Annotated in this window: 50 protein-coding genes (2 of these 50 running past the window's edge); 34 read left to right on the top strand and 16 right to left on the bottom strand. The window is 59.9% G+C overall.

Translation table 11 applies throughout. The features are described 5' to 3' along the window. The 6 genes from fadB to BXA01_RS06825 form a co-directional block, all read left to right on the top strand. A protein-coding gene (gene fadB, locus BXA01_RS06850; RefSeq protein ID WP_024013640.1) for a fatty acid oxidation complex subunit alpha FadB crosses the window boundary here: on the top strand, nt 1–928 show its end. 1,220 nt of this gene lie to the left of the window's left edge; 928 of the gene's 2,148 nt are visible here — the last part of the coding sequence; the start codon falls outside the window, past its left edge; it ends in the stop codon at nt 926–928. Nucleotides 929–957: 29 nt separating this feature from the next. Next, nucleotides 958–2,133, top strand: coding sequence for an acetyl-CoA C-acyltransferase FadA (gene fadA, locus BXA01_RS06845; protein ID WP_016775495.1), 1,176 nt, complete (start codon nt 958–960; stop codon nt 2,131–2,133). A gap of 93 nt (nt 2,134–2,226) precedes the next feature. Continuing rightward, nucleotides 2,227–2,463: a DUF1653 domain-containing protein gene (locus BXA01_RS06840; RefSeq protein WP_076563666.1), complete on the top strand. Its 237-nt coding sequence runs from the start codon at nt 2,227–2,229 to the stop codon at nt 2,461–2,463. A 114-nt stretch (nt 2,464–2,577) separates the two neighbouring features. Further along, entirely contained in the window at nt 2,578–5,211 is a 2,634-nt protein-coding gene (gene topA, locus BXA01_RS06835; RefSeq protein ID WP_016775493.1) for a type I DNA topoisomerase, read from the top strand. Between the two features lie 143 nt (nt 5,212–5,354). Next, nucleotides 5,355–5,879 (top strand): DUF6586 family protein, encoded by a 525-nt coding sequence (locus BXA01_RS06830; RefSeq protein WP_076563665.1) that lies wholly within the window; start codon nt 5,355–5,357, stop codon nt 5,877–5,879. Between the two features lie 106 nt (nt 5,880–5,985). Beyond that, nucleotides 5,986–6,219, top strand: coding sequence for a hypothetical protein (locus BXA01_RS06825; RefSeq protein WP_003226592.1), 234 nt, complete (start codon nt 5,986–5,988; stop codon nt 6,217–6,219). 96 nt (nt 6,220–6,315) lie between these two features. On the opposite strand, the gene sulA is transcribed toward BXA01_RS06825, so the two are convergent. Together sulA and lexA are read right to left on the bottom strand one after the other, a co-directional pair. Next, nucleotides 6,316–6,789, bottom strand: coding sequence for an SOS-induced cell division inhibitor SulA (sulA, locus tag BXA01_RS06820; protein ID WP_041477346.1), 474 nt, complete (start codon nt 6,787–6,789; stop codon nt 6,316–6,318). Nucleotides 6,790–6,799: 10 nt separating this feature from the next. Further along, a complete protein-coding gene (gene lexA, locus BXA01_RS06815; protein ID WP_076563664.1) occupies nt 6,800–7,408 on the bottom strand; it encodes a transcriptional repressor LexA in 609 nt (202 codons plus the stop codon). A gap of 229 nt (nt 7,409–7,637) precedes the next feature. Between lexA and BXA01_RS06810 the strand changes: the two genes are divergently transcribed. The 4 genes from BXA01_RS06810 (at nt 7,638) to BXA01_RS06795 (ending at nt 13,568) form a co-directional block, all read left to right on the top strand. Further along, the gene (locus BXA01_RS06810; protein WP_016775489.1) at nt 7,638–8,345 is read left to right on the top strand and encodes a TetR/AcrR family transcriptional regulator; all 708 of its coding nucleotides are present in this window, start codon (nt 7,638–7,640) and stop codon (nt 8,343–8,345) included. 158 nt (nt 8,346–8,503) lie between these two features. After that, a complete protein-coding gene (nagZ, locus tag BXA01_RS06805; RefSeq protein ID WP_076563663.1) occupies nt 8,504–9,514 on the top strand; it encodes a beta-N-acetylhexosaminidase in 1,011 nt (336 codons plus the stop codon). A gap of 13 nt (nt 9,515–9,527) precedes the next feature. After that, nucleotides 9,528–10,265, top strand: a complete 738-nt coding sequence (locus BXA01_RS06800) for an S-methyl-5'-thioinosine phosphorylase (RefSeq protein WP_016775487.1) — start codon at nt 9,528–9,530, stop codon at nt 10,263–10,265. A gap of 9 nt (nt 10,266–10,274) precedes the next feature. Further along, nucleotides 10,275–13,568: a DEAD/DEAH box helicase gene (locus BXA01_RS06795; protein WP_076563662.1), complete on the top strand. Its 3,294-nt coding sequence runs from the start codon at nt 10,275–10,277 to the stop codon at nt 13,566–13,568. 125 nt (nt 13,569–13,693) lie between these two features. Here the strand turns inward: BXA01_RS06795 and BXA01_RS06790 are convergent, their stop codons facing one another. Genes BXA01_RS06790 through mfd form a run of 3 tightly spaced genes read right to left on the bottom strand, consistent with a single transcriptional unit; the run spans nt 13,694 to nt 20,437 of the window. Next, nucleotides 13,694–16,384 carry a DEAD/DEAH box helicase gene (locus tag BXA01_RS06790; RefSeq protein ID WP_076563661.1) on the bottom strand — a complete coding sequence of 897 codons (2,691 nt, stop codon included), beginning with the start codon at nt 16,382–16,384 and terminating at the stop codon, nt 13,694–13,696. 11 nt (nt 16,385–16,395) lie between these two features. Further along, entirely contained in the window at nt 16,396–16,977 is a 582-nt protein-coding gene (locus tag BXA01_RS06785) for a CsiV family protein (RefSeq protein ID WP_076563660.1), read from the bottom strand. A gap of 10 nt (nt 16,978–16,987) precedes the next feature. Next, nucleotides 16,988–20,437: a transcription-repair coupling factor gene (gene mfd / locus BXA01_RS06780; protein WP_076563659.1), complete on the bottom strand. Its 3,450-nt coding sequence runs from the start codon at nt 20,435–20,437 to the stop codon at nt 16,988–16,990. A 354-nt stretch (nt 20,438–20,791) separates the two neighbouring features. Between mfd and BXA01_RS06775 the strand changes: the two genes are divergently transcribed. Continuing rightward, nucleotides 20,792–22,255 (top strand): glyceraldehyde-3-phosphate dehydrogenase, encoded by a 1,464-nt coding sequence (locus BXA01_RS06775; RefSeq protein WP_016775482.1) that lies wholly within the window; start codon nt 20,792–20,794, stop codon nt 22,253–22,255. A gap of 172 nt (nt 22,256–22,427) precedes the next feature. Here the strand turns inward: BXA01_RS06775 and BXA01_RS06770 are convergent, their stop codons facing one another. Continuing rightward, complete coding sequence (locus BXA01_RS06770; RefSeq protein WP_041477332.1) at nt 22,428–23,726, bottom strand: MFS transporter; 1,299 nt, start codon at nt 23,724–23,726, stop codon at nt 22,428–22,430. A 74-nt stretch (nt 23,727–23,800) separates the two neighbouring features. Here BXA01_RS06770 and BXA01_RS06765 point away from each other — a divergent pair, with 74 nt between their 5' ends. Next, nucleotides 23,801–24,847, top strand: coding sequence for an FAD:protein FMN transferase (locus tag BXA01_RS06765; RefSeq protein WP_076563658.1), 1,047 nt, complete (start codon nt 23,801–23,803; stop codon nt 24,845–24,847). A gap of 201 nt (nt 24,848–25,048) precedes the next feature. Continuing rightward, nucleotides 25,049–26,443 carry a Si-specific NAD(P)(+) transhydrogenase gene (sthA, locus tag BXA01_RS06760; protein ID WP_039760770.1) on the top strand — a complete coding sequence of 465 codons (1,395 nt, stop codon included), beginning with the start codon at nt 25,049–25,051 and terminating at the stop codon, nt 26,441–26,443. 42 nt (nt 26,444–26,485) lie between these two features. On the opposite strand, the gene BXA01_RS06755 is transcribed toward sthA, so the two are convergent. After that, nucleotides 26,486–27,208 carry a glycerophosphodiester phosphodiesterase gene (locus BXA01_RS06755; RefSeq protein WP_056791501.1) on the bottom strand — a complete coding sequence of 241 codons (723 nt, stop codon included), beginning with the start codon at nt 27,206–27,208 and terminating at the stop codon, nt 26,486–26,488. Nucleotides 27,209–27,222: 14 nt separating this feature from the next. Beyond that, nucleotides 27,223–27,804 carry a PilZ domain-containing protein gene (locus BXA01_RS06750; protein WP_016775478.1) on the bottom strand — a complete coding sequence of 194 codons (582 nt, stop codon included), beginning with the start codon at nt 27,802–27,804 and terminating at the stop codon, nt 27,223–27,225. A 94-nt stretch (nt 27,805–27,898) separates the two neighbouring features. Between BXA01_RS06750 and BXA01_RS06745 the strand changes: the two genes are divergently transcribed. The 3 genes from BXA01_RS06745 (at nt 27,899) to BXA01_RS06735 (ending at nt 31,148) form a co-directional block, all read left to right on the top strand. After that, nucleotides 27,899–29,149, top strand: coding sequence for a lipoprotein-releasing ABC transporter permease subunit (locus tag BXA01_RS06745; RefSeq protein WP_076563657.1), 1,251 nt, complete (start codon nt 27,899–27,901; stop codon nt 29,147–29,149). Then, nucleotides 29,142–29,840: a lipoprotein-releasing ABC transporter ATP-binding protein LolD gene (lolD, locus tag BXA01_RS06740; protein WP_024013628.1), complete on the top strand. Its 699-nt coding sequence runs from the start codon at nt 29,142–29,144 to the stop codon at nt 29,838–29,840. Before BXA01_RS06745 ends, lolD begins: the two co-directional genes overlap by 8 nt. Before the next feature lie 63 nt (nt 29,841–29,903). Then, nucleotides 29,904–31,148, top strand: coding sequence for a lipoprotein-releasing ABC transporter permease subunit (locus tag BXA01_RS06735; protein WP_071173051.1), 1,245 nt, complete (start codon nt 29,904–29,906; stop codon nt 31,146–31,148). Between the two features lie 119 nt (nt 31,149–31,267). Here the strand turns inward: BXA01_RS06735 and BXA01_RS06730 are convergent, their stop codons facing one another. Both BXA01_RS06730 and BXA01_RS06725 read right to left on the bottom strand, forming a co-directional pair. Continuing rightward, nucleotides 31,268–32,614 (bottom strand): heavy metal sensor histidine kinase, encoded by a 1,347-nt coding sequence (locus tag BXA01_RS06730; protein ID WP_076563656.1) that lies wholly within the window; start codon nt 32,612–32,614, stop codon nt 31,268–31,270. Continuing rightward, complete coding sequence (locus BXA01_RS06725) at nt 32,614–33,294, bottom strand: heavy metal response regulator transcription factor (protein ID WP_076563655.1); 681 nt, start codon at nt 33,292–33,294, stop codon at nt 32,614–32,616. Before BXA01_RS06725 ends, BXA01_RS06730 begins: the two co-directional genes overlap by 1 nt. A gap of 166 nt (nt 33,295–33,460) precedes the next feature. Here BXA01_RS06725 and copI point away from each other — a divergent pair, with 166 nt between their 5' ends. Both copI and queF read left to right on the top strand, forming a co-directional pair. Continuing rightward, the gene (gene copI / locus BXA01_RS06720; RefSeq protein ID WP_076563654.1) at nt 33,461–33,994 is read left to right on the top strand and encodes a copper-resistant cuproprotein CopI; all 534 of its coding nucleotides are present in this window, start codon (nt 33,461–33,463) and stop codon (nt 33,992–33,994) included. A 61-nt stretch (nt 33,995–34,055) separates the two neighbouring features. Then, nucleotides 34,056–34,886: an NADPH-dependent 7-cyano-7-deazaguanine reductase QueF gene (gene queF / locus BXA01_RS06715; protein WP_076563653.1), complete on the top strand. Its 831-nt coding sequence runs from the start codon at nt 34,056–34,058 to the stop codon at nt 34,884–34,886. A 187-nt stretch (nt 34,887–35,073) separates the two neighbouring features. On the opposite strand, the gene BXA01_RS06705 is transcribed toward queF, so the two are convergent. After that, nucleotides 35,074–35,340: a DUF4404 family protein gene (locus BXA01_RS06705; protein WP_076563651.1), complete on the bottom strand. Its 267-nt coding sequence runs from the start codon at nt 35,338–35,340 to the stop codon at nt 35,074–35,076. A 108-nt stretch (nt 35,341–35,448) separates the two neighbouring features. Next, nucleotides 35,449–36,069, bottom strand: coding sequence for a phosphatase (locus tag BXA01_RS06700; protein ID WP_076563650.1), 621 nt, complete (start codon nt 36,067–36,069; stop codon nt 35,449–35,451). A gap of 199 nt (nt 36,070–36,268) precedes the next feature. Between BXA01_RS06700 and BXA01_RS06695 the strand changes: the two genes are divergently transcribed. From BXA01_RS06695 to rssC, 3 genes are all read left to right on the top strand, one after another. Next, nucleotides 36,269–36,958, top strand: a complete 690-nt coding sequence (locus BXA01_RS06695) for an MlaA family lipoprotein (RefSeq protein WP_016775470.1) — start codon at nt 36,269–36,271, stop codon at nt 36,956–36,958. A gap of 345 nt (nt 36,959–37,303) precedes the next feature. Then, complete coding sequence (gene rssB / locus BXA01_RS06690; protein ID WP_041477317.1) at nt 37,304–38,485, top strand: two-component system response regulator RssB; 1,182 nt, start codon at nt 37,304–37,306, stop codon at nt 38,483–38,485. Continuing rightward, the gene (gene rssC, locus BXA01_RS06685) at nt 38,485–38,967 is read left to right on the top strand and encodes an anti-sigma factor antagonist RssC (protein WP_003226553.1); all 483 of its coding nucleotides are present in this window, start codon (nt 38,485–38,487) and stop codon (nt 38,965–38,967) included. The genes rssB and rssC overlap by 1 nt, the downstream gene beginning before the upstream one ends. A gap of 215 nt (nt 38,968–39,182) precedes the next feature. Here rssC and tal read toward each other — a convergent pair whose 3' ends face one another. Further along, entirely contained in the window at nt 39,183–40,109 is a 927-nt protein-coding gene (tal, locus tag BXA01_RS06680) for a transaldolase (protein WP_076563649.1), read from the bottom strand. A gap of 202 nt (nt 40,110–40,311) precedes the next feature. Further along, nucleotides 40,312–41,268: a glycosyl hydrolase family 5 gene (locus BXA01_RS06675; protein ID WP_076563648.1), complete on the bottom strand. Its 957-nt coding sequence runs from the start codon at nt 41,266–41,268 to the stop codon at nt 40,312–40,314. Between the two features lie 289 nt (nt 41,269–41,557). On the opposite strand from BXA01_RS06675, the gene BXA01_RS06670 reads away from it, so the two are divergent. From BXA01_RS06670 to BXA01_RS06635, 8 genes are all read left to right on the top strand, one after another. Next, nucleotides 41,558–41,998, top strand: a complete 441-nt coding sequence (locus BXA01_RS06670; RefSeq protein ID WP_041477312.1) for a low molecular weight protein-tyrosine-phosphatase — start codon at nt 41,558–41,560, stop codon at nt 41,996–41,998. Between the two features lie 39 nt (nt 41,999–42,037). Further along, the gene (locus BXA01_RS06665) at nt 42,038–44,260 is read left to right on the top strand and encodes a polysaccharide biosynthesis tyrosine autokinase (RefSeq protein WP_076563647.1); all 2,223 of its coding nucleotides are present in this window, start codon (nt 42,038–42,040) and stop codon (nt 44,258–44,260) included. A 40-nt stretch (nt 44,261–44,300) separates the two neighbouring features. Further along, nucleotides 44,301–45,383: a glycosyltransferase gene (locus BXA01_RS06660; protein WP_076563646.1), complete on the top strand. Its 1,083-nt coding sequence runs from the start codon at nt 44,301–44,303 to the stop codon at nt 45,381–45,383. 15 nt (nt 45,384–45,398) lie between these two features. Beyond that, entirely contained in the window at nt 45,399–46,511 is a 1,113-nt protein-coding gene (locus tag BXA01_RS06655; protein ID WP_041477306.1) for a polysaccharide pyruvyl transferase family protein, read from the top strand. Then, a complete protein-coding gene (locus tag BXA01_RS06650; RefSeq protein ID WP_076563645.1) occupies nt 46,508–47,740 on the top strand; it encodes an oligosaccharide flippase family protein in 1,233 nt (410 codons plus the stop codon). The genes BXA01_RS06655 and BXA01_RS06650 overlap by 4 nt, the downstream gene beginning before the upstream one ends. Further along, nucleotides 47,731–48,834: a hypothetical protein gene (locus tag BXA01_RS06645; protein ID WP_056791467.1), complete on the top strand. Its 1,104-nt coding sequence runs from the start codon at nt 47,731–47,733 to the stop codon at nt 48,832–48,834. The genes BXA01_RS06650 and BXA01_RS06645 overlap by 10 nt, the downstream gene beginning before the upstream one ends. Nucleotides 48,835–48,846: 12 nt before the next feature. Further along, complete coding sequence (locus BXA01_RS06640) at nt 48,847–49,893, top strand: acyltransferase family protein (protein ID WP_076563644.1); 1,047 nt, start codon at nt 48,847–48,849, stop codon at nt 49,891–49,893. 109 nt (nt 49,894–50,002) lie between these two features. Beyond that, nucleotides 50,003–51,133 (top strand): SGNH/GDSL hydrolase family protein, encoded by a 1,131-nt coding sequence (locus BXA01_RS06635; RefSeq protein WP_076563643.1) that lies wholly within the window; start codon nt 50,003–50,005, stop codon nt 51,131–51,133. Between the two features lie 178 nt (nt 51,134–51,311). Here BXA01_RS06635 and BXA01_RS06630 read toward each other — a convergent pair whose 3' ends face one another. Together BXA01_RS06630 and galU are read right to left on the bottom strand one after the other, a co-directional pair. Continuing rightward, complete coding sequence (locus BXA01_RS06630) at nt 51,312–51,725, bottom strand: mannose-1-phosphate guanylyltransferase (RefSeq protein WP_016770593.1); 414 nt, start codon at nt 51,723–51,725, stop codon at nt 51,312–51,314. A 31-nt stretch (nt 51,726–51,756) separates the two neighbouring features. Beyond that, nucleotides 51,757–52,590 carry a UTP--glucose-1-phosphate uridylyltransferase GalU gene (gene galU, locus BXA01_RS06625; protein WP_041477294.1) on the bottom strand — a complete coding sequence of 278 codons (834 nt, stop codon included), beginning with the start codon at nt 52,588–52,590 and terminating at the stop codon, nt 51,757–51,759. Between the two features lie 387 nt (nt 52,591–52,977). Between galU and galE the strand changes: the two genes are divergently transcribed. The 5 genes from galE to BXA01_RS06600 all read left to right on the top strand — a co-directional run. After that, the gene (gene galE, locus BXA01_RS06620; RefSeq protein WP_076563642.1) at nt 52,978–53,994 is read left to right on the top strand and encodes a UDP-glucose 4-epimerase GalE; all 1,017 of its coding nucleotides are present in this window, start codon (nt 52,978–52,980) and stop codon (nt 53,992–53,994) included. A 230-nt stretch (nt 53,995–54,224) separates the two neighbouring features. Then, nucleotides 54,225–54,461: a hypothetical protein gene (locus BXA01_RS06615; RefSeq protein WP_016775457.1), complete on the top strand. Its 237-nt coding sequence runs from the start codon at nt 54,225–54,227 to the stop codon at nt 54,459–54,461. 91 nt (nt 54,462–54,552) lie between these two features. Beyond that, nucleotides 54,553–55,668, top strand: coding sequence for a polysaccharide biosynthesis/export family protein (locus BXA01_RS06610; RefSeq protein WP_172667912.1), 1,116 nt, complete (start codon nt 54,553–54,555; stop codon nt 55,666–55,668). 12 nt (nt 55,669–55,680) lie between these two features. Next, nucleotides 55,681–56,346: a YjbF family lipoprotein gene (locus BXA01_RS06605; protein ID WP_076563641.1), complete on the top strand. Its 666-nt coding sequence runs from the start codon at nt 55,681–55,683 to the stop codon at nt 56,344–56,346. Then, a protein-coding gene (locus BXA01_RS06600; protein ID WP_076563640.1) for a capsule biosynthesis GfcC family protein crosses the window boundary here: on the top strand, nt 56,343–57,047 show its 5' portion. It continues 57 nt past the right edge of the window; the window shows 705 of its 762 coding nt (coding positions 1–705); it begins with the start codon at nt 56,343–56,345; the stop codon falls past the right edge of the window. Before BXA01_RS06605 ends, BXA01_RS06600 begins: the two co-directional genes overlap by 4 nt.

Here is a 57,047-nt window from a genome sequence, read left to right as displayed (position 1 = left end):
CAAGCAAGCGGTACTGGCTGAAGTCGAAGACAAGGTCAAAGAGGACACCATCCTCGCGTCCAACACCTCGACCATTTCCATCAGCCTGCTGGCCAAAGCCCTCAAGCGTCCGGAAAACTTCGTCGGCATGCACTTCTTCAACCCGGTGCACATGATGCCGCTGGTGGAAGTGATCCGTGGCGAGAAGTCCAGCGAACTGGCCATCGCGACCACAGTTGCCTACGCGAAGAAAATGGGCAAGAACCCGATTGTCGTCAATGACTGCCCGGGCTTTTTGGTCAACCGCGTGTTGTTCCCGTATTTCGGCGGTTTCGCCAAGCTGGTCAGTGCCGGTGTCGACTTCGTCCGTATCGACAAGGTCATGGAAAAATTCGGCTGGCCGATGGGCCCTGCGTACCTGATGGACGTGGTCGGCATTGACACCGGTCACCACGGTCGCGACGTCATGGCTGAAGGTTTCCCGGATCGCATGAAGGATGACCGTCGTTCGGCCATCGACGTGCTGTACGAAGCCAAACGCCTGGGCCAGAAGAACGGCAAGGGCTTCTACGCCTACGAGGCCGACAAGAAAGGCAAGCAGAAGAAAGTCGCCGATCCGTCGGTACTCGAAGTGCTCAAGCCGATCGTTTACGAGCAGCGCGAAGTCACTGACGAAGACATCATCAACTGGATGATGATCCCGCTGTGCCTGGAAACCGTGCGCTGCCTGGAAGACGGCATCGTTGAAACCGCCGCCGAAGCCGACATGGGTCTGGTCTACGGTATCGGTTTCCCTCCATTCCGTGGCGGTGCGCTGCGCTACATCGATTCGATCGGTGTTGCCGAGTTCGTTGCCCTGGCTGACCAGTACGCTGATTTGGGCGCGCTGTACCACCCGACCGCGAAGCTGCGCGAAATGGCCAAGAACGGCCAGAGCTTCTTCGGTTAAGCGCCCCCAACTAGAGTGAGAGTGAACTTATGAGCTTGAATCCTAGAGACGTCGTGATTGTCGACTTCGGTCGTACTCCGATGGGCCGCTCCAAGGGCGGCATGCACCGCAACACCCGCGCCGAAGACATGTCGGCGCACCTGATCAGCAAACTGCTGGAACGCAACAGCAAGGTCGACCCGGCGGAAGTCGAGGACGTGATCTGGGGCTGCGTCAACCAGACCCTGGAGCAGGGCTGGAACATCGCGCGCATGGCGTCGCTGATGACCCAGATTCCGCACACCTCGGCCGGCCAGACCGTCAGCCGTCTGTGTGGCTCGTCGATGAGTGCACTGCACACTGCTGCGCAAGCGATCATGACCGGCAACGGTGACGTGTTCGTGGTCGGCGGCGTCGAGCACATGGGCCACGTGAGCATGATGCATGGTGTCGATCCGAACCCGCACATGTCGCTGTACGCGGCGAAAGCCTCGGGCATGATGGGCCTGACCGCTGAAATGCTCGGCAAGATGCACGGCATCACCCGTGAGCAGCAGGATGCCTTTGGCGTGCGTTCCCACCAGTTGGCCCACAAGGCAACCGTGGAAGGCAAGTTCAAGGACGAAATCATCCCGATGCAGGGTTACGACGAGAACGGGTTCCTGAAACTGTACGACTACGACGAAACCATTCGTCCGGAAACCACCCTGGAAAGTCTGGCGGCGCTCAAGCCGGCATTCAATCCGAAAGGCGGCACCGTGACTGCCGGTACTTCGTCGCAGATCACCGATGGTGCTTCGTGCATGATCGTGATGTCGGCGCAGCGTGCCCAGGACCTGGGCATCCAGCCAATGGCGGTAATCCGTTCGATGGCAGTGGCGGGTGTGGACCCGGCGATCATGGGCTATGGTCCAGTGCCGGCAACACAAAAAGCGCTGAAGCGTGCGGGCCTTGGCATTAACGATATCGACTTCTTCGAGCTCAACGAAGCTTTCGCCGCACAGGCCTTGCCAGTGCTGAAAGATCTGAAAGTGCTCGACAAGATGAACGAGAAGGTTAACCTGCATGGCGGCGCGATCGCCCTGGGTCACCCGTTCGGTTGCTCCGGTGCGCGTATTTCCGGCACCCTGTTGAACGTGATGAAGCAGAATAGCGGCACCTTCGGGGTGGCCACTATGTGCATTGGTCTCGGCCAAGGCATCTCCACCGTCTTCGAACGCGTTTAAGCGTCTCGTCGATGGAAGCCGGGGCCCAGTGCCCCGGTTTTTGTTTTTGGGTTTTTTATTTATTTTTGAAAAGATTTCAGTGAGGGCCGAAGCATGCCGATACAACCTGGGCTCTACCAACATTACAAAGGTCCGCAATACCGTGTATTCAGTGTTGCGCGGCATTCCGAAACCGAAGAAGAAGTGGTCTTTTACCAAGCCCTGTATGGCGATTACGGCTATTGGGTGCGCCCGTTGAGCATGTTCGTCGAGTCGGTCGAGGTTGACGGCGAGCAGGTGCCGCGCTTTGCTTTGGTGCAAGCCGAACCGAGCCTTTTTGACAAGGTTTGAGGCGACTGCGCAGACAACCCTGCGCTTGACCTCACCTTGTATCAACTATATATAGCGGTGCCGCGTCAGGCGCCAACCGCCTTTCACTTCTAGAATTCAGGAATTTTCTGATCCATGGGCAAATCGCTGGTCATTGTGGAATCCCCGGCTAAGGCCAAGACCATCAACAAGTATCTGGGTAACCAATACGTGGTGAAGTCGAGTATCGGCCATATCCGAGACCTGCCCACCAGCGGTTCGGCTAGCGCCAGCAAAGAGCCAGCCGCCAAGCGCGGCAAGGCTGCTGCGGGCGAAGGTCCGGTGCTCTCGCCGAAAGAGAAAGCGCGCAAGCAGCTGGTCTCGCGCATGGGCGTCGATCCCGAACACGGCTGGAAAGCCCAATACGAGATCCTCCCCGGCAAAGAGAAGGTCATCGAAGAGCTGCGCCGGCTCGCCAAGGATGCTGACACCATCTATCTCGCAACCGACTTGGATCGCGAGGGGGAAGCCATTGCCTGGCACCTGCGCGAAGCCATCGGTGGTGATGACAGCCGTTACAAGCGCGTGGTGTTCAACGAAATCACCAAGAAGGCGATTCAGGAAGCCTTCTCCGAGCCGGGCGAGCTGGACATTGATCGTGTCAACGCCCAGCAGGCGCGTCGTTTCCTCGACCGCGTCGTCGGCTACATGGTCTCGCCGCTGCTGTGGGCCAAGATCGCCCGTGGCCTGTCTGCCGGGCGCGTGCAATCGGTTGCCGTGAAACTGGTGGTCGAGCGTGAGCGCGAAATCCGTGCGTTCAATCCCGAAGAATACTGGGAAGTGCATGCCGATCTCGGCACTGCCAAAGGCTCGACCGTGCGTTTCGAAGTGGCTCGCGAAAAAGGCGAAGCCTTCAAGCCGCTGAACGAAGCCCAGGCCATGGCTGCGCTGGAGAAGCTCAAGTCCTCCAGCTACAGCATCGTCAAGCGCGAAGACAAACCGACCAGCAGCAAGCCGTCGGCGCCGTTCATCACGTCGACCTTGCAGCAGGCTGCGAGCAACCGCCTCGGTTTCGGCGTGAAGAAAACCATGATGATGGCCCAGCGTCTGTACGAAGCCGGCTACATCACTTACATGCGTACCGACTCGACCAATCTCTCGGCCGACGCCGTGGCGATGGCGCGCACATACATTGAGGACGAATTCGGCAAGAAATACCTGCCGGAAACACCGAACGTTTACAGCAGCAAGGAAGGCGCGCAAGAGGCTCACGAAGCGATTCGTCCGTCCGACGCCAACACCACACCGAGCAAGCTGGCGGGTATGGAACGTGATGCCGAGCGTCTGTACGAGCTGATCTGGCGCCAGTTCCTCGCCTGCCAGATGCTGCCGGCGCAGTACCTGTCGACCACCGTCAGCGTCGGCGCTGGCGACTTCGAACTGCGCGCCAAGGGCCGTATTCTGAAGTTCGACGGTTACACCCGCGTGATGCCGCAGATTGCCAAGCCTGGCGATGATGACGTGCTGCCGGACATGGCCCAGGGCGATGTGATGAAGCTGATCAAGCTCGATCCGTCGCAGCATTTCACCAAGCCACCGGCGCGTTATTCCGAAGCCAGTCTGGTCAAGGAGATGGAAAAACGCGGCATCGGTCGTCCTTCGACCTACGCTGCGATCATTTCGACCATTCAGGATCGCGGTTATGTGACCCTGCACAACCGTCGTTTCTACTCGGAAAAGATGGGCGACATCGTCACCGAACGTCTGTCCGAGAGCTTCTCCAATCTCATGGACTACGGCTTCACCGCCGGCATGGAAGAGAACCTCGATGACGTGGCGCAGGGCGAGCGCGACTGGAAAAACGTGCTGGACGAGTTTTACGGCGACTTCAAGAAGAAACTCGAAGTAGCGGAAAACCCGGACAGCGGCATGCGCGCCAACCAGCCGGTCATGACTGACATTCCGTGCACCACCTGCGGTCGTCCGATGCAGATTCGTACCGCATCGACTGGCGTGTTCCTCGGCTGCTCGGGCTACAGCCTGCCGCCGAAAGAGCGCTGCAAGGCTACCGTCAACCTGGTGCCGGGCGATGAAATCGCAGCGGACGACGAGGGCGAATCGGAATCGCTGGTCCTGCGTGGCAAGCATCGCTGCCCGATCTGCAGCACGGCGATGGACGCCTACCTGCTGGACGAAAAGCGCAAGCTGCACATCTGCGGCAACAACCCGGATTGCGCCGGTTACGAAATCGAAGAGGGCAGCTATCGCATCAAGGGCTATGAAGGTCCGAGTCTGGAATGCGATAAGTGCGGCAGCGAGATGCAGCTCAAGACCGGCCGTTTCGGCAAGTTCTTCGGTTGCACCAACCCGGAGTGCAAGAACACCCGCAAACTGCTGAAGAGCGGTGACGCGGCGCCGCCGAAGATGGATCCGGTGAAGATGCCTGAGCTGAAATGCGAAAAGGTCAACGACACCTACATCTTGCGCGACGGTGCGTCCGGTCTGTTCCTGGCCGCCAGTCAGTTCCCGAAGAACCGCGAGACCCGCGCTCCGCTGGTGATCGAGATTCTGCCGCACAAGGACGAGATCGATCCGAAGTACCACTTCCTGTGCGAGGCTCCGCAAAAGGATCCTGACGGTCTGCCAGCGGTCATCCGCTACAGCCGCAAGACCAAGGAGCAATACGTACAGACCGAAGTCGATGGCAAACCGACAGGCTGGAAGGCGTATTACGACGGTGGCAAGTGGACTGTTGAAGACAAGCGCAGCGCAAAGGCCAAGGCTGAGTAAGCGTTAGTCTGAACAGCGAAAGGCCGCATGAAACCTTCGGGGTTTCATGCGGCCTTTTTGTTTTTTGCTTGCGCTGGCATTGATTGATCCATGACACTGCCGGGTCTGTGTGAAGCAATTATTTCGTTGTGGAGGCTGCCGTCATGGCCCACGAACTCTATACCCGCACCAACCAGAAGATCTATTTCGCCGGCCTGTCACTCGAAGCTCTGGCTCGTGCTGAAGAGGGTCGGGCGATGAATTCTCTGGCGCTGATCCAGGCCGGGCGTGAGTCGGCGTTGTTCCACCTCTACGGCGCACTGCTGGGCTTGTGTCACGAGATCGCCGGCTTTTATCGTCTGCCGCAGGCCAATTCGCCGAGGGCGGAGGAGTTGCTGAGGCGCGACGTGCTGGAATCGATAGCGATCCCGGAGTTGGCGGAAATGGTCGAGTTGGCCGGTAATCCGGAAACCTGGCTGGCGAAACTGCTGGCGGCGCACGCAGCACTGTTTCAGCCACCGAGGGCGCCACGCAAGCCGAAAGGCGACGTGACGCAGCCGCTGATCCAAGCGATTAATCTTGATGAAGAAGAGGCGCCAGAAGAGCTCGGTCGAGATGAGCTGGAGAGCTGGCGGCAGAACCTCAAGGGCCTGGCCCTGCGTTTCCGGGAAGGCTTGAACGAGTGCTGAGGTAGTTTGGCGCAGTGGCAATCTGAAACATGCTGCTGGTCAAGATCCTGAGCGAAGCTCGAATGATGTCTATATAATCGCTGCCTTTCGTGGAGAACAGACCTATATGCCAACGTCCTTTCTAGAAATTGTCGAGTTACCAGACGGCCGAATCGAACTGCGCAGGGCCGAGGACGAAGGTTCTCTGGTGACGCTGGATTTCTCCGAGGATGCCAAGGCGTTCCTGCAAGGCCAGCACGTTGAAATTGCCAAAGCCATGTTGAGCGTCGGCGTGCAGATGGCAGGTCGTATGGTTGAAGGCGAGTTTGATAAGGAAGAGGGGCCGCGGGTTCTTCATTGATCCACGCTTTGGCCTTTTCTCGGTCGCTTGCGCTTCAGATCGGCTTCTCTGTCCCTGGAGAAGCCCTGCGCTTCACACAGCGCGCATTACCATCAATCAACCCAAACGAATGTTCAGGCTCTGAGCTTCGCCCGTACGCGCGGCGCTGATCAGTTGTTGTCGCGAATTGGCATTCAACGGGTTTAGCCAGGTCACCACGGTGTGGCTGCGACCCAGCCGCAACGCTTCGCACGCCAGTTGCTGAGCACTCTGAGTGCCGCGCGGTTGCAGCAGTAGAATGCGTTCGCGGTTCAGGCCGGCATCGCGCAGCCAGGTTTGCGTCAGGCTGGCGGGTGGGGCGATCAGCGTCAGCCAGCGCGCATCCTGATCCTCGCTCAATTCACGCAGGATCGGCGCTAGCAGGTTCAGGCAGTTCCCGGCCGCACCACGCAGTGATAGCTCACTGAAGGCGTCAGGTTTGGCATTCCAGTCACGCTCGACCACGTCTTTGAGGATCGGCGCAATCGGTTGCGCCAGAAACGCTTCAAATAAAGGCAGTTGTGTTTGCTGAGGTGTGTGTGGGAACTGCATGGAGCCTCCTTTAGCGGCGAATGACGCCGACACTCAAGCCTTCGATCACCAGTTCCTGATCTTTCAGGTCGACTTCGATAGGGGCGAATTCGGGGTTCTCGGCGATCAGCCAGACTTTGCTGCCTTCACGCTTGAAGCGTTTGACCGTCACCTCGTCGCCGATACGGGCAACCACAACCTGGCCGTTACGCGCTTCGCGGGTGGTATGCACTGCCAGCAGGTCACCATCGAAAATACCGATGTCCTTCATGCTCATGCCGTGCACACGCAACAGGTAATCGGCGCGAGGATGGAAGAAGGTCGGATTGATATTGCAGGATTCTTCGATGTGCTGTTGAGCGAGGATCGGCGCGCCGGCAGCCACTCGGCCAATGATCGGCAGGGTGGAGTCGTCGGCCTTGGTTTCGAAGCCGGGAATACGGATGCCGCGAGAAGCACCCGGGGTCATCTCGATCGCACCTTTGCGGGCCAGGGCCTTGAGATGTTCTTCCGCCGCGTTGGGCGATTTGAAACCCAATTCCTGAGCGATTTCCGCACGGGTGGGCGGATAGCCGTTGTCTTCGAGGCAACGTTTGATGAAGGCCAGAATCTCGGCTTGGCGTGGCGTCAGCTTTAGCATATTGATCGCTCTGTCTTTTTATACAGTGACTGGGATTATATACAGTGAAGCGGTCTTGGCAATGGGCGTTTTTTTGCCGCCCGCCGAGCGGTCGCGAAGGGCGCTTATTAATGCTGGTGCCTTGTGTGGTTAAATAGCTGACCGACCATTCCCAAAACGAACCGGCAGGCTTGACAAGGCACAGACTGAAACGTATGTTTCAAACAAGTGTTTGTCAGGCGGAGTAGCCATGGCCCAGTCGGAAACCGTTGAACGCATTCTTGATGCTGCCGAGCAGTTGTTCGCGGAGAAAGGATTCGCTGAAACCTCATTGCGTTTGATCACCAGCAAGGCTGGCGTCAATCTGGCTGCGGTGAATTATCACTTCGGCTCGAAAAAGGCGCTGATTCAAGCTGTGTTCTCGCGCTTCCTCGGTCCGTTTTGCGTGAGCCTCGATAAAGAGCTGGAGCGCCGTCAGGCCAAGCCTGAGAACAAACCGACCCTCGAAGAATTGCTGGAAATTCTCGTCGAGCAAGCGCTCGTCGTGCAGCCTCGCAGCGGTAATGACCTGTCGATCTTCATGCGCTTGCTCGGCCTCGCGTTCAGTCAAAGCCAAGGCCACTTGCGGCGTTATCTGGAAGACATGTACGGCAAGGTGTTCCGCCGCTACATGCTGCTGGTCAATGAGGCGGCGCCACGCATTCCGCCGATCGAGTTGTTCTGGCGCGTGCATTTCATGCTTGGCGCCGCAGCGTTCAGCATGTCCGGGATCAAGGCCTTGCGCGCGATCGCCGAGACCGATTTCGGCGTCAATACCTCCATCGAACAAGTGATGCGCCTGATGGTGCCGTTCCTCGCTGCCGGCATGCGCGCCGAAACCGGCGTCACTGATACAGCCATGGCCAGCGCGCAATTGCGTCCGCGCAGCAAATCCATGCCGGTCGCCGCCAAGGTTTGACCGCGCACGGGTGGGCGCGGCAGCTGGTATCCGCTAAGCTAGCCGGCCATGCCGACTCTCGTACTGAACCCGATCTGCATGAATTCTGCTGACCGTCCGGGCAATGCCCACGGTAGCGAATGCAAGCAGATCGGGTTTTTTGTTTTCAAGGAATCTCTATGACTGCTGGCCTGCAAGGCTCGTTGATGGTGGACGTCGCCGGTACCTGGCTGACGGCTGAAGATCGCCAATTGTTGCGTCAGCCCGAAGTGGGCGGCCTGATCATTTTCGCCCGCAATATCGAGCATCCTCGCCAAGTGCGCGAACTGAGCGCCGCGATCCGCGCAATTCGTCCGGATCTGCTGCTGGCAGTGGATCAAGAGGGCGGGCGTGTGCAGCGCTTGCGTCAGGGTTTCGTCCGTCTGCCAGCGATGCGCGCCATCGCCGATAACCCGAATGCAGAGTATCTCGCCGAGCAATGCGGCTGGATCATGGCCACCGAAGTGTTGGCGGTCGGGCTCGACCTGAGTTTCGCCCCGGTGCTGGATCTGGACTATCAGCGCAGCGCCGTGGTGGGCACCCGTTCTTTCGAAGGGGACCCCGAGCGCGCCGCCTTGCTCGCCGGTGCATTCATTCGCGGCATGAACAGCGCCGGCATGGCCGCCACCGGCAAACATTTCCCAGGCCACGGCTGGGCCGAAGCCGACTCCCACGTAGCGATCCCGAACGACGAGCGCAGTCTCGACGAGATCCGCGCCAATGATCTGGTGCCCTTCGCCAAACTCAGCAAACAACTGGCCGCCGTCATGCCGGCCCACGTCATCTATCCGCAAGTCGACTCGCAGCCGGCCGGTTTCTCCCGACGCTGGCTGCAGGACATTCTGCGGGGCGAGTTGCAGTTCGATGGCGTGATCTTCAGCGACGATCTGTCGATGGCCGGCGCCCACGTGGTCGGCGACGCTGCCAGCCGCATCGAAGCCGCACTCACTGCTGGCTGCGACATGGGTCTGGTGTGCAACGACCGCGCGGCAGCCGAGCTGGCGTTGAGTGCCGCCCAGCGTATGAAGGTCAAGCCTTCCGCGCGCATCGCGAAGATGCGCGGGCAGGCCTTCGCCAGCACCGATTATCGTCAGGCTCCGCGTTGGCTCACCGCCCTCGGCGCGCTCAAAGACGCTCAACTGATCGATTAAGGATTTTTTCGTTATGACCGTTTACGCAATCATCGGCGGCACTGGCCTGACTCAGCTCGAAGGCCTGAGCATTCGCCAGTCGCTGGCAGTCGACACCCCGTACGGCGCGCCTTCGGCCGAGGTGCAGATTGGTGAATACGCCGGCAAGGAAGTGCTGTTCCTCGCCCGTCACGGTCACCCGCATCGTTTCCCGCCGCACAAGGTCAACTACCGCGCCAACCTCTGGGCGCTGAAGCAGGCCGGTGCCGAAGCGATCATCGCCGTCAATGCGGTGGGCGGGATTCATCCGGCCATGGGCACCGGGCATTTCTGTGTGCCGCACCAGATCGTCGACTACACCAGTGGGCGCGAGCACACCTATTTCGCCGATGATCTGGAGCACGTCACCCACATCGATTTCAGCTTTCCCTACAGCGAGCCGTTGCGTCAGCAATTGATTGCAGCAGTCGCCGCCGAAGGCTGCGAATACAGCGATCAAGGCGTGTACGCCTGCACCCAGGGTCCGCGTCTGGAAACGGTCGCCGAGATCGTCCGACTGGAGCGTGACGGTTGCGACATCGTCGGCATGACCGGCATGCCGGAAGCGGCGCTGGCGCGTGAGCTGGATCTGGATTACGCCTGTCTGGCGCTCGTCGTGAATCCTGCAGCCGGCAAGACCACCGAAGTGATCACCATGGCCGAAATCGAGCAGGCCCTGCACGATGGCATGGGCAAGGTGAAATCGACGCTGGCCCGGGTGCTGGCCAGCTAAGGACTGTCCATGAGCATTTTCATCGAGCGGCTTAAAGGGCTGACATGGACCCACGCATTCAGTAGCAAGGCGTTGGCCAAGGCCCGGGCTTATGCCGCCGATGACCGGGTAGAGATCCTCGAGATCGATGACAGGAAGATTGAGGCGTTCTGCGTCGGATCGCAACTTCAGGCGTATGAGCAAACCATTTACCTGTCAGAAGATCGGTTGGGATCGGTTAGCTTGCGATGCCTGTGCAGCTGTCCGGTTGCACTGGACTGCAAGCACAGCGCGGCGGTGATCTATCACCTGCTGGGCACGGGTGAGGATGCGTCTGACAATGATGCACAGATCCCGTTGGGGCGAGCGCTCGAGCATTGGCTTTCGACAATTCCCGTGCCGGCCAAGCCTGCTGACGAAAGTGCGCAAACCGCAGGTACGCGGCTGTTTTACAAGCTCAAACCGACGTCTGCGAACGGCAAGTGGCTGCTCGATATTTTCAAGGTCTACCAGCTCAAGAGCGGCGAGTTACGCGAAGTCAAACCGATGTACTCGCTCGCGGAAATGCTCATGCGCCAGCCGGGCTACCTGTCCGAGCTGGATCTGCGCATCGCCCGGCTGCTGGTCGCCATGCATTCCCATCACGCCTATTACAGCGGCTATCCGCTGGAAGGCAGCAGTGGCGCTGAACTGCTGGAAATGCTCCTGCGCACCTCGCGGCTGTTCCTCGATTTCGAAGACCTGCGAGCGCTGACACCGGGGGCGAAACGCGTGGGTCAGTTCTCTTGGGCTGAGCAGGCCGATGGCGGATTCCGCGCGCAATGGAGCAGTGCCGAAGCCGCGCAGGAAACCGTGCTGGCGCTGGAGCCGCTTTATTATCTTGATCGCGAGCAGCGCCAGGTTGGCCCGCTGTTCACTGAGCTGGAAGAAAAACTCGCCTGCCATTTGACCCAGGCGCCAGATATTCCGGCGCGTCAGGCCATGCAGTTCAGCCATCGCATGAGCGCGGCGACCCAAATTGCGCCACCGCACAAACTCACCGAACGGATCATCGATGACGTGCTGCCGCAGCCGCAACTGACCCTGGTCAGCGGCCGAGAACGCTCGCGCTGGGAATATGTGCTGGAGCACCGCGCCGCTCTGCTGTTTACCTACAACGGTCATCCGGCGGTGGATCGCAACCCGGAAGTGATGATCCTCAACGGCAGCGAAACCCAGCGCATTCAGCGTCAACCTGCGCTGGAAAAGAAGCTGCGCCAGAACCTGCAAAAACATGGCTTCAAGAAAGCCACGCGCAAGAGTGCAATGGACCGTCCCGGCGAGATGTTTACCTTGCCGGATGATTCCGCCTGGCTTGGCTTCATGCACGAAGGGCTGGCCACGCTGCGCGCCGCAGATTGGAAAATCGAGATCAGTCCCGGTTTCCATTTCGATGTACAACCGGTTGAGCAGTGGTACGCGGAGGTTGAAGAAGAGGCTACGCATCAGTGGTTTGATTTGCAGTTGGGTATCGTCGTCAACGGCGAGCGCTACAGCTTGCTGCCGATTCTTCTACACCTGTTGCGGACCCAGCCGCGCTTGCTCGACCCGGTCAATCTGGCGCAGCGCAGCGATGATGAAAAACTCCTGATCGAGCTCAAGCCCAGCGGTTTTGGCGACCCGGCGGGCGCCAAGGTCGCGTTGCCGCTGAGTCGAGTCAAGCCGTTGATGGCCACGCTGGGCGAGTTGTACCTGGGCGGCCATCAGGGTGATGCACTGCGCTTGACCGCTCCCGACGCCGCGCGTCTGAGTATGCTCGATGGCGTGCCGCTGGATTGGCAGGGCGGCGAACGTCTGCGGACCTTTGCCAAGCGCCTGCAAAATTCCAGTCACGCCCACATCGCGGCGCCGGCCGGCCTCAACGCGCAACTGCGCCCGTATCAGCTCGAAGGCCTGAACTGGATGCAGACCCTGCGCGAGCTGGAGGTCGGCGGCATTTTGGGCGATGACATGGGCCTGGGCAAAACCCTGCAGACGCTGGCGCATTTGCTCACCGAAAAACACGCCGGGCGCCTGGACTGTCCGGCACTGGCGGTGATGCCGACCAGCCTGATTCCCAACTGGCTCGACGAAGCCGAGCGCTTCACGCCGCAGTTGAAAGTCCTGGCGCTGCACGGCACCGGGCGGCAAAAGGACTTTGCCAATCTGGGCGAATACGACTTGGTGCTCACCACTTACGCATTGCTGCCCAGGGATCTGGAGATCTTGCAGCCGCAGTCGTGGAGCGTGCTGATTCTCGACGAGGCGCAGAACATCAAGAACCCGCTGAGCAAAGCCGCCCAGGCCGCCCGTGACTTACAGGCCCGTCAGCGCTTGTGTCTGAGCGGTACGCCGCTGGAAAACCACCTCGGTGAGCTGTGGTCGCAGTTCCATTTCCTCATGCCCGGCTGGCTCGGCGACAGCAAATCCTTCAATCGCGATTACCGCACACCCATCGAGAAGCACGGCAATGTCCAGCGCATGCAGCACCTGACCGCGCGCATCAAGCCGTTTTTGCTGCGACGCAAGAAGGATCAGGTCGCCACCGAGTTGCCGCCGAAAACCGAGATCATCCACTGGGTCGAACTCAGCGATGGTCAGCGCGACGTCTATGAGACGGTGCGCGTGGCGATGGACAAAAAGGTCCGCGACGAAATCGCCCGCAGCGGCGTGGCGCGCAGTCAGATCATCATCCTCGATGCGCTGCTCAAGCTGCGTCAGGTCTGCTGCGATCTGCGCCTGGTCAATATGCCGCTGACGGCGAAGGCGTTGCGTTCCGGCAGCGGCAAGCTGATCAGCCTGATGGAGATGCTTGAAGAATTGCTCGGTGAAGGGCGGCGCATTCTGCTGTTCTCGCAGTTCACCTCGATGCTGGCGCTGATTGAGCAGGAGTTGCAGCAACGCGGGTTTGGCTACTCGTTGCTGACCGGCGACACCACCGATCGGCGCACACCGGTGAGGGATTTTCAGAGCGGCAAGGTGCCGTTGTTCCTGATCAGCCTCAAGGCCGGCGGCACCGGTCTTAACCTGACGGCGGCGGACACGGTGATTCACTTCGATCCTTGGTGGAACCCGGCGGTGGAGAACCAAGCGACCGATCGGGCGTATCGCATCGGGCAGAACAATCCGGTGTTCGTCTACAAGTTGATTGCCAAAGGCACCGTCGAAGAGAAGATCCAGGCGTTGCAGCAGGAGAAAGCGGCGCTGGCCGGGGCGGTGCTTGAGGGTGGCACGACGGGCGGATTCAAACTGGAACAGAGTGATATCGAGGCGTTGTTTGCGCCGTTGCCGGTTTCCAGAGATTGAAGGGTTTGAATCGCGGTGGGGCCATTCGCGAGCAGGCTCGCTCCCACATTGGATCTCGAGCGAATCTGGATTAATTGTGGGAGCGAGCCTGCTCGCGAAAAGCTATCTAACCAGCGACGCCGATTTCAGCGCTTGTCGATCTTGTCCGGCAACGGCGCAAACAGCGCTTCAATATCATCACTCTGCAACTTCCAGTCACCGGCCTTGCGCCCATCGAGCACGCCCGCTGCCAGGTCAGACTTTTCCTTCTGCAGGTGCTGAATTTTCTCTTCCACTGTGCCCCGGGCAATCATCTTGTAGACGAACACCGGTTTTTCCTGGCCAATGCGATAGGCCCGGTCGGTGGCCTGATTCTCGGTTGCCGGGTTCCACCACGGGTCGTAGTGAATCACCGTGTCGGCTTCGGTCAGGTTCAAACCGACACCACCGGCCTTCAGGCTGATCAGAAAAATCTGACGCGTGCCGCTTTGGAATTCCTTCACCGGTGTGCGCCGGTCGCGGGTCTGGCCAGTGAGGAGGGCGTAAGCGATCTTGCGTTTTTTCAATTCCTCTTCGATCAATGTCAGCATCGAAGTGAATTGCGAGAACAGCAGGATTCGCCGGCCTTCTTCGAACAGTTCCTCAAGCATTTCCATCAGGCTGTCGAGCTTGCCCGAAGTGCTGCCGCGCGCGGGCAGGGTGGCGTCGTTGACCAAGCGCAGATCGCAGCAGACCTGGCGCAGCTTGAGCAATGCTTCGAGAATGATGATCTGGCTTCGCGCCACGCCTTTGCGGGTGATCTCGTCACGGACTTTCTTGTCCATCGCCAGGCGCATGGTCTCGTACACGTCGCGCTGCGCTTCGTTGAGTTCGACCCAGTGGATGATTTCGGTTTTCGGCGGCAGCTCCGTGGCGACCTGCTCTTTGGTGCGGCGCAGCAGAAACGGTTTTATCCGACCGTTGAGGTGCTGCAGTCTGACTTCGCTACCGCGCTTTTCGATCGGCACACGGTAATCGGCATTAAAGCTTTTCACGTCGCCGAGCCAGCCCGGCAACAGGAAGTGGAACAGCGACCAGAGTTCGCCCAAGTGGTTTTCCAGCGGCGTGCCGCTGAGGCACAGGCGCTGGCGCGCGTTCAGCTCGCGCGCGGCCTGAGCGGCTTTGCTGTTGGGGTTCTTGATGTATTGCGCTTCGTCCAGCACCAGCACGTGCAGCGGCTGTTTGGCCAGGCGCTCAAGGTCCTTGGGCAACAGGGCGTAAGTGGTGAGGATCAGGTCGAAGTCGGCCAGATTGTCGAAGTGCTTTTTGCGCGTGGCGCCGTACAGCGCGAGGACTTTCAGCTGCGGGGTGAAGTGCGCCGCCTCATCGAGCCAGTTCGGAATCAGGCTGGTCGGCATCACCACCATGCACGGACGATCGAGGCGTCCGGCGTTCTTCTCGCTGAGAATATGCGCCAGGGTCTGTAGGGTTTTGCCCAGGCCCATGTCATCCGCAAGAATCCCGCCGACTTCCAGTTGCCGCAGCGATTGCATCCAGCTCAATCCTTCAAGCTGATACGGGCGCAGCGTTGCATTCAGACCTTGCGGCGCTTCGGCAGTGAAATCGCGGATGTCGCGCAGGCGCTGGGCGAAGGTGCGGATCTGCTCGCCGCCTTCCCACAACAGCGGCAGGCCTTCCAGCGAATTGAGCCGGGTGGCGTCAGCCTTACTCAGGCGCAGCGTTGTTTCGCCCGGCTCCTGTAAATAGAACTCACCCAGCGTCATCAATGCCGGCTTCAAGCGACCGAGCGGCAGCGCCACTTGCAACGGCCCATGCTCGCTGGTGCGTTGCGGAATGTTGACCAGAATCAGCTCGTCATCGCGACGGCGGGCGAGGCGCTCCGGGTTGAGGATCTCGGTGTGCGAGCGCATCAGATTCAGCAGAATCGGCAGCAGGCTCAGGCGCTCGCCGTTGACGATGATGCCCAGCTCCAGATCGAACCAGTCGCGTTCCGGCGCCTGTTCGACGGTGGCGTACCAGTCGTCGACGGCGGTCAGGTCGAAACCGAATTCCTCATCGATCTGCAACTCCCAGCCCTGGCTGCGCAACTTCGGCAAGTCATTGAGGGTGAAGGTCAGCCAGGCGCTGTCGTTGACCATCTCGTAGAGTTCGCCGGCGCTTTCCGGCAGGGCTTTGCTCTGCCGGGTGGCGATGCGGAAACCGAGGATGCGTAACTGTTCGCGGTAGGACTGTTCGACGTCCGGGTGACGTTTTATCCGCAGGGTCTGGGCTTCCTGACGGATCAGGATATCGCTGTGTTTTTGCCCGCTGACGTATTCGTCCAGATAGCTGAACGACAGCGCCGCGCGGTGCTGAATGTAGCGCTGCATCTTGCCGTTGCGCGGCTCGAAGGCGCTGAACTCGACGCTCGCCAGCCATAGGCGTGGCACCGGTTGCACGTTGTCCACCAGCACTTGCGGCGGCGCTTTCGGGCTACGGTTTTCCAGCACGGCCTGGAGCTTCTCCAGCAGCTCGGCATCTTTAGCGGCGGCGGGGTAGTCGAGGGTTTCCTGGATTTTCAGCAGCACCGCCGCGCAGTGTTTGCAGTTGCTGCGCACCGGGCAGGTGCAGGTGGCGTCGACCAGCAGTAGGGTGGCTTTGGCTGACTCGCGCAGATGGATGGTCTGCCGGTAGACACTGCCGCCAGAACCTTCGCAACTGGCGGTGATGGTCGCATCGCCGACCTGGGCGATGCGCACCCGATTCTCCAAAGCGTAGCGGCGGCCGCGCTCCAGACTCTGTTCTTTGAATCGGCTGACCCACGACGGGGCCAGCGGTTTGCTCAGGGGCGGCGGCATAAGGACTTCGATCAGTCCGGCACGACTTCAGGCGCTTCGCGAGGCGCTGGCGCGGTCAGGGATGTGATCTTGATCAGCAAGGCCAGATGGCCGTTGTCGAGGTAATTGAGCTGGCCGTTCTTGGTGTGGCTGTCCTGACGCAGGCGCTCACTGGCAGTGACCAGGCCATTGGCGTCGATCTGATTGACCCAGAAATCGGCGGTCACGTCGGTGAAGCGGCCGAGTTTCATTTCCAGCGTGCCCTCGATCGGGAACTGGCCGAACTGCTCCTGACCTTCGCTCACCGCGACTTTCGCCGGCGCTTCGCCGAGGCTCTGCTGCCAGGCTTTGTGCATCAGCACGGTGTACTCGCCGCTGGCGGTGAGTTTGCTCACTACATCATTCAGCGCTGGGGTGCGCTGGCTGTCGCTGCCCAGACGCTGGGCGCCTGCGGCCCAGTCTTCTGGGGCGGCGCGGCTGACGATGGCCGGGACGGCATTCTGGCGCACCAGGATCATTTCGACCTGATACGTGTCATCGGCAAACGCCGCTGGTGCTGCCACTGTCATCAAGAGCGAGGCAAGCAACATAGTCAGAGAGCGGAACAGGCGCATCGGGCGTCCTTCAAGCGGATTTCGGGATGAGACGCTCAAACAGCGCCTCGACAGTATTGAAACGTTCTTCCGGGCGCTCCATTGGCACCTGGAATTTAAACATCGTCGCGCCTTCGAACTTGTAGCGCTTGGGCTGCGTCTGGATCAGCTTGATCAGGGTCATCGGGTCAACCGGCGTCTGCGCTTCGAACTCGATACGTCCGCCTTGCGGCCCGCCGTCGACTTTCTTGATGCCAAGCTTTTCCGCCTGCAATTTCAGCGCGGTGATCCGCACCAGGTTCTTGGTCGGCTCCGGCAACAGGCCGAAGCGGTCGATCATCTCCACCTGCAGGTCCTTGAGGCCTTCCTCGTCGGTGGCCGAGGCGATGCGTTTATACAGAATCAACCGCGCATGCACATCCGGCAGATAATCTTCCGGAATCAGCGCCGGCACCCGCAGATTGACTTCCGGGCCGCCGCCCAGCGGTTGATCGAGGTTCGGTTGCTCGCCCTTGCGGATCGACTTCACTGCGCGCTCGAGCATTTCCATGTACAGGGTGAAACCGACGGCCTGAATCTGCCCGCTCTGACCATCGCCGAGCAGTTCGCCGGCGCCACGGATTTCCAGGTCGTTGGTGGCCAGGACGAAACCGGCGCCGAGGTCCTGGGTATTGGCGATCGCTTCCAGACGTTTTTCCGCGTCCGAAGTGATTTGCTGGCGTGGCGGTGTCAGCAGGTAGGCGTAAGCCTGGTGGTGACTGCGACCGACACGACCACGCAACTGGTGCAACTGCGCCAGACCGAACTTGTCGGCGCGCTCGATGATGATGGTGTTGGCGCTTGGCACGTCGATGCCGGTCTCGATGATGGTCGAGGCGATCAGCACGTTGAAGCGCTTGTGGTAGAAGTCGCTCATCACCTGTTCGAGTTCACGTTCGCGCATCTGCCCGTGGCCGATACCGATGCGCGCTTCCGGCACCAGTTCCGCGAGGTCGGCGGCGCACTTCTCGATGGTCTTCACATCGTTGTGCAGGTAGTAAACCTGACCGCCACGCAGCAGTTCACGCAGCAGGGCTTCCTTGACCGTGCTCTTGTTCTGCTCCATGACGAAAGTGCGCACCGACAGGCGCCGCGCTGGTGGCGTGGCGATGATCGACAGGTCGCGCATGCCCGACACCGCCATGTTCAGCGTGCGCGGAATCGGCGTCGCAGTCAGGGTGAGGATGTCGACTTCGCTGCGCAGGGCCTTGAGCTGTTCTTTCTGGCGTACGCCAAAACGGTGTTCTTCGTCGATGATCACCAGCCCGAGGTTTTTGATCTTCACGTCGTCGGACAGCAGCTTGTGCGTGCCGATGACAATGTCGATCTTGCCTTCCGCAAGATCGGCGATCGCCGCGTTGACTTCCTTGGCCGATTTGAAGCGACTCATCACTTCGACCGTCACCGGCCAGTCGGCGAAGCGGTCGCGGAAACTGTTGTAGTGCTGCTGGGCGAGCAGGGTGGTCGGTACCAGAATCGCCACCTGACGACCGCCGTGCACGGCGATGAACGCGGCGCGCATGGCCACTTCGGTCTTGCCGAAGCCAACGTCGCCGCAGACCAGACGATCCATCGGTTTCGGCGCGAGCATGTCTTCGCGTACCGCCTCGATGGTCGCTTGCTGATCGGGTGTTTCTTCGAACGGGAAACCGGCGCTGAAGGTGGCGTAATCGGCCTTCGGGTCGGCGAAGGCGTAACCTTCACGGGCGGCACGACGGGCGTAAATGTCGAGCAATTCGGCGGCGACGTCACGCACCTGCTCGGCGGCTTTGCGCTTGGCTTTCTGCCAGGTTTCCGAGCCGAGGCGATGCAGCGGCGCGAGCGAATCGTCGCTGCCGGTGTAGCGCGCGATCAGGTGCAGGTTGGCCACCGGCACGTAAAGCTTGGCGTTCTCGGCGTATTCGAGGGTGAGGAATTCGGCGGCCTGATTATCGATTTCCAGAATCGTCAGGCCCAGGTAGCGGCCGACGCCGTGATCGATATGCACCACCGGCGCGCCTTCTCGCAGTTCGGTGAGGTTCTTGATTACCGCATCGTTGCTGACGTCGCTGCGCTTCTCGCGACGACGACGTTGCATGACCCGTTGGCCGAACAGCGGACTTTCCGCCACCAGCGCCAGCGCCGGGTCGTCGAGCAGCAGGCCCTCGTCGAGCGGGGCGATGGTGATCGCCAGACGATCCTTGCTGGCAACGAAGTCTGGCCAGCTGTCGACGGTTTTCGGCCGCAGCTTCAGGCGTTCCAGCAGTTCCAGCAGGACTTCGCGACGACCCGCCGATTCGGCGGTGAACAGCACGCGACCGGGGAATTCTTCGAGGAAACCGGCCAGCGCCGCCAGTGGTTGCGTGGCTTTGGCTTCGATGGCCAGATCCGGCAGCGCGTGCGCCGGGAAGCGTTCACGGCCGACGCCGGTTTCGACGTCCTGCTGACTGGCGACGACTCGCGGCCAGTTCTTCAGGCGCGCGAAGCAGTCTTCCACCGGCAGGAACAGTTCGGCCGGTGGCAATAAAGGACGCGATGGATCGACGCGGCGTTCTTCGTAACGATTGCGCACGTCGTTCCAGAAGTTTTCCGCCGCCTGCTCGATGCCCGGCAGCGAGAACACTTGCGTGTCCTGAGGCAGGTAATCGAACAGCGTCGAAGTTTCGTCGAAGAATAGCGGCAGGTAGTACTCGATGCCGGCCGGAGTGATACCGCTGCTCAAATCCTGAAAGATCGGGCAGCGGCGGAAGTCGACGTCGAAGCGCTCGCGAAAGCGCGCCTTGAAGCGGGTGACTGCGTCTTTCTGCAACGGGAACTCGCGGGCCGGCAGCAGCTTGACCGACTCGACCTTGTCGATTGAACGCTGGGTTTCCGGATCGAAGGTGCGCAGGGTTTCGATTTCGTCGTCGAACAGGTCGATGCGATAGGGCAGCTTGCTGCCCATCGGGAACAGGTCGATCAGCGCGCCGCGTACGGTGAACTCGCCGTGCTCATACACCGTGTCGACATAGCGATAGCCGCTGGCTTCGAGCCGCGCACGCATCTGTTCGACGTCGAGCTTCTGGCCGATATCCAGCACCAGGCTGCTGCCGAGGAGGAATTTGGTCGGCGCCAAGCGATGCAGGGCGGTGGTTATCGGAACCACCAGCACGCCGTGGGCCAGTTCCGGCAGGCGATACAGGCTGGCGATGCGCTGGGAGATGATGTCCTGGTGCGGCGAGAACAGGTCGTAGGGCAGGGTTTCCCAGTCGGGGAAATGCAGTACGGGCAAATCCGGGGCGAAGAAACTCAGCTCCTGTTCCAGCCGTTCGGCGCTTTGGCTGTCGGCGGTCAGCAGCAGGGTAAAGCGCTTGGCAGCGCTGGCAGCCTCGGCAATCGCCAGGCTGAGGGCGGCACCGGGCAGATTGCCCCAGTGCTGTTTACCTGCTTCGGCAGGGAGTAACGGTAGACGCAGAACAGGCACGGAAGGTTGAGCTCCAGGCGTTGCGACAAAGTCGGTAATTGTAGCGGCCTCCGGTGCCGCCTGTCAGTTGCAGACTGCGTCTATCTTCACGGTTTGGACGAAATGTAGTGGTAACCATAAAAACGAGCACTTTTTTCATGGTTATGTAGTGCCGAAACCGGGTGGTGTTACGGAGGGTTACAGACATCGTCTAACAGTCGTCGAAAAATTGACTGCGCTGAAAGCCCCGGTTTTACTGGGCTGGAGAAAGGCGTAAATTTTTTGAACGGGATTTTGTTACCGATTGCGCGACAAGCGCGCATTGCTGAAAGGGCTTGTCGGCGGCATAATGTAGCCCCTTTTTTCTGCCCCTACATGTGGAAGGTTACCGTGACTCAGAAGCCCGACCAGTGTCTTGGTGAATGGATCGACCGTGAAGCACTCGCAGAAGCGATGATCCCGCTTATCGGTCAGCTCTACCGCAATAACAACGTGGTTAGCTCGATCTATGGCCGCAGCCTGATCAACCAGTCTGTCATCGCGATTCTCAAAGCTCACCGCTTTGCTCGCCACCGTTCTTCCGACGACAGCGAACTCTCCGTCCACGAAACATTCCCACTGCTCAAGGCCATGAGCGAGCTCAAGCTCGGCGCGGCGTCGGTGGATCTGGGCAAGCTGGCGTTCAAATTCCGCAATGAAGGCAACGGCCGCAGCGCCGAGCAGTTCGTGCGTGAAGAGATGGCTGACGTGGTTGGCCAGCAGAACGCCTCGGCCCGCAAAGGCACTGACGTTGTTCTTTACGGCTTCGGTCGTATCGGCCGTCTGCTGGCGCGCATCCTGATCGAGAAAACCGGTGGTGGCGACGGCCTGCGTCTGCGCGCCATCGTCGTGCGCAAAGGCGCCGAAAACGACCTGACCAAACGCGCCAGCCTGCTGCGTCGCGATTCGGTACACGGTTCGTTCAACGGCACCATTACCATCGATGAAGAAAACAACACCATCACCGCCAACGGTAACCTGATCCAGGTGATCTACGCGAAGAACCCGACCGAGGTGGATTACACCCAGTACGGCATCAAAGACGCGCTGCTGGTGGACAACACCGGTGTATGGCGTGACGCCGATGGCCTGGGTCAGCACCTGGCCTGCCCGGGCATTGATCGCGTTGTTCTGACCGCGCCTGGCAAGGGCAAGCTGAAAAACATCGTTCACGGCATCAACCACGGTGAAATCACCGCTGACGACAAAATCGTCTCGGCTGCTTCCTGCACCACCAACGCCATCGTGCCGGTGTTGAAAGCGGTCAACGACAAGTTCGGCATCATCAACGGTCACGTCGAAACCGTTCACTCGTACACCAACGACCAGAACCTGATCGACAACTTCCACAAGGGCGATCGCCGTGGCCGCAGCGCCGCGCTGAACATGGTGATCACCGAGACCGGCGCCGCCACCGCTGCTGCCAAGGCTCTGCCTGAGCTGGCCGGCAAGCTGACCGGTAACGCGATCCGTGTGCCGACGCCGAACGTGTCGATGGCCATTCTCAACCTCAACCTTGAGAAAGCCGCCACCCGTGAAGAGATGAACGAGTACCTGCGCTACATGGCGCTGCACTCCGAACTGCACAAGCAGATCGACTTCGTCAATTCGCAGGAAGTGGTGTCGACCGACTTCGTCGGCTCGCGTCACGCTGGTGTGGTTGATGCTGAAGCGACCATCGTGCAGGACAACCGCGTCGTTCTGTACGTTTGGTACGACAACGAGTTCGGCTACAGCTGCCAAGTGGTTCGCGTGATGGAAGACATGGCTGATGTGAATCCGCCAGCGTTCCCGCGCTAAGCCTCAGGCTTGAATGAAAACGCCCCGGCATTTTGTCGGGGCGTTTTTGTTTGTGGGCCTGTTGGATCTTCGGCGTCCTTGCCGGCCTCTTCGCGAGCAGGCTCGCTCCCACACTGGATCAGTGTCGTTCACAATCTTCTGTGGGAGCGAGCCTGCTCGCGAAAGCATTCTGTCAGGCGCCGCTGGCTACCGAGGCCTGCGCCGTGCGCAACTCATGCCGGTTGCCACGGAACAGCACCAGTGTCGCAATCAAGCCCAACACCGCCGCGCCACTGAGCCAGATGCCCGGTGCTGCCTTGTTGTCCAGCACATGAATCAGATAGGTACACGCCGCCGGGGTAAAGCCGCCGAACGTCGCCGTCGCGAGGCTGTACGCCAGCGAGAAACCGGTCGTGCGCACTTCCACCGGCATGATCTCGGTCAGTGCCACCACCATCGCGCCGTTGTACGAGCCGTACAGAAACGACAGCCACAATTCGACAATCAGCAAATGGCTGAAACTCGGGTTCGCCACCAGCCACGACAGCGCCGGATACGCCGTCAGGATCGCCAGAATCGTCGCCGCCAGCAGTAAGGGTTTTCGGCCGATCTTGTCGGATACCGCGCCCATCACCGGTAGCCAGAAGAAGTTCGACAAGCCGATGCACACCGTCACCAACAGCGCATCGAGATCAGACAGATGCAGCTCAGCCTTGCCAAACGTCGGCGTGTACGCAGTGATCAGGTAGAACGACACCGTGGTCATCACCACCAGCGCCATGCCGGCAATAACGATGCCGAAGTTCTGCCCGATCGAGCGGACGATTTCGCCGAGGGTAGGGCGGTGGGTGCGCGCCTGGAACTCCGGGGTTTCTTCCAGCGAGCGTCGGATGAAAAAAATCACCGGCACGATCATGCAGCCAATCAGAAACGGTACGCGCCAGCCCCATTCGCCCATCTGCTCAGGGCTCAGCCAGTGGTTGAGACCGACACCGAGCAGACCGGCGAAGACTACCGCAGCCTGTTGGCTGGCCGACTGCCAACTGACGAAAAAGCCTTTACGCCCCGGCGTTGAAATTTCCGCCAGATACACCGACACACCGCCGAGTTCCACGCCCGCTGAGAAGCCCTGCAACAGACGGCCGAACAACACCAGTAGCGGCGCGGCGACACCGAGCGTCGCGTAGCCGGGCACGCAGGCAATCAACACCGTACCGGCGGCCATCATCGCCAAAGTGATGATCAGCCCTTTGCGCCGTCCGTGACGGTCGATATAGGCGCCGAGGAAAATCGCCCCCAGCGGGCGCATCAGGAAGCCGGCGCCGAAGGTCGCCAGCGACAGCATCAGCGAAGCGAACGCGCTGTCGGTGGGGAAGAAGGTCTTGGCGATGGCCGTGGCATAGAAGCCGTAGACCATGAAGTCGAACATTTCGAGGAAGTTGCCGCTGACAACGCGAAAGATCGCTTTGCCTTTGCCCGTGGTGGAGGACATGGGAGGTACTCACTGTTCAATTTGTATAAAGGCGTTGCAGCCATGGGGAAGCGAGCGGGCGCTTGTAGTTCATAATGGCCGCCGTGGTTTTGCGGGGAGATGAAGAATTGTTAACTGGACGCTGGTGGGGGCCTGTGGTGTTGGCGGTGGCAATCGGCGGCTGCGGCAACGGCGATTCCCTGGAACAGGTCGGTGGCTCGATCATGGGCAGCACCTGGTCGGTCAAGTATGTGCGCCACGCCGGGGTCGCCGATCCTGCGCAAGTGCGCGGTGAAGTGGAGCGCATCCTCGGCGACGTCGATCAACAGCTGTCGACTTACCGCAGTGACTCCGCCATCGAACGTTTCAACGCCTTGCCCGCCGATAGCTGCCAAGCCATGCCGGCAGCGGTGCTCGAATTGGTCCGCATCGGCGAACAGCTTTCAATGCAAAGCGAAGGCTCCTACGACCTGACCGTTGAACCGCTGCTGGATCTCTGGGGATTCGGCCCGCAAGGACGCGAAGAAAAGATCCCTGATGCGGCCGCTCTGGCCGAGGTCATGCAGCGGGTCGGCCATCAGCATCTGCGCATCGACGGCGAGCGGTTGTGCAAGGACACCGCCGTCGAAGTCGACTTCAACAGCATTGCCGCCGGTTACGCCGTGGATACCATCGCCGCCAGATTGCAGGGCATGGACATCGACAATTACCTGGTCGAAGCCACGGGCGAACTCAAAGCCCGGGGCAAGAAGCCGGATGGTTCGGCGTGGCGCATCGCTCTCGAAGAGCCTCGCGATGACCAGCAAGTGGCCGAGCGGATTATCGATGTCGATGGCTACGGCGTGTCCACCTCCGGTGACTACCGCCACTATTTTCTGCAGGACGGTCGGCGTTATTCCCACACCTTCGATGCACGCAGCGGGCGACCGGTCCTACACGACCTGGCGTCAGTCACGGTGATTCATCCTTCAGCGTTGATGGCCGATGGACTATCGACGCTGTTGCTGATTCTCGGGCCGGAAAGGGCACGGGACTATGCCCAAAAGCATGACATTGCTGCATTGTTTGTCTTGCGTGCCGATACAGGTTTCGTCACCCGCAGCAGTCAGGCATTTGCGCAGCTTGTCGGTGAAAAAAACTGACCGAAGACAAGACGAAAGCTGGCGTTGTAGTGCAGGCAAAAGTAGCCTACGACGCGACCAAGGGTTAATGTGCGCGGCGTTGACGCTTCTATAGACTGTGTCCGGGTTCTTAACTGGCCCCCAATTGTTCCTTCGCGCCGCCGTTCGGCGTGATTTAGCCGCCGGTGCTGCTGGCACCGCGGCCTGTTCTGAGGAGTACGCATGGCTGTCTACAACTACGACGTGGTGGTACTGGGTTCCGGCCCGGCGGGAGAAGGCGCGGCAATGAACGCCGCCAAAGCGGGGCGCAAGGTCGCGATGGTCGACAGCCGTCGTCAGGTCGGCGGCAACTGCACCCACCTCGGCACCATCCCGTCCAAGGCACTGCGTCACTCGGTGCGGCAGATCATGCAGTTCAACACCAACCCGATGTTCCGCGCCATCGGCGAGCCACGCTGGTTCTCCTTCCCGGACGTGTTGAAAAGCGCCGAAAAAGTCATTTCCAAACAAGTCGCATCGCGCACCGGCTACTACGCCCGTAATCGTGTCGACGTGTTCTTCGGCACCGGCAGCTTCGCCGACGAGCAAACCATCGAAGTGGTCTGTGGCAACGGCGTGGTCGAAAAACTGGTCGCCAAGCACATCATCATCGCTACCGGTTCGCGCCCGTATCGCCCGGCGGACATCGATTTTCACCACCCGCGCATCTACGATAGCGACACCATCCTCAGCCTCGGCCACACCCCGCGCAAACTGATCGTTTATGGCGCTGGTGTAATCGGCTGCGAATACGCATCGATCTTCAGTGGTCTGGGTGTGCTGGTCGAACTGGTCGACAACCGTGGCCAGTTGCTGAGCTTCCTTGACTCGGAAATTTCCCAGGCGCTGAGCTACCACTTCAGCAACAACAACATCACCGTGCGTCACAACGAAGAGTACGACCGCGTCGAAGGCGTGGACAACGGCGTGATCCTGCATCTTAAATCCGGCAAGAAGATCAAGGCCGACGCCTTGCTCTGGTGCAACGGCCGTACCGGCAACACCGACACGCTGGGTCTGGAAAACATCGGGGTCAAGGTCAACAGCCGTGGCCAGATCGAAGTCGACCAGAACTACCGCACCTGCATAGAGAACATCTACGGCGCCGGTGACGTGATCGGCTGGCCAAGCCTGGCCAGTGCCGCCCACGACCAGGGTCGTTCGGCCGCTGGCAGCATCGTCGACAATGGCAGCTGGCGCTTCGTCAATGACGTGCCGACCGGCATCTACACCATTCCGGAGATCAGCTCGATCGGCAAGAACGAGCAGGAATTGACCCAGGCGAAAGTGCCGTACGAAGTCGGCAAGGCCTTCTTCAAGAGCATGGCGCGGGCGCAGATTGCCGGTGAGCCGCAAGGCATGCTGAAGATCCTCTTCCACCGCGAAACGCTGGAAGTGCTCGGCGTGCATTGCTTCGGTTATCAGGCGTCGGAGATCGTTCACATCGGTCAGGCGATCATGAACCAGCCGGGCGAGCTGAACACCCTGAAGTATTTCGTCAACACCACGTTCAACTACCCGACCATGGCCGAAGCCTATCGGGTCGCGGCGTACGACGGCCTCAACCGGCTTTTTTGACGGGCTCCGGCCGGTGGCCTGAGCCGGCCGGGGAGACCGATTTCAGCAATTCTCAAGGGTGGCAGTGGCCAAACCGGGAAAGTCTGTAATCAGGCTGTCAACGCCGAAGTCGGCGAGTCTGCGCATCAGTGCAGGCTCGTTGACGGTCCACACCGACACATGCAGGCCCTGACGCTGCGCCTTCTGCAGGCGTTCCGGCGTACACAGCGTCCAGTTCAACGCGAGAATTTCGCAACCGTAGCTGGCCGCCACCTTCAACGGATCGAGCCAGGCGTATTCGGCCACCAGGCCACGGGATACGTCCGGTACCAGGTCCAGCGCTGCCTTCAAGACTTCCCGTGAACTCGAGGTGATCGTCACCTTGTCGAGCAGGCCATGCCGTTGAGCCATTTCCCGAATCGCCAGCACGGTAGTCGCCGCGCGGGTGCGTGAAGCGCTTTTGACTTCCAGTTGCCAGTGCTCGAAATCACATTGCTCGAACAATTCTTCCAGCGTCGGAATCGGGCACGGCTGGATCCAGCCCGGGCCACCCTTGCGCGCGTCGTAGGTCACCAGTTCGGCGGCGGTGTGCTCGACGACTTTGCCGCGACGGTCGGTGGTGCGTTTGAGCGTCGGATCATGGATGACCATCAGCTCGCCGTCCTTGGACAGGTGCAGATCCAGTTCGCAGCGGCGCACGCCGTGCTTGAGGCATTCCTGAAAGCTGCTCAGGGTGTTTTCCGGTGCTTCGCCCTTGGCGCCGCGGTGGCCGTAGATGAGGGTCACGGTGCTTCCTTAAGTTAAATGCCTGATTCGTTCTGTTCGCGGGCCAGACGGCGTTCCTGAGCCTGCTTTTGCAAAATGTAGCGAGCGAGCAACTGGCGCTGGGCATCGGTCGGGCGCTCGAACTCGGTGCCGACGTCATAGCCATCGCCCTTGGGATCGCAATGGGTGACCCGGGCACGCAGCAGCAGGCCAAGCGCCTGCGGCATCAGTACCAGTTTCACCGACAGGTGTGCGCCGGTGGCAATCGGGGTCGGGTACTGAAAGTCGATCCCGCCCTCGGAGATGATCACCGGCTGCGGCTCGCCGATGTGTCCGAGCACCGTCAGGGCGATCACCTGGCTGAGCAGGTCGATGCGTTTGTTCTGCGATTTGAGGAACGCGGCGATGGCGCGGTCGCGCTCGCTGATCTGTCGCAGCAGGTGCTGCGACTCGAATTCGCTCAGGTGCAGTTCGCTGAGCAGGTTGAAGAGTGGGGAAGCATCCTGCAACACTTCCTGGCCTGCGGCTTCGGGAGCGGACAGGGGCCGAATTTCCAGTGCGATCGTGTCCTCGATACGGTAGTATTCGCGGCGATCTTCTTCATCTAATGTCGACATGGCGAACCCATGGTAGCGGCGGTGGTCTGAGTGTAAAGCTGGTTTTCGACCCCCGCCACAAGGACGTTCCTTTTCCCTCCGAACAAGCCCCGACATGTTCAGACCTCTCTTCGTATTTATCGGCACGCGTTATACCCGTGCAAAGCGTCGCAATCATTTTGTGTCATTCATTTCCCTGACTTCGATGATCGGGCTCGCCCTTGGCGTGGTCGTGATGATCGTCGTGCTGTCGGTGATGAACGGCTTCGATCATGAGATGCGCACCCGCGTGCTGGGCATGGTGCCCCACGCCACTCTCGAGACCGGCGAGCCGATCAATGACTGGCAGAGCCTGGCCGACAAGGTCAAGCAGAACCGGCAGGTGACGGCGGTGGCGCCGTTTACCCAGATGCAGGGCCTGCTGACCAACAACGGTCAGGTTTCCAAGGTGTTGCTCAATGCCATTGATCCTGCGCTCGAGCGCAATGTGTCGATCATCGACAACTTCATGAAGCACGGCAAACTCGACGACCTGACGCCCGGCAGCTTCGGCATCGTCATCGGCGACAAGGCGGCGACCAAGCTCGGCGTCGGCATCGGTGACAAGGTCACCTTCGTCGCACCGGAGGTCAGCGTGACCCCGGCCGGGATGTTCCCGCGCATGAAGCGCTTCACCGTGGTCGGCATTTTCCATGTCGGCGCCGGTGAGCTCGACGGCTACCTCGGCGTGACCAATCTGCAGGATCTGGCGAAAATGCACCGCTGGAAAGCCGATCAGGTGCAGGGCCTGCGGCTGAAGTTCGACGACCTGTTCCAGGCCCCGCGTGAGGCGTGGAACATTGCCCAGCAGCTCGGCGAAGATCGTTACTACGCCCGTGACTGGACCCGCACCCACGGCAACCTGTATCAAGCGATCCGCATGGAAAAAGCCATGATCGGGCTGCTGTTGCTGCTGATCGTCGCCGTCGCCGCGTTCAACATCATTTCCACGCTGGTGATGGTGGTGAACGACAAGAAGGGTGACATCGCCATTCTGCGCACCCTAGGCGCTACTCCGGGCACGATCATGCGTACGTTCATGGTTCAGGGCACGGTGATCGGCGTGGTCGGCACGGCGATCGGCGCGGTGGTCGGGATCCTCGCGGCACTGAATGTCAGTGCGGCCATTTCGGCGCTCGAAGGGCTGATCGGCCACAAGTTCCTTAATGCTGACGTGTATTTCATTGATTATCTTCCTTCGCAGGTACAGAGCCAGGACGTCGTCATGGTCTGCGCCGCTGCGTTGGTCCTGAGTTTCCTCGCCACCCTGTATCCCGCCTGGCGTGCCGCGCGCACCCAGCCGGCGGAGGCGTTACGTTATGAGTGAGTCGGGCATGAGTGAACAAGCAATTCTGAGCTGCCGTAACCTGGGCAAATCCTACGAGGAGGGTCCGGAGTCGGTACAAGTGCTGGCCGGCCTGCAACTGGAGTTGCACCCGGGCGAACGTGTAGCGATCGTGGGCAAATCCGGTTCCGGCAAAAGTACCTTGCTCAACCTGCTCGGCGGCCTCGATACGCCGAGCAAGGGCAGCGTCTGGCTCGACGGTGAAGAACTGTCGGCGTTGAGCGAGAAGAAGCGGGGCCTGCTGCGCAATCGCGCGCTTGGTTTCGTTTACCAGTTTCACCACCTGCTGCCGGAATTCACCGCGCTGGAAAACGTCTGCATGCCGCTGCTGATTGGCAAGACCGCCATTCCGGAGGCGCGTCAGCGTGCCACGGCATTGCTGGAGCGCGTCGGTCTCGGCCATCGTCTGGAACACAAACCGGCGGAACTGTCCGGCGGCGAGCGTCAGCGCGTGGCCATCGCCCGTGCCCTGGTCAACAACCCGGGGCTGGTGATGCTCGATGAGCCAACCGGCAACCTTGACCTGCATACCGCCGAAGGCATTCAGGACCTGATGCTGGAGCTGAGCACTTCGATGCGCACGGCGTTCCTGGTGGTGACGCACGACATGAACCTGGCTCGCCAGATGGACCGCGTTCTGCAGCTGCAGGAAGGCTGCCTGACTCCCATCTGACTGGCTGAAACCCGGCGCCCGTAACGGCGCCGGGTCTTTTATTTCTATACGGTGCCCCAGCGAATGTTCAGACCGTTATCGATCTTTATCGGCACGCGCTATACCCGCGCCAAGCGCCGCAATCGCTTTGTTTCGTTCATTTCGATGACCTCGATGATCGGCCTCGCCCTCGGCGTGCTGGCGATGATCGTGGTGCTGTCGGTGATGAATGGCTTCCAGCGCGAAATGAGCTCGCGCATCCTCGGCATGGTGCCCCATGCGACCATCGTTGGCGTCAAACCGATCGACGACTGGCAGCCAGTGGCCGCCGCTGCGATGAAAAATCCCGAAGTGACGGCCGCCGTGCCGTTCACCGAGATGGAAGGCATGCTTTCCTACAAGGGGTCGATGCAGCCAATCCAGATCAGCGGCGTTGATCCGGCCCAGGAAGGCAAGGTGTCGATCGTTGCCCAGCACATCGTCCAGGGGCGTCTCGATGCCTTGAAGCCGGGCGAATTCGGTGTGGTGATCGGTGAGATCACCGCGCGGCGTTTCCGCCTCAATGTCGGCGACAAAATCACCTTGATCGTTCCGGAAGTCAGTACCGCACCGGGCGGTATCACCCCGCGCATGCAGCGCCTGAATGTGGTTGGCGTGTTCAAGGTCGGCGCCGAGCTGGACGGCTCGATGGGCCTGATTCACGTCGCCGATGCCGCGACCATGCAGCACTGGCAGCCGAATCAGGTGCAGAGCGTGCGGCTGGCGGTCAAGGATCTGTACGCCGCGCCGAAAGTGTCTGCGGACATCGCCAGTGGCCTCGGCGCTGACTTCAAGGCTGACGACTGGACCCACACCCAGGGCAGCCTGTTCAGCGCGATGAAGATGGAAAAAACCATGATCGGCCTGCTGTTGCTGATGATCGTCGCGGTGGCGGCGTTCAACATCATCGCGACGCTGATCATGGTGGTGAACGACAAGGGCGCCGACATCGCCATCCTGCGCACCATCGGCGCCACGCCCCGGCAGATCATGGCGATCTTCATGGTGCAGGGCACGGTGATCGGTATTGTCGGCACCATTATTGGCGGCGTGCTGGGCGTGATTGCGGCGCTCAATGTCAGTGAATTGGTCGGCTGGGTCGAGCGCGTGACCGGACAGCATATTTTCAGTTCGGATGTGTATTTCGTCAGCAACCTGCCCTCGGAACTGCAGGGCGGAGATGTGCTGTTGATCTGCTCGGCGGGTTTCATCCTGAGCTTTCTGGCGACGGTGTATCCGGCGTGGCGGGCGGCGAAGATCGAACCGGCGCATGCCTTGAGATATTCGTAAGCGACTCCATGCTCGTTCCCACGCTCTGCGTGGGAATGCCTCAACGGACGCTCTGCGTTCGGCTCTTGAAGGGACGCGGAGCGTCCCGGGCTGCATTCCCACGCAGAGCGTGGGAACGATCAGGTCCGAGGCAACTCGATCACAAACCGCGTCCAACCCGCTTCAGATTCACAACGAATCTGCCCGCCATGGGCACGCACGATCGACTGGGTAATCGCCAGCCCCAACCCCGCATGCTCACTGCTGCCTTCCTGCCGCGCCGGATCCGCTCGATAGAAGCGGTCGAACAGACGTGGCAGTAATTGCGCGGAAATACCCTCGCCACTGTTCTCGACGCAGACGCGCACGATCCCCCCCTCGTCGACGATGCTCAAGCGCACATAACCCTCGGCCGGGGTAAACCGTAGCGCGTTATCCAGCAGATTCGACAAGGCCCGGCGCAACATGCCGCGATCACCTTCGATTCGCGCCTCGCCTTCACGGCTCAAACTCACGCCGGCGTCTTCCGCCAATGGCGCAAAAAACTCCAGCAGCATGTCGGCCTCATCCGCCAGCTCCAGTGGTTCGCGCTTGGGCATCAGCAAGCCGTGGTCAGCCTTGGCCAGGTAGAGCATGTCGTTGACCAGTTGCGCCATCCATTGCAGTTCTTCGAGGTTGCTGTGCAGCGCTTCGCGGTAATCCTCCAGTGCGCGTGGGCGGGTGAGGGTGACCTGGGTGTGGGTCAGCAGATTCGACAACGGTGTGCGCAGTTCATGGGCGATGTCGGCGGAGAATGCCGAGAGGCGCTGAAACGAATCGTCGAGGCGTGCGAGCATGGCGTTGAAGCTGTAGGCCATTTCTGCAAGCTCTGGTGGCATCTTCTCTGCAGGCAGTCGGGCATTCAGCGATTGCGCAGAAATCCCACGGGCCACTGCGCTCATCCGCCGCAACGGGCGCAGACCGCTGCGCGCGGCCCAGGCCCCGAGCACGGCAGTGGCCAGCGCTGACAAGCCGACGGTCAGCCAGATCAGATGCTGCATGCGCGTAAGAAAATGCTGGTGATGGGTGATGTCCAGCAGCAGCGTCAGTTGTGGCGAATCCGCTGTGTCCGGGTAGAGCGGGGCGCGCAGCACGCGGTAATCGGTGCCGTCATGGCTGATGGTAGACAGGCCGGTTTGCAGCGGCAGATTCTTCGGAATCTGCACCGAGCTGTCATACCAGTGCTGCCCGTCGCCACTGGTGATGCGCAACGACAGATCCGACTGACGGCTGAGTTCATCGGCCAGCCGCGCCTCGCGCTGGGCAGGTTGGAGATCCTGCAAGGCGCGGCGCAGGCCGATCAGTTTCGTCTCCAGTTGTTGCTGGTCAAGCTCGATAAAGTGCGCCTCGCTGGCGCGGTCGAACAGCACCCCGGCGAACAGCGAGACCACCGCAGTGCAGGCGGCAAACAACAGCGCCAGGCGCGTGCTCAAGGACAGGCTACGCATCACAGCGAACGCTCTTCGAGCACGTAACCCATACCGCGCACTGTGTGGATCAACTTGTTGGGGAAGTCATCGTCGATCTTCAGGCGCAAGCGGCGGATCGCCACTTCGATAACGTTGGTGTCGCTGTCGAAATTCATGTCCCAAACCTGCGAGGCGATCAGCGATTTGGGCAGGACTTCACCCTGACGGCGCAGGAGCATTTCCAGCAGGGCGAATTCCTTGGCGGTCAGGTCGATGCGCTGGCCGCTGCGTTCGACCCGGCGGCGGATCAGATCCAGGCGCAGATCGGCTAGTTGCAGGCTGGTTTCCTGGGCGATCGCGTTGCCGCGCCGCAACAGGCTGCGCACCCGCGCGAGCAGCTCGGAAAAGGCGAATGGCTTGACCAGATAATCGTCGGCGCCCAGTTCGAGGCCGTGAACCCTGTCCTCCACGGCGTCTTTGGCGGTGAGAAACAGTACCGGCGTGTCGAGGCCAGCGCTGCGCACCGCTTGCAGAATCTGCCAGCCACTGCGCCCGGGCAGCATTACATCGAGGATCAACAGCGCGTAGTCGCCGCTCAAGGCCAATTGCTGGCCGCTGATGCCATCGGCCACCAGCTCGGTATTGAATCCGGCCTCGGTCAGGCCCTGACGCAGGTACTGGCCGGTTTTCGCTTGGTCTTCGACGATCAACAGTTTCATGGGCGACTCGGGCTGGTTCGGGATGAAAAAGGGCGAAGGCGTTATACCGTGAGATCCGGCGAGAAGCGCCAAGCTGACAAAGTTGTAATCTGCCTGTCAGGTCGATGCCAGCCCTGGGTGGTTAGAGTTTCCCACAGGCTGAACCTTCTCTTGTTGGAGTACGACCATGTTTTTGCGCACCTCCCTGAAAATAGCCGCCTCTCTGCTGGCATTGAGTTCGCCAGCCTGGGCGACACCGGTGCACACCTTCGCCTTCGGCCAGCCGGCAGCGGCGAGCCAGGCTACGCGCAGTATCGAAATCGTCATGGGCGACATGAACTTCGACCCGAAAGCCATACAGGTCAAGGCCGGTGAGACGGTTCGCTTTGTACTGGTGAATAAAGGCCAGTTGCTGCATGAATTCAACCTCGGTGATGCGGCGATGCATGCCAGTCACCAGGAGGAAATGTTGCAGATGCAGCAAAGCGGCATGCTCACGCCTACCGCTATGAAAGAAATGTCCCACGATATGGCGGGTATGGATCACGCGGCGATGGGGCATGGCATGCAGCATGACGATCCCAACAGCGTGCTGGTCGAGCCGGGCAAAACCGCCGAGTTGACCTGGACCTTCAGCAAGGCCACGGCGCTCGAGTTTGCCTGCAATATCCCCGGGCATTATCAGGCGGGCATGGTCGGCAAACTGACAGTCAGTCAGTAAGCACTCAAAGGCGCGGGCAAAGGCTGGTAGAATCCGCTGATTCTTCAGTCAGGTTTCCGCCATGCATCCCGCAGCCGAACATTCGCCGCTGGGCAAATCCAGCGAATACATCGCCACTTACACGCCGTCCCTGCTGTTCCCGATTCCGCGCACCGCGAAATGGGCCGAGCTCGGCCTGACCGCCGAAACCCTGCCGTATAAAGGCGTGGATTTCTGGAACTGCTTCGAGCTGTCGTGGCTGCTGCCCTCGGGCAAACCGGTGGTGGCGATCGCTGAATTCAGCATTCCGGCGGATTCGCCGAACATCATCGAATCGAAGTCGTTCAAGCTCTACCTCAACTCGCTGAACCAGACGCCGTTCGCCGACGTCGCCACATTGCAAGCGACGCTGGTCAAGGATCTCTCCGCCGCTGCCGGCAAACCGGTGGGCGTGCGGGTTCGCAGTCTGAAAGAGGTGGAAGCCGAGGGCGTGGTGGCATTGCCGGGCGTGTGCATCGATGATCTGGATATCAGCGTGAGCAATTATGAGCACCCGCGTCCGGAGCTGCTGCGTTGCGACAATTCGCGCGTGGTCGAGGAGAGCGTGCACAGCCACCTGCTCAAATCCAACTGCCCGGTGACCAGCCAGCCGGACTGGGGCAGCGTCGTGGTGGAATATCGCGGCGCGGCGCTGGATCACGCCAGCCTGCTGGAGTACATCGTCAGCTTCCGCCAGCACTCGGACTTCCATGAGCAATGCGTGGAGCGGATTTTCCTTGATCTGCAGCGGTTGTTGAAGCCGGAGAAACTCACGGTGTTTGCGCGCTATGTGCGCCGGGGTGGGCTGGATATCAACCCGTATCGCAGTACCGAAAGCGTACAGCTGCCGAATCACCGGCTCGTACGTCAATAAAGAAACGGAATGTGCGATATCCCTTGTGGGAGCGAGCCTGCTCGCGAATGCGGTGTTTCATTCAACGATGATGTCGACTGACACGACGCCTTCGCGAGCAGGCTCGCTCCCACAAGGGCTTGCATGCACATTTCGGAAATGAAAAAGCCCTGCCATCGCTGGCAGGGCTTTTTTGTGCGGCGGGGCGTCAGATGCCCATGCTGCCCAGCGTATTCATGATATTGCGCAGGGTGCCGGCGATGGTAGGGTGTTCCACTTCAAAGCGCTCCACGGCAAGGTTCACCCCGTCCACCAGGTTGTTGTCCTGTAGCTGATTTTCCAATTGAATTTCTGCTTCGATCTGCGCCATCAACTGGTGTAAGTTTTCACGTTCAGACTCGGACAGAGGCGGGTTCTGCTCCAATTGATCACGCAAGGTGTTGAGCTGATCCTGCAGTTCTCGTCGGGCGGGCATGGTGGTTTCCTTTTATCAATAGGCACTGGCATTGACCGCAGCCATGCGCCAAAGGTCTATGGCTGACCTTTAGATTAATCCACTCTCGGTAAACCTGCATGACGCCGATCAGGGCTTTTCGCCTTTGGCGCGGCGCAGGCTGATGTCCGCGAGACAGGCGTCCAGCTCGCCGAGATGATCGATCACCGAATGCACACCCAGGCCGAACAACTGCACGGTTGCCTTGCCGCGCAACTTTTCGCGTTCCTTTTGCGACAGAACCTGCCACTCGCTCGGGCTGAGGCCGCACAGCGAGCCGCAGGACGCCAGGCCAATCGTCCATAACCCGGCATTCAGACCGGCCTGTAACAGGCGCGGCTCACCGCTGACCAGCACGCAACCGTCGAGGCGGTCGATGTTCAAACTCATCAACGCTTGCCAGCAGGCGTTAGGGGCGGGCCACGGATTCATTGTTGCTGAATGTTGCGTCGGTGTGATCCAGTCTGGCAGCGAGGCGGCCAGTGGCTGAGCGAGGGCAGCGGGCAATTCGTCGAGCCACGCGCAGGGAATTCCCTGGCGCTGCAAACTTTTCAGGCTATCGAGTGCGCCGGGTGTAGTTTTGGCATGTTCCGGCTGGGCGTTGAGCTCTTGCGCGGCGCGGGCACCGAAATCCACCAGGCAACCGCTCAGGCCGAACAGCACGGCAGTCAGGCCGGGCGCGGCGACGGGCAAGGTTTCGGCGTGAGTCATGGCAACGTCCCTGAAATAACGCTCAAGACTAGGGCGCGCGGGTGACAGTTGCATGACAGGCGGGTGAAAGCCTGCGTAGGAAACTTCCTGCATATCCTTGCAGCGGCGCACTGCCCAAATCGCCGTTTACGCTTATACTAGCGGCCTTAATGCCCGGGCCGAGAGGACCGCGCCAGTATCGAATCCAAGGAGTTTTTCTATGCGCTGGAGCCCTTCGCTCACTCAGCTAAGTGTATGTGCCAGCCTGTTGCTGGCGCCGTTCGCCACCCAGGCGGCCACCGAAGAAGACCCTTGGGAAAGCGTCAACCGGCCGATTTTCCAGTTCAACGACTTCGTTGACACCTACGCGCTGAAGCCACTGGCCCAGGGTTATGAGTTCATTACCCCGCAGTTCGTTGAAGACGGCATTCACAATATGTTCCGCAACGTCGGTGACGTGACCAACCTGGCGAACAACATTCTCCAGGCCAAACCGGCTGCGGCGGGCGTTGATACCGCCCGACTGATTTTCAACACCACCTTCGGTCTGCTCGGCTTCTTCGACGTCGGCACCAAGATGGGCTTGAACCGCAGCGACGAAGACTTCGGTCAGACCCTCGGTTACTGGGGCGTGGGCAGCGGCCCGTACGTGATGCTGCCGCTGATGGGGCCGAGCACCCTGCGTGACGCACCGTCGAAATACGTCGACAGCTTCACCGGCGCGTACCGCTACATCGACCACGTGCCGACGCGTAACTCGATCTTCGGCCTGAACATCGTCGACACCCGCGCCAGCCTGCTGTCGAGCGAGAAGCTGATCAGCGGCGACAAATACACCTTCATCCGCAATGCTTACCTGCAAAACCGCGAGTTCAAGGTGAAGGACGGTCAGGTCGAAGACGATTTCTGATTTCGACCGGTAATGAAAAAGGCGGCCCTCGGGTCGCCTTTTTTGTCCGCGCCAGAGCGTCGCCTGCGACTGCCACTACCTTCCATCGGGTTACCGTTGGAGCGGTTCTTATAACTCCCGGTGATTTGACAAACAAAGTCGTCAAGCGACAATCGGCGCATGCTTGAAACGCTCTGCGGATGGGAGTACCGTCTGCGCCTTAGAAGGGCACCTCTGTTTAAAACCGCGCGCCAGGCGAATGCTTGAAAGCGCTGCAACAGAGAGGCTAGAAAGCGAATCCAGTAGTCTGCGCAGGGCCGTTGCCCCGCTCACTACGCCAACCTAATTCTGGCGCCGTTTGCCCACATGCCAAAAACCAGTGCCACGCTGCTGATAATCGATGATGACGAGGTAGTGCGCGCGAGCCTCGCGGCCTATCTGGAAGACAGTGGTTTCAGCGTCCTGCAGGCCGGCAACGGTCAACAGGGTCTTCAGGTATTCGAGCAAGACGAGCCCGATCTGGTCATCTGCGATCTGCGCATGCCGCAGATGGGCGGTCTCGAACTGATCCGTCAGGTCACCGAGCGCTCACCGGAGACGCCGGTGATCGTGGTCTCGGGTGCCGGGGTGATGAACGACGCGGTCGAGGCCCTGCGCCTGGGCGCTGCGGATTACCTGATCAAGCCTCTCGAAGATCTGGCTGTGCTCGAGCACTCCGTGCGCCGGGCCCTGGATCGTGCGCGGCTGCTGCTGGAAAACCAGCGCTACAGCGAGAAGCTGGAAAAGGCCAACCGCGAGCTTGAAGCCAGCCTGAACCTGCTCCAGGAAGACCAGAACGCCGGTCGCCAGGTGCAGATGAACATGCTGCCGGAAAGCCCGTGGAGCATTGACGAGTTCAATTTTGCCCACCAGATCATCCCGTCACTGTACCTGTCGGGTGATTTTGTCGACTATTTCCGCGTTGACGAGCGCCGGGTCGCGTTTTATCTGGCGGATGTTTCCGGGCATGGCGCGTCATCAGCCTTCGTCACCGTGCTGTTGAAGTTCATGACCACGCGTTTGCTCTTCGAATCGAAACGCAGCGGTACCTTGCCGGAGTTCAAGCCTTCGGAAGTGCTCGGTCATATCAACCGGGGACTGATCAGTTGTAAGCTGGGTAAACACGTCACAATGGTCGGTGGAGTCATCGACGAGGAGACCGGTTTGTTGACCTATAGCATTGGCGGCCATCTGCCTTTGCCTGTGTTGTACACGCCTGACAGTGTTCGTTATCTCGAAGGCCGTGGTTTGCCGGTGGGGCTTTTCAACGAAGCCACCTACGAAGACCACGTGCTTGAGCTGCCGCCGACGTTCAGCCTGACGCTGATGTCTGATGGCATTCTGGACCTTTTGCCGGAAGCAACGCTCAAAGAAAAAGAGGCTGCTTTGCCCGAACGGGTGAAGTCAGCGGGCGGCAGCCTGGATGGTCTGCGGCAAGTGTTTGGTTTGGCCACGCTAGGGGAGATGCCGGATGATATCGCCCTGTTGGTGTTGAGCAGGAATCTTTAATGAGTACCGGTAGAATCCAGTTCGCCGAGCAGGACGGCACCTTCGTCTTGAAGTTCGTCGGTGAAGTTCGCCTGACCCTGTGTTCGGCGTTGGATGCGACTATTGAGAAAATCTTCACCGCGCTGAATTTCAACGCGATCGTGATCGATTTGACCGAAACCCGCAGCATCGACAGCACCACTCTGGGCCTGCTGGCCAAACTGTCGATCCTGTCGCGGCAGAAGGTCGGCCTGTTGCCGACGGTTGTCACCACCCACGAAGACATCACCCGTCTGCTGCAATCGATGGGCTTCGAGCAGGTGTTCAACATCGTCAACCACCCGGTGCCGTGCCCGGAGTGCCTGGACGACCTGCCGGATCAGGACCAGTCCGAAGAAGTGGTGCGAATCAAGGTGCTGGAAGCGCACAAGATTCTCATGGGCCTGAACGATTCCAATCGTGAAGCGTTTCATGATCTGGTCAATGCCCTGGAAAGACACTGATCTCATGAATTGATGGTGTCTGGGCTGGCCTCATCGCAGGCAAGCCCGCTCCCACAATGATCGCGTGAAACCTCAAACTTAGGTTCTCCACATACCCTGTGGGAGCGGGCTTGCCCGCGATGGCGTCGGGTCGGTCGATACATTTATCAGTGCAGGCAAAATGAAAAAGGGCGAACCCTCACAGGTTCGCCCTTTTTGCATTCTACAAACTCAAATCACAGCTTGGCCTGCAGCAACGCTTCCAGCTTCTCCTGGTCGCGGGCGAACTGACGGATGCCTTCAGCCAGTTTCTCGGTGGCCATCGCGTCTTCGTTGGACAACCAGCGGAATTGCGCTTCGTTGAGGCTCTGACGCGCTTCACCGGCATTGCCCGGTGCCAGTTTGCGTTCCAGCTTGCCGGTGTCGGCGGCCAGCTTCTCCAGCAGTTCCGGGCTGATGGTCAAGCGATCGCAGCCGGCCAGTTGCTCGATCTGGTTGATGTTACGGAAGCTGGCGCCCATGACCACGGTCTTGTAGTCGTTGGCCTTGTAGTAGTTGTAGATGCGCGTCACCGACTGCACGCCCGGATCATCAGCGCCGGTGTAGTCGTTGCCGTTGGCTTTCTTGTACCAGTCGTAGATACGGCCCACGAACGGCGAAATCAGGAACACCCCGGCGTCAGCGCAGGCGGCCGCCTGGGCGAAGGAGAACAGCAGGGTCAGGTTGGTCTGGATGCCTTCCTTCTCGAGGATCTCGGCGGCGCGGATGCCTTCCCAGGTCGAGGCGATCTTGATCAGCACGCGGTCACGGCCGACGCCGGCCTTGTCGTACAGCTCGATCAGGCGATGCGCACGCTTGAGGATCGCATCCTGGTCGAAGGACAGGCGCGCATCCACTTCGGTGGAGATGCGGCCCGGAACCACGTTGAGAATTTCCTTGCCCACTGCGACGCCGAAACGGTCGCTGGCCAGGCCGACATCGCCCTTGCAGTCGCGAACGCAATCGTTCAGCAGTTCGGCGTAACCGTGAATGGCCGAAGCCTTGAGCAGCAGGGAAGGGTTGGTGGTGGCATCGGTCGGTTTGACTCGGGCGATCGCTTCGAAGTCGCCAGTGTCGGCAACTACGGTGGTGAACTGTTTGAGTTGTTCCAGCTTGGAAGTCATGGGCGTGCTCTATCCTATGGGTCTGAAGACATTACCCGAGCGCTGACGGGCACTCAAGGGTGCATTCGTGGATCGATGGCCCCTGCGGCAACAACCTGAAAACGATTGTTTGAAAGGTGGGGCGCGGTGTCGCTGAATACGATGCCAAAACAGCCCACAGGTTCAAAGCAACCGACCTGTGAACAGACCGGTTGCCCAATGCCTACTCAGCGTTCAACAGACCTTCTACCGACAAGCGCGCCGGTTTTGGCTGGCCGTCAGAGGTGAGAAAGCCGAAGTTCTTCTCGCGATCGTTGCTGCCCGAATCACTGTTCCGCCATTCATAGATAGAGGTCAGCGGAATATTGAGGCGTTTAACGTCGGTAATAAACGCGTTGATCTTGGTCGCTTGCCCCTCAGGACCACCGTTGGAGGCGAGGGCCGAAACCCCCCATTCACTGATGACCCCCGGCAGATTGAAGTTCTGCTGGATGAAGGTCTGTGCGTTGCTGATCTGCGTGGCGGTCATGCCATAAGGATGATAGGACACGGCGTTCAAGCATTTGGGGTAATCGCTGACGATACTTTTCATCGCCACCGTCGACGCCGAGCCGGCGCTTGGCGGCCGGGCGAAGCCGAAGCCGACCCGCGGTGTCGATTGCGGCTGACCCTCGAAGGCCTTGCACATGCCGGCCATGAACGGCACGAAGGTGGTATCGAAATTGCGCGTCGGCCAATAGGTTTCCAGGTCCGGTTCGTTCCATATTTCGATCGCTACCAATTGCGAACTCCAGGTTTTTTCCAGCCCGGTCACGGTGTTGGCGAACTTACCGCCGGCGGCGTTCAGCTCCTCCGGCGACGTGGCCGGCAATGCCTTGATCGCGCGCACCGTCAGCAGCACCGGCAGGCCGGCGGAAGCGGCGGCGGCGAAGGCGTCACTGACCTGTTTCTGATACGTCTTGGCGGTGAGGCTGTCGCTCCACACGCCGAAGCGCACAAAGCTGAAGCCTGCGGCCTTGATTTGCGCGGCATCGGCGGCGGTGAAGCTCTGGATTTTCACCTGCACGCCGATGGTTTTTGCTGGAAGGTTGGGGAACAGCTCACTGGTGTGAACCTGGCTGGCGGCACCCAGCGCCATCAGGGCGAGGGCGGCGAGTTTATTGCGCTGTGCTGTTTTCATGTCTGCTCTCCTGAAGAGAATGACAACTACGAATATTTGTCCCGTTACTCAATTTCCGATAACGGTGATGGCACTAAGTGCGCGAATGTTATTTTTTGTCAGGAAAACAGCAACTGAAAATCACAGTTATTTTTAGTCCGCTAATTGTGGTTGGGGCGGCTTAAAACGCTGTGGTACTTAATGTTCCTGTACTAACAGGGCGAAGCTATTTCTGAGTGCAGGAAAGTCGAGAGGGTTCATTAACTTTCACGGCATGTTGGCTGTTTGATATTACACAGGAAAGCAAGACTTGTTCAAAAAGATCCTCGTTGTCTGCGTGGGCAATATATGCCGAAGTCCGACGGCTGAACTGCTGCTGCGCAACGCGCTGGGCCAGTCCGCCATCACCGTGTCCTCTGCCGGCCTGTCCGCCCGCGTGGGCGAGGGCGTGGAGGCCTCGGCGCGGCAGGTTCTCGAAGAGCACGGGCATTGCGCCGAGGCCTTCAAGGCGCGGCAACTGACCTCGGACATCGTCAATGACTCGGACCTGATCCTGGTCATGGAAAAGACCCACGTCAATCAAGTGCTGAAGATTGCCTCGCACGCCCGAGGCAAAGTGTTTCTGCTCGGCAAGTGGCAGAGCGAGCGCGAAATACATGATCCGTATCGTCAAGGCAAAGCCGCGTTTATTCATGCCCACGCATTGATTGAAGATGCTGTTAGTTCATGGGCAAAGCGTCTCGGGCATTGATGAATCTTCTTCAGAACAGTAAATGGTAAGAACAGACTTATGCAGTTACCGTCCGTAATCGGCACCCGCGACAATGATCAAGACAGTATTGATCTGCTCGGCATCTTCGGCAGCCTGATTGACCAGAAGTGGCTGATCGGCGCGCTGACCGGTGCCTTCATGGTCACCGGCGTCGCCTATGCGGTTCTGGCGACGCCCGTGTACCTGGCGAACGCGCTGGTGCAGGTCGAACCGAAAAAGAACGACATGCTCGGTTTCTCCGACCTCAACAGCATGCTCGGCGGGCAATCGCCGTCGGTGACCGAAATCGGCATCATCAAATCCCGCGCGGTGATCGGCAAAACCGTTGACGACCTGCGCCTGGATATCGACGTCACCCCCAACACGTTCCCGTTGATCGGCGGCTTTCTTTCGCGGCGTTATCGCGGAGACAGCGAGACCAGCGTCGCGCCGCCGCGTTTCGGTTTGAACAGTTACGCCTGGGGTGGCGAGCGTCTGGAGTTCAACCGGCTGCAATTGCCGAAAGACCTGCTCGGCAAGAAACTCACCCTGATCGCCGGCGAGCAGCAGCGTTTTCAACTGTTCGATGAAAACGACAATCTGCTCGCCGAAGGCGTGGCCGGCGAAGCGTTTGCCAACGACGGCGTAGAAGGGCAGATCGCGCACTTGTCGGCCAATCCCGGCACGCATTTTCAGGTGGTGCGCAATCCTCGGATCGTGACCATTCAGGGCTATCAGGACGCGCTGGATATCTCCGAACAAGGCAAGGAGTCGGGGATCATTCGTCTGGCGCTGGCCAGCTCGGACGCGGCCGAAGCGGTGAAGATCCTCAACAAGATCGCCTCGCTCTACGTCGAACAGAACGTACGCCGCACCTCGGCGGAAGCCGCGCAGAGCCTGGCCTTCCTGCAAAGCCAGTTGCCCCAGGTCAAGCGTGATCTGGCCAAGGCCAGCGACGCCTTGAATGCCTACCAGACCCACGGCAAGACCGTGAACATCTCGCTGGAAACCCAGTCGGTGCTGGGCCAGTCGGTGGCGCTGGAAACGCGCATTTCCGAGCTGAAAATGCAGCAGGCCGAACTCGATCGCAAGTTCACCAAACAGCACCCGGCGTATCGCGCCTTGATGACGCAGATCGGCGAATTGACCCAGCAGCAGAAATCCCTCGAAGGCAAGGTTCAGGACTTGCCGGCCACCCAGCAGGAATTGCTCAACCTGACCCGCGACGTCGAGGTGGCTTCGCAGATCTACACGCAGTTGCTGAACAAATCCCAAGAGCTCGACATCGTCCGCGCCGGGGCCGTCGGCAACGTGCGCTTGATCGACACTGCCGATGTCGACCTGACCAATCCGATCAAACCGAAGAAACCACTGATCGTGCTGATCGCGACATTGCTCGGCGCGTTTGTCGGCGTGGCGCTGGTGCTGCTGCGCAAATCCCTCAGCCGAGGCCTGGAAGGTCCGGAGGGCATCGAGCAGTTGGGCCTGCCGGTTTACGCGTCGATTCCCTACAGCGCCTTGCAGGAAGAAGAGGACAACAAAAAGGGCCGCGCCCGCGATGGCGTCGACAAGCCGGCGTACCTGCTGGCGCTGCGCAACCCGACTGATCTGTCGATCGAATCGATCCGCAGCCTGCGCACCTGCCTGCACTTTGCCGGGCTCGATTCGACCAACAACCGCATCATGATTTCCGGGCCGAGCCCGCAGGTCGGCAAGACCTTCGTCTCGTCCAACCTCGCGGCGGTCATGGCCCTGAGCGGCCAGCGCGTGGTGCTGATCGATGCCGACATGCGCAAAGGGCACCTGCACAAAACCCTCAACACCCCGATCAGCAACGGTCTGTCCGACCTGCTGGTCAAGCGCTGCACCCTTGAACAGGCGATCAACAAGGTCGAAGTCGACAACCTGCATTTCATCAGCCGGGGGCAAGTGCCGCCCAATCCTTCCGAGCTGCTGATGCACGCCAACTTTCGCGAGCTGCTGGCAGAACTCAGCGAGCGCTACGACCTGGTGATCATCGACACGCCGCCGCTGTTGGCAGTGACCGATGCCGCCATCGTCGGTCGCGAGGCTGGCATCAGCCTGATCGTCACCCGCTTCGGGGTGAACCCGGCCAAAGAGATCGAACTGACCATTCGCCGCTTCGCCCAGAACGGCATCGAGTTGAAAGGCGCGGTGTTCAACGGCGTCGAGAAGCGCGCGGCCAGCTATTACGGCGGCACTGGCTATTACAACTACGAATACGCGTCCGACAAATCCTGATGGTTGCCGATTGTTCTTTCCTGTTTGAAGTGGGTGAGTTGTGAAAAAAATACTGCACGTGGCAGAGACGATCAAAGGTGGCGTGGCGACGGTGATCCGCACGATCTCGGCATCCCCCGAAGACGACGCAGCGAATTATCAACTGGTCTATCTGGTACCCGAGGATCAGGCCAAGGAGCTGCATGGCATCGCCCCGCAACAAGTGCGCACCTTCCCGCGCAGCGGTCGCAACGTGCCATCGCTGCTGCGTTTCGCCTGGCGCCTGAGCCAGGTGCTGCTCAAGGAAAAGCCCGACGTTGTGCATTTGCACAGCACCTTTTCCGGAGTTATCGGCCGTGTTGTGTGCGTGCTGTTGCGACCATGGCGCAAGCCGAAAATCGTCTACTGCCCGCACGCGTTTTCGTTCCTGATGGAAAGCTCGCCGACCAAGCAGAAGGTCTATGCGTGGATCGAGCGCGTGCTGCAAAAAGTCACTGACGTGATCATCTGCGTCAGCCAGTACGAGCTGGATAAAGCCGCGCGTTTCGGCATCGAGCGCAAGCGCATGAAGCTGATCTACAACGGCATTCATCACAAGGATGACGCGCCGAAAACCGTTGGCGCCGAGCCGATTCATCTGCTGTTCGTCGGGCGTCTGGATTACCAGAAAGGCTTCGACGTGCTGCTCAAGGCCTACGCCAAGGTCAATCGCAACGACCTCAAACTGACGGTGGTTGGCAGTGCAGTCAACGAAGACTCTGTCGAGTGCCCGCCGATGGATTCGGTCGAGTACCTGCCGTGGGTGACGCCGAGTGAAGTGCAGGCGCTGTATCAGAAAGCCGATGCGCTGATCGTGCCGAGTCGCTGGGAAGGCTTTGCCATGGTGCCGCTGGAAGGCATGGCCATGGGGCTGCCGGTGATTGCCAGCAACTGCACTTCACTGCCGGAACTGGTCACCAACGAAGTGTCCGGTTACGTCTTCCCCTCCGGCGATCACCAGGCGCTGGCCGACGTTTTGACGATCATCCAGAAGCCGCGCCTGCTCGACCTCGGCAACGAAGGCCGGAGCATTGTCCGCGAACGTTTCAGCGCCGCGTTGATGATCCGCCAGACCTACGACCTGTATCACGCTCCCACTTATTAAGTAGAACTCAAGCTTATGAACGTAACGATTTTGCATGGCTACAGTGCGTCCAACTCCGGTGACGGTCTGCTCGTCGATCTGGCCATTGCTCTGGTGCAGCGTAACTTCGGTGACGACACCGCGATCAGTGTCGTGGCGTCCGACCCTGAGTCGTTCAACTATCTGCCGCACCCGCGTTTCGATGCGCCGGTGATGGCGGCCAAGGGTCTGGGGCGGGTCAAGCAAGCGGTGTTTCTCAATCAGTCCTACGCCGGGCTCGCTGATCTGCTGAAGAAGACCGATCTGATCGTCGGTGTCGGCGGCGGCTACATGCGTTCGAAAAGCGCCTTCGAGCACATCAAGCTGAAGCTCGGCCATGCCAAGCAACTGGAAACCGCGATTCTCAGCAAAGTGCCGTCGGTGTACCTGCCGCAGAGCATCGGTCCGTTCCACGGCGAGAGCAGCAAGATCGTTGAACACTACGCCAGCGCCGATGCGGTGTTCGTGCGTGACAACCGTTCCTCGGCGATTTTTGACGCTTGCGAAAACGTCTACCGCGCGCCGGATCTGGCCGTGCAGTCGCTGGCGAGCAAGATTCTTCAGCAACCGAAATTCACCCGCTGCGCCGCCTCGCCGGCGACCGTCTGCGTGGTGTTGCGCAAGCCGCCGGAGTGGAGCAAAGAGAAGAAGGTCGCTTACGTGGCCAATCTGAAACTGCTGCTGCAGCGTCTGAAGAACAAAAGCAAAGTGGTCTGCGCGGTACAGAGCGCGGTGCGTGGCAACGATGACGGCGCGTTCTACCGCGAGCTGGGCATCAACGAAGACCTGCTGTCGCTGAAGGCAACCATCGCCAAATACCAACCCGACCTGGTGATCTCGGTGCGTCTGCACGGCGCCATCGAATCGCTGCTCTCCGGCGTGCCGGCGTATCACATCAGCTACGAGCGCAAAGGCTTTGGCGCCTATCAGGACATGGGCGTCGAGGACTGGGTGATCAATGGCGGCGACATCGACGTCGACACCATCATCAACACCGTTTACGCGCCCAATGCCTTGGCGGATTTCGGCAAGCGCCTGACTGACACTTGCCGTGAGATCGAGGCGAAAACCGTGGCCATGGACGAAATCATCAAGGGTGTCGTTCGATGATATTTCGGCTGTTGCTTCGCGGCGGAGCCTTGGGCGCGAAGTTCTTGCTGGTGTTGGCCATCACCCATTACCTCGGTTACGAGGCGCTGGGTTTTTACGGTGTGGTGGTCGCGGCTTCGCTGATCGCGTCGAAGTTCTACAGCGTCGGCTTCAGTTCCGAAATCAACCGGCTGATCAGCGTCGGCGGCAGTTCGCGGCGGGTGGTCGACAAGGTTCTGCTGCTGTATCTGGCGGTGGGGCTGTTGTTGTCGGTGCTGACCGTGCTGATCTATTCGCTGTTCCAGTCGGTGGAAGCGACCGCCACGCTGATCCTGTGCGTGACGCTGGTGTTGCTCACTGAGCACCTGTCGTTCGAAATCAATTCCTTCGTGTTTTCTGCGCAGAAAGCCACCGCCGGCGCCTTGCTGTTCTTCATCAAGACTGGCCTGTGGGCGGTGTTGGCGGTGGGCGGCATGGTGCTCGGCTGGGTCGCGGGCATCGCCAGTGTGTTGTGGCTGTGGGTCGCCGCCAACGTGCTGGTGATCATCGCCGGTTATTTGATCGTGGTGAACGTGCACAAGGGCCGCGAGGCGACGGTGCTGGATACCGCGACGGTGTGGAAGGCCGGGTTGCCGTTCTATCTCGGCACCGGTCTGATCGCCCTGAGTCAGTACGCCGAGCGCTTTCTGATCATCGACCTGGAGCCCTACGCCAGCCTCGGTAAATATGTGTACGCGTGGTCGGCGGCGAACACTTTGCAGGCGTTGTCGTATGCGGTGGTGGCAGTGGTCGGCATTCCGGTGTTGGCCAAGCGTTTCCAGGCCGATCAACAGGCGTTCACGGTCAGGCAACTGTTCGTCAACAAATGGGTGATGCGCTCGCTAGTGGTCTCCGCCGTTGTGGCCGTGGCGATCTATGTGTTTTTCAATGTGCTGCTCGATTACGTCGCCAGCAGCGTGCCGCGTCCCGATAACGCGATCCTCGCGGTGCTGATCTTTTCCTTCGCGTTGCGGGCGATTGGCGACATCGTCTGGGGCGGTTTGATTGCTTCGAAAAACAGCCGGGTGTCGCTGGCCAGCGCGGCGCTCTGCCTGCTGATTTCGGTGCCGGTCAGCTATGTGCTGATCAAGCATTACTCGATCTACGGCGCGGCGTGGGGCAATGTTTTCGCCATCGTCGTGCAACTTGGTGTGATTGCAGCGTTGACCCGTGTCACCGGCGCAAAGAAGGCTGCGCTGTCATGGGCCTGAAACTGCCGCGCATCGAGTTTCGCGGGCGCACATTCGATTCGTCGATTTCCTTTCTGATTCTGTTCACCGGGCTGTTTCTGTCAGTGGCGATGCCGTTGCTGGTGCCGCGTGATCCGGGTCCGGATGCGATGACGTTGTGGTCGTCATATGCGCGTGCCGACAACTGCAATTTCTGGAACCCGTTCTCGCCGGATCGCTCGTCCTACGAGTGTTCGGCGTTCCTGCTGCGGCCTACCGGGATCAACCTGACCAACGCCTGGGCCTACGGCATGTTCTGCAATTTCTTCCTCACTGCGATTCCGGTGGTGGTGTTTCGGCGCATGCCGTTGACCATCTTCGGCACCCTGTGCCTGTGGGGCATCGTGCGTTCGTTTTTCCTCGAGAACCTGACCAAGGAAATCATCGTGTCGGTGGCGGTGTTGAGCATTCTGCTCAGCGCATTGACGCGCAAATATCGCGGCGGGTTTTTTCTTTCAGCGGTGATTTACGGCGTGCTGATCCGGCCGTACTGGATTCTGTTTTCGCTATCGTGGGTCGGCGTCTGCGTGATGAAAAAATACGTTTCGCGCTTCACCTTCTTTCTGATGCTGTTCCTGTTTTATCTGGCGGTGGCCATGGCCATTCAGCTGGCGCTGGGCTTTCCGGTGTCATCGATCCGCGCGAGCAACAACGAGCTGCGCACGGCGGGCGAGGAGGGCTCGAAGTCGCTCATCGTGTCGTGGCTCAGCGGCAGTGACTTCGTCTCCCAGGCACTGGATTCGATGATCATTTTCTTCCGCCTGTCGTTCCCGGTTGAGCTGATTCTGCTGTCCGGGCCGGGGCAGGTGATCTTCGTTGCGCTGATGATCATGACCGCGCTGCTGCTGTTCAAGGTCATCACTTCGACCGACTACAAGGGCGCGCCGATCCAGACCAAACCCAAGGAACTGATCGCGATTCCGCTGGCGTTTCTGTTGGTGCAAGGCTTGTTCGAGCCGGACTTCGGCTCCTTTGCCCGCCACTTCTCCATGGTCGTGCCGGTGTTGTTCGTCGGCCTGGGCTTGATGCTGCGCGCGAACAAACCGGTGCAGGTCGAATCAAGAATTCTCACTTAAGGCAGGTGCTCTATGTCGAGCAAGAAAAAATCCCTGGAGATCGAAACCCTACGCGGCCTGGCGTGCCTGCTGCTGGTGCTCTATCACGTCATCGGCCCGCTGGGAGGCGGCTTGAAGATCGACATCGGCTCGCCGTTCCGGGTCATCGCCGACTCGATGGTGTACGTGCGCATGCCGCTGTTCACGTTCATCTCCGGCTACATCTATTCGATCTACAAGATTCGCGGCAATGACTTTTCCGCCTTCTTCGTCGGCAAGGTGCGGCGGCTGATCGTGCCGCTGTTCTGCGTCGGCGTGCCGTTCTCGGTGCTGCAAGCGGTGGGGCCGGGGGTGAACAAGGACGTCGGCGTGATCGACGCGTTGTTGTCGTTCTGGGTACCGATCAACCATTTCTGGTTTCTGCAGGCGGTGTTCAGCATTTTCATCTTCGTCGGCTTGCTGGAATGGCGCGGCCTGCTGCGTTCAGCAACGCGGCTGTATGGCTTGTTTGCGTTTGCGGCAGTGTTGTTCCTGCTGCCGCCGTTGCCGCTGGATGCGTTCGGTATCAACGGTGCGATTTACCTGCTGCCGTTTTTTGTTGCAGGGATGATCGGGCAGGAAAATGTCGATGTTTTGAAGCAGCGTTTCAAAGTGATCGGGCCGCTGCTGTTTGTGCTGATCTCGCTGACGCTGTTATATGTCGCGGCGATTGATCGCGAACTCATTGTTGATCGCCGCAGCCTGATTGGTTTAGCCGTGGGTTGTGTGTCTTGCATCGCGTTGCTGTCGAGTGACATGCGCTCGAAAGCGCTGACCTGGCTCGGCGGATATTCCTATGCGATTTTCCTTTTCCATGTGCTGTTCGCAGCGACCTCGCGGTTTGTCCTCGGGCGCCTCGGCGTGAAGGATGAGAGCTTGCTGGTGCTTGGTGGTCTGAGTTGTGGATTGCTCGGGCCGGTGCTGTTGGCGATGGTGTTCAGCCGGTTCAATTTCACCTCGGTGTTGTTCCTTGGCGAACGTGCGGCGAAGAAGAAAGCACCGGTGATTGTCGCTCCGGTGGTGCAGACGCAGAACAGCTGAAAGCTTCGCGAGCAGGCTCGCTCCCACAGAGGTTGTGTGAATTGCACAAGGTCTTTTGTGGGAGCGAGCCTGCTCGCGAAGGGGCCATCCCGGACAAAGGAAATATTCAATGATGCCAGTAGACGCCCCTCTACCAGTCGCCACCTCGGCCATCACGATAGACGATGCCCGCCAGCGCTTTGCGCAGTGGCGCGAGGGCAAGGCCGGCACGGTGCTGGCGGTTTCGGTGATCGGCGACAGCTACACCGCCGGGCAGGATTTCTATCTGAACAAACTGGTGCAGCGAGTGGCCGCCGATGTGGGTTTCGCCGGCCCCGGTTACGTCGGTTTCAACCACGGCGCGGCGCTGGGCGGCACGCATTTCAAATACACCCGCAGCAGCGACAAATACTTCGGCGGCGGCTGGAAGGTTTCCGAGCTGGGCCAGGCCAGCCCGGACAGTCGCACGATCGGCGGCAAGCCGGGCGCCTGGTTGCAAGTGGATGCCAGCACTTCGCCGCGCATCGATACCACGGTCACTCAGGCGAAACTGTTGTATTTGGGCAATGGCGAATCCGATGAGTTGCGCTATCGCTGGTCGCCCGCGCAAGCCTGGCAACCGTTGAAACTCGCAGGCTCAGGCGTTCAGGAAGTCGCGCTAGCGGGCGTTCCATCAGCCGCAGACTGGTCATTCAGACTGGAAGTGGTGAAGGGCGCGCCCACGTTGTTCGGCCTTTGGATGACGAATGATGAGAAGGGCATTCGGGTGTCGAAACTGGCGGCCTCCGGCGCGGCATCGGCGGATTTCTATCACGCCGATCCACAGTGGCAGGCGCAATGGAAAGCGGTGGTGTCGAAGATCCCGGCCGACGTTTACCTGATCATGCTCGGCGGCAACGATCAGGGCTTCGGCGTCAAACCTGCGCAGTACCTGCAAAACGTTCAGGGCCTGGTGAGCATGCTGCGCGAGATTCAGCCAGCGGCGAGCATCAACCTGATCATGCGTCAGGACACCACGCGCTCCAGCGCTTATCCGATGTCGGCCTATGCGCAGGTGCTCGAGCCGTGGGCGCGTGAACAGCAGCTCGGTTTTGCCAACCTGCAATGCGCGTTTGGCCCCGACGTCAAACGCTACGCCAGCGCGATGATCGGCCCGGACAAGATTCATCCGTTGCCGGCCACGGGCGGGAAGGTGATTGCCGATTATTTTTATGGCTGGATAACTGGTACGAGTACCGGTTGCGACGACTCGCCACCATGATCGTTCCCACGCTCCGCGTGGGAACGCCGCCCGGGACGCTCCGCGTCCCTCCGCAGCGTGACGCAGAGCGTCACGGGATGCATTCCCACGCGGAGCGTGGGAACGATCAATGCTGACTGTGCCGCCGCTTTCGCGAGCAGGCTCGCTCCCACAATGGATTGGCGTGAAGCCCGGGTGATCAGGCGTCGTGCTTGAAGGCGTCGATGAGCCCCAGCAGTTCGTCAAGCTTGCGCGGCATCAACCGCGCATCACAGCGCGTCTCGACGTTAATGATGATCGCCGGGTCGTTGCAGCAGATGCGCACGCGAAAGCGCCAGTCGCTGAAGATCACTTTCAGGCCATCGCGGTCATCCATTTCCAGCGCCTGTTCGCCATACAACGCTTTCAGGTGCGCGAGCAGCGGATAGGGATCGCGCAGCGGCCGGCGAATATCGCCGGACGCAGGAAACACACCGATCCGCTCCACCAGCAGAATCGTGCCCAGCCAGGTTTCGTTGGCGCTGGGCAACGGTTGATGGCGCGACAACCAGCTCATCACCCCGAGGTTGCCCACCTCACGTTCAATCTCTGTCGAATGTTGTGCAATGTTCATGGTTGCCTGCCTCTGGTGGTGGGGAGCCGTCTCAGCGGCCCTTGAGGTACACGTTGTCGTAGCAGAAGTTGGTCGCCTGCAGATAACCCTCGGCATCGCCGCAGTCGAAGCGCAGGCCTTTGAATTTGTAGGCCAGCACGCAGCCGTTCTGCGCCTGTTTCATCAGCGCGTCGGTGATCTGGATTTCGCCGCCCTTGCCCGGTTCAGTGTCGGCGATCAGGTCGAAGATGTCCGGAGTGAGGATGTAGCGCCCGATGATCGCCAGGTTCGACGGCGCGTCCTGCGGCGCCGGTTTTTCCACCATGTTGTTGACCCGGTAGATGCCCTCGGAAATCAGCTCACCGGCAATCACGCCGTACTTGTGAGTCTGGTCGGCCGGGACTTCCTGGATGGCGACGATCGAGCAGCGAAATTTCCTGTACAGCTGGATCATCTGCGACAGCACGCCGTCGCCTTCGAGGTTCAGGCACAGGTCGTCGGCCAGCACCACGGCAAACGGCTCGTCGCCGATCAATGGGCGACCGCTGAGAATGGCGTGGCCCAGGCCTTTCATTTCCACCTGACGGGTGTAGGAGAAGGTGCAGGTGTCGATCAGCTCGCGGGTGCCGGCGAGGAATTTCTCTTTCTCGGTGCCACGAATCTGGTGCTCGAGTTCGTAGCTGATGTCGAAGTGGTCTTCCAGCGCGCGCTTGCCCCGGCCGGTGACGATGGCCATGTGTTGCAGGCCGGCGTCCCGTGCTTCTTCAACGGCGTATTCGATCAACGGCTTGTTGACGATCGGCAGCATCTCTTTCGGCATGGCTTTGGTCGCCGGCAAGAAACGCGTGCCGTAGCCGGCAGCGGGGAACAAACATTTACGAATCATAAAAGTATCCTGGACAGTCATGGAACACAGGCGACGGTTGCGCACCAGAAAGTGGCGGCAAGTTTCAATGATTATTGAAGGCTTACTTTAATACCCGAGTCAGGTTGTTGCTGGCAATTAGTTGCGCTGTTAAAAAGCGCTAATGTTATGAGATGTCGACTACTTGGTTATTAGTTATTTTTAGTCGGTATCTGTCGATAGTGATAAGTGTCCAGGGAGTGCTAATAAGTACCCGTCAAACAGTTTGACCGGCAAAAATAATTATTGCCAGTGGTTGAACTAAATTTGTTTAAGGTTGTTGTCGCCCTGTTTGTGTGAATTGCTCCGCATCTCCACCAGGCATGGCTTGACACGCTACCGGGTATTTATTCAATGACGGACCGCGCTATGAAGATTCTGGTAACGGGGGGTGCCGGCTATATCGGCTCGCATACCACACTTGCATTGCTTGAGGCAGGTTATGAAGTTGTCGTTCTGGATAATCTTTGTAACAGCAGCGATGCAGCACTCCACGCGGTTGAAGCCATTTGCGGCAAAAGTGCATGGATGATTCGCGGCGACGTCTGCGATCGCGCGTTGCTGGATCGTATTTTCCGCGAGCATCAGATCGACGCCGTGCTGCATTTCGCCGGGCTGAAAGCCGTGGGCGAAAGTGTGCGTAAACCGCTCGAATACTACGAAACCAACGTCGGCGGCAGCATCACCCTGTGTCAGGCGATGGCAGCGGCGGGGGTGTTCCGGCTGGTGTTCAGTTCCTCGGCAACGGTGTACGGCGAGCCCGAAGAGATGCCGATTCGCGAGGATTTTCCGACGGGCAATCCGACCAATCCCTACGGCCAGTCCAAGCTGATCGTCGAGAACGTGCTGCGCGACCTGAGCCTCGCCGAGCCGCGCTGGAGCATCGCGCTGCTGCGCTATTTCAATCCGATCGGCGCTCACGCCAGCGGGCACATGGGCGAAGACCCCAACGGCATCCCGAACAATCTGGTGCCGTATATCAGCCAGGTTGCGGTCGGCAGCCTGCGCGAGCTGTCGATCTTCGGTAACGATTACCCGACCGCCGATGGCACCGGCGTGCGCGATTACATTCATGTCGTCGATCTGGCGGATGGGCATTTGAAAGCGTTGCAGTCGATCAGCGAGCGCACCGGCATTCACACCTGGAACCTCGGCACCGGCGATGGCTACAGCGTGCTGCAAGTGCTGCATGCCTTCGAACAGGCCTGCGGGCGGCCGGTGCCGTACCGGATGATGCCGCGTCGCGCCGGTGATATTGCCGAGAGTTTTGCCGATGCTTCGAAAGCGGCGAAAGAACTCGGCTGGAAAGCCACGCGCAACTTGCAGGACATGGTTGCCGACACTTGGCGCTGGCAGTCGAATCATCCCAACGGTTATTCGCGATGATGGCCATTTAGTCCGATGTTAGTTTCAGTCAGGTTGTTAGATAACGTCGGGAAATTACACTGGCAATGCCTTTTGCAAGTCCGTAGATATAAACCTGCCGTTCGACTTTAGCAGTTGCACAGGACTGTGAAAGAACAACGGATCTTGTTCGCGCTCTTTGCGGACTTGAAAGCTACCAGCTCTGACACAGATCTGTTTTTTAACAGTTCGAATGTTAGAAAGGAGTTGTTATGAAAAAAGTGATGGCAGTTGCCCTGTTGACGATGTTGAGCAACTGGGCTGCCGCCGCTGAAGCGCCGTTGACAGCGGTAACCAATGTAGGTGGCAGTGTGGCGGCTTCGCAAGCGCCCGCGGCCAGTACTGCAATGGTTGCCAGTGCTGTAGCGGCGTCCAACAGCGGTGGCAGTGCCAACGGCGGTACCACCGGTACGACGGGTACCACCGGTACAACCGGCACGCATAACTAACAGGAACATTTGTTAGTGCAGTACAGAGTCGCCCGACGCAAGTCGGGTGACTTTGTTTTTTGGATTCGCCCTTGAATAGCGTAGTGCCATTATGACTCGTAGTGTTTATCTTTTAATGTTGGCAAGTCTCGCTTTGCAAGGTTGCATGTTTTCCCCCGGCCAGTACCTGAGCACCAGCGATATCACCCGCCAGGGTGCCAGCGAAAGCAGTCGGGTCGAGCTGATTCCGATCACCCCGAAACTGATCGCCATGAACCGCGCCACGCAGAAGCGTGAGTCGCTGCCGGCGGAGCTGCTGGTGACGCCGGCGGAATATCGCATCGGCAACAATGACGTGCTGTACATCACCGTCTGGGATCACCCGGAGCTGACTGCCCCCTCCGGCGCGCAACAACAGATCGATGCCAACGGCCGTCTGGTGCGCTCCGATGGCACGCTGTATTACCCGTTCATCAAGGAAGTCCAGGCCGCCGGCCGGACCATCCAGCAACTGCGCGCTGACATCGAACAGCGCTTGTCGGCGTTCATCGCCGAGCCGCAGGTCGACGTCGCGGTGTTGCGCTTCGCCAGTCAGAAAGTCGTGGTCACCGGCGCCGTCACGAAGGCCGGCCCGCAAGCGATTTCGACCAATCCGCTGAGCGTGGTCGAGGCCCTCGGTTCCGCCGGCATCGACACCAACAATGCTGACTTGTCCGGGCTGTTGCTGACGCGCAACGGGCGGGTTTATCCGCTCAATCTCGACTCGCTCAATCAGCAGGATTCCGAACTGCAGAACGTCTACCTCAAGGGCGGCGATCAGCTGTATCTGCCGTACAACGACAACAAGCGCATCTACGTCATGGGCGAAGTCAACCAGCCGCGCGCGCTGAGCTTCAAGACCGCGACCATGAACCTCTCTGACGTGCTCGGTTCGGTCGGTGGCCTGAGTCAGACCAGTTCCAACGGCAACGCGGTGTACGTGATTCGCGGCGTGGAAAATCTCGACGTCGAGCCGGCGAAGATCTATCAGCTCGAAGCCGAATCGCCGACCGCCATGGCGCTGGCTTCGCACTTCCAGGTGCGGCCACAGGATGTGGTCTACGTCGGCCCGGCCAACGTCACTCGCTGGAACCGTTTCATCAGCCAGTTGGTGCCGTCGGCGTCGATTGTCGGCACTGGGGCTTCGGCAGCGAAGAACTGGAGCGAATACAGCAACAACAGCAAATAAGGCCGCCCGACTGTGAACCTATTGAAAGTGGGCGTCTGCCTGATGGTGGCCTCGTTGCTGTGCGGCTGTAACCCGCTGATGAGCGCGTCGCTGAACAACCTCAAAGCCGCCGTCGTCGGCCCTGACGAGGTTGATGTGACAGCGGCCGAAGTCGCCGGGGTCAACTACCCGCAACTGAAACTGACCACGCCATCCGGCTCAGGTGTACTGGCGCTGGTGCGCGAGCGCGAAGACCTGCAATTCTGGGTCGCCTCCGGCAAGCAGGTGTTGCTGCTGCGCGATGGCCTCGCCGTGCGCAGCATCGGCCTCGGCCTGCAAGGTGATCTGGATGGCACGCGGCTGGCCGATGACTCGCCGTTCAAACACGGTCTGCATCACGTCGCCGATGGCTTCACCACACGGCGCTGGATCGATCTGTACAAAGGCCAGGAAGTCGGCGTGATCGTCAACAGCCGCTTTTCGCGCCGTTCCACCGAGACCCTGGAGATTCTTGACAAGCCTTACTCGGTGCTGCGCGTCGATGAACAGATTGACGCGCCAGCCATCGGCCTCAGCGCGACCAACCGTTACTGGGTCGACCCGCGAGACGGTTTCATTCTGCAAAGCGAGCAACAACTGACCTCGCAACTGCGCGTGAAGCTGGTGCAATTGACTCCTGACCGCAGGCATCTGCCGTGAAGCGCTTAAGCATTTTGGCTGCGGGTCTTTTGCTGATCGCTGGGGTGAGTCAGGCCGCCGTCATCGTGTCCGGCGACGTCGCCAATCCCGGGCCGATCGCATTGCCGCCGGGTGGACGCCTGTTCGATGTGATCAGCGAAGCCGTGCCCAATGCCGAAGGCTATTGGCTGGCGGGCGGCTTGTTGCGCCAGTCGCTGGTCGAGGAACAGACGCGGCTCAAGGTTGGTGTGCTGTTCGATCTCGAGGTGCTGCAGCGCATGGCGACGCTGTTTGATCGGCCAAGCCGCGCGGCACTGGCACAGCGCGTTGCTGAAGAAGTCCGACAAATGCCAGTGACCGGACGGCAGATCGCTGACCTCGATCCGGTGGCGGTGGAAGTCGGCTTCGCGCGCAACATTCGTCTGGATGACGGCGATCGGCTGATCTATCCGAAACGGGTTGATGAAGTGCAGGTGTTGGGCGCGGTCACCGAGCCGTGCCACCTGCCGTACCAGCCATTGCAGGAGGCCCGCGAATATCTCGAAGGCTGCTCGATTCTCGACGATGCCGAGGCCGATTACCTGTGGTTGATCCAGCCCAACGGCGTCTTGCGGCGCGTCGGCATCGCGCACTGGAATCGCGAGTCCGGGCAGTTTCCGGTGGCCGGCAGCAGGATTCTGGTGCCGATAAAAAATGATGATCTTGATCCGCCTCTTCCTGAA

Origin of the sequence: Pseudomonas sp. B10, from assembly GCF_900156235.1 — a bacterium.
In the GTDB taxonomy this organism is placed as follows: Bacteria; Pseudomonadota; Gammaproteobacteria; order Pseudomonadales; family Pseudomonadaceae; genus Aquipseudomonas; species Aquipseudomonas siliginis.
This window is presented reverse-complemented; position numbering and strand designations above follow the sequence as displayed.

What these genes read in the sequence shown, in the direction of transcription:
- fadA (WP_016775495.1), top strand. Translation starts at nt 958, where the DNA reads ATGAGCTTGAATCCTAGAGACGTCGTGATTGTCGACTTCGGTCGTACT.
- BXA01_RS06840 (WP_076563666.1), top strand. Translation starts at nt 2,227, where the DNA reads ATGCCGATACAACCTGGGCTCTACCAACATTACAAAGGTCCGCAATAC.
- topA (WP_016775493.1), top strand. Translation starts at nt 2,578, where the DNA reads ATGGGCAAATCGCTGGTCATTGTGGAATCCCCGGCTAAGGCCAAGACC.
- BXA01_RS06830 (WP_076563665.1), top strand. Translation starts at nt 5,355, where the DNA reads ATGGCCCACGAACTCTATACCCGCACCAACCAGAAGATCTATTTCGCC.
- BXA01_RS06825 (WP_003226592.1), top strand. Translation starts at nt 5,986, where the DNA reads ATGCCAACGTCCTTTCTAGAAATTGTCGAGTTACCAGACGGCCGAATC.
- sulA (WP_041477346.1), bottom strand. Translation starts at nt 6,789, where the DNA reads ATGCAGTTCCCACACACACCTCAGCAAACACAACTGCCTTTATTTGAA.
- lexA (WP_076563664.1), bottom strand. Translation starts at nt 7,408, where the DNA reads ATGCTAAAGCTGACGCCACGCCAAGCCGAGATTCTGGCCTTCATCAAA.
- BXA01_RS06810 (WP_016775489.1), top strand. Translation starts at nt 7,638, where the DNA reads ATGGCCCAGTCGGAAACCGTTGAACGCATTCTTGATGCTGCCGAGCAG.
- nagZ (WP_076563663.1), top strand. Translation starts at nt 8,504, where the DNA reads ATGACTGCTGGCCTGCAAGGCTCGTTGATGGTGGACGTCGCCGGTACC.
- BXA01_RS06800 (WP_016775487.1), top strand. Translation starts at nt 9,528, where the DNA reads ATGACCGTTTACGCAATCATCGGCGGCACTGGCCTGACTCAGCTCGAA.
- BXA01_RS06795 (WP_076563662.1), top strand. Translation starts at nt 10,275, where the DNA reads ATGAGCATTTTCATCGAGCGGCTTAAAGGGCTGACATGGACCCACGCA.
- BXA01_RS06790 (WP_076563661.1), bottom strand. Translation starts at nt 16,384, where the DNA reads ATGCCGCCGCCCCTGAGCAAACCGCTGGCCCCGTCGTGGGTCAGCCGA.
- BXA01_RS06785 (WP_076563660.1), bottom strand. Translation starts at nt 16,977, where the DNA reads ATGCGCCTGTTCCGCTCTCTGACTATGTTGCTTGCCTCGCTCTTGATG.
- BXA01_RS06775 (WP_016775482.1), top strand. Translation starts at nt 20,792, where the DNA reads ATGTGGAAGGTTACCGTGACTCAGAAGCCCGACCAGTGTCTTGGTGAA.
- BXA01_RS06770 (WP_041477332.1), bottom strand. Translation starts at nt 23,726, where the DNA reads ATGTCCTCCACCACGGGCAAAGGCAAAGCGATCTTTCGCGTTGTCAGC.
- BXA01_RS06765 (WP_076563658.1), top strand. Translation starts at nt 23,801, where the DNA reads ATGGCCGCCGTGGTTTTGCGGGGAGATGAAGAATTGTTAACTGGACGC.
- sthA (WP_039760770.1), top strand. Translation starts at nt 25,049, where the DNA reads ATGGCTGTCTACAACTACGACGTGGTGGTACTGGGTTCCGGCCCGGCG.
- BXA01_RS06750 (WP_016775478.1), bottom strand. Translation starts at nt 27,804, where the DNA reads ATGTCGACATTAGATGAAGAAGATCGCCGCGAATACTACCGTATCGAG.
- BXA01_RS06745 (WP_076563657.1), top strand. Translation starts at nt 27,899, where the DNA reads ATGTTCAGACCTCTCTTCGTATTTATCGGCACGCGTTATACCCGTGCA.
- lolD (WP_024013628.1), top strand. Translation starts at nt 29,142, where the DNA reads ATGAGTGAGTCGGGCATGAGTGAACAAGCAATTCTGAGCTGCCGTAAC.
- BXA01_RS06735 (WP_071173051.1), top strand. Translation starts at nt 29,904, where the DNA reads ATGTTCAGACCGTTATCGATCTTTATCGGCACGCGCTATACCCGCGCC.
- BXA01_RS06730 (WP_076563656.1), bottom strand. Translation starts at nt 32,614, where the DNA reads ATGCGTAGCCTGTCCTTGAGCACGCGCCTGGCGCTGTTGTTTGCCGCC.
- BXA01_RS06725 (WP_076563655.1), bottom strand. Translation starts at nt 33,294, where the DNA reads ATGAAACTGTTGATCGTCGAAGACCAAGCGAAAACCGGCCAGTACCTG.
- copI (WP_076563654.1), top strand. Translation starts at nt 33,461, where the DNA reads ATGTTTTTGCGCACCTCCCTGAAAATAGCCGCCTCTCTGCTGGCATTG.
- queF (WP_076563653.1), top strand. Translation starts at nt 34,056, where the DNA reads ATGCATCCCGCAGCCGAACATTCGCCGCTGGGCAAATCCAGCGAATAC.
- BXA01_RS06705 (WP_076563651.1), bottom strand. Translation starts at nt 35,340, where the DNA reads ATGCCCGCCCGACGAGAACTGCAGGATCAGCTCAACACCTTGCGTGAT.
- BXA01_RS06700 (WP_076563650.1), bottom strand. Translation starts at nt 36,069, where the DNA reads ATGACTCACGCCGAAACCTTGCCCGTCGCCGCGCCCGGCCTGACTGCC.
- BXA01_RS06695 (WP_016775470.1), top strand. Translation starts at nt 36,269, where the DNA reads ATGCGCTGGAGCCCTTCGCTCACTCAGCTAAGTGTATGTGCCAGCCTG.
- rssB (WP_041477317.1), top strand. Translation starts at nt 37,304, where the DNA reads ATGCCAAAAACCAGTGCCACGCTGCTGATAATCGATGATGACGAGGTA.
- rssC (WP_003226553.1), top strand. Translation starts at nt 38,485, where the DNA reads ATGAGTACCGGTAGAATCCAGTTCGCCGAGCAGGACGGCACCTTCGTC.
- tal (WP_076563649.1), bottom strand. Translation starts at nt 40,109, where the DNA reads ATGACTTCCAAGCTGGAACAACTCAAACAGTTCACCACCGTAGTTGCC.
- BXA01_RS06675 (WP_076563648.1), bottom strand. Translation starts at nt 41,268, where the DNA reads ATGAAAACAGCACAGCGCAATAAACTCGCCGCCCTCGCCCTGATGGCG.
- BXA01_RS06665 (WP_076563647.1), top strand. Translation starts at nt 42,038, where the DNA reads ATGCAGTTACCGTCCGTAATCGGCACCCGCGACAATGATCAAGACAGT.
- BXA01_RS06655 (WP_041477306.1), top strand. Translation starts at nt 45,399, where the DNA reads ATGAACGTAACGATTTTGCATGGCTACAGTGCGTCCAACTCCGGTGAC.
- BXA01_RS06650 (WP_076563645.1), top strand. Translation starts at nt 46,508, where the DNA reads ATGATATTTCGGCTGTTGCTTCGCGGCGGAGCCTTGGGCGCGAAGTTC.
- BXA01_RS06645 (WP_056791467.1), top strand. Translation starts at nt 47,731, where the DNA reads ATGGGCCTGAAACTGCCGCGCATCGAGTTTCGCGGGCGCACATTCGAT.
- BXA01_RS06640 (WP_076563644.1), top strand. Translation starts at nt 48,847, where the DNA reads ATGTCGAGCAAGAAAAAATCCCTGGAGATCGAAACCCTACGCGGCCTG.
- BXA01_RS06635 (WP_076563643.1), top strand. Translation starts at nt 50,003, where the DNA reads ATGATGCCAGTAGACGCCCCTCTACCAGTCGCCACCTCGGCCATCACG.
- BXA01_RS06630 (WP_016770593.1), bottom strand. Translation starts at nt 51,725, where the DNA reads ATGAACATTGCACAACATTCGACAGAGATTGAACGTGAGGTGGGCAAC.
- galU (WP_041477294.1), bottom strand. Translation starts at nt 52,590, where the DNA reads ATGATTCGTAAATGTTTGTTCCCCGCTGCCGGCTACGGCACGCGTTTC.
- galE (WP_076563642.1), top strand. Translation starts at nt 52,978, where the DNA reads ATGAAGATTCTGGTAACGGGGGGTGCCGGCTATATCGGCTCGCATACC.
- BXA01_RS06615 (WP_016775457.1), top strand. Translation starts at nt 54,225, where the DNA reads ATGAAAAAAGTGATGGCAGTTGCCCTGTTGACGATGTTGAGCAACTGG.
- BXA01_RS06610 (WP_172667912.1), top strand. Translation starts at nt 54,553, where the DNA reads ATGACTCGTAGTGTTTATCTTTTAATGTTGGCAAGTCTCGCTTTGCAA.